Source organism: Neorhizobium galegae, assembly GCF_017877135.1.
Taxonomy (GTDB): Bacteria; Pseudomonadota; Alphaproteobacteria; order Rhizobiales; family Rhizobiaceae; genus Neorhizobium; species Neorhizobium galegae_A.
The window spans coordinates 111,862-168,968 of the sequence record NZ_JAGIPH010000007.1; the positions used below are offsets into that span (position 1 = coordinate 111,862).

Annotated in this window: 55 protein-coding genes (1 of these 55 running past the window's edge); 27 read left to right on the top strand and 28 right to left on the bottom strand. The window is 62.8% G+C overall.

What is annotated here, in order from left to right:
- Positions 1–16: 16 nt before the first annotated feature.
- The 6 genes from J2858_RS19125 to J2858_RS19150 are packed head-to-tail and all read right to left on the bottom strand — an operon-like array spanning position 17 to position 6,765.
- Positions 17–1,228: an MFS transporter gene (locus J2858_RS19125; RefSeq protein WP_210106447.1), complete on the bottom strand. Its 1,212-nt coding sequence runs from the start codon at positions 1,226–1,228 to the stop codon at positions 17–19.
- A gap of 48 nt (positions 1,229–1,276) precedes the next feature.
- Positions 1,277–2,737, bottom strand: a complete 1,461-nt coding sequence (locus J2858_RS19130; RefSeq protein ID WP_210106448.1) for a M81 family metallopeptidase — start codon at positions 2,735–2,737, stop codon at positions 1,277–1,279.
- Between the two features lie 22 nt (positions 2,738–2,759).
- On the bottom strand, positions 2,760–4,679 hold the full coding sequence (locus J2858_RS19135; RefSeq protein WP_210106449.1) for a beta-N-acetylhexosaminidase: 1,920 nt from the start codon (positions 4,677–4,679) through the stop codon (positions 2,760–2,762).
- A gap of 35 nt (positions 4,680–4,714) precedes the next feature.
- A complete protein-coding gene (locus J2858_RS19140; protein ID WP_210106450.1) occupies positions 4,715–5,491 on the bottom strand; it encodes an SDR family oxidoreductase in 777 nt (258 codons plus the stop codon).
- A 2-nt stretch (positions 5,492–5,493) separates the two neighbouring features.
- A complete protein-coding gene (locus tag J2858_RS19145) occupies positions 5,494–6,357 on the bottom strand; it encodes a MurR/RpiR family transcriptional regulator (RefSeq protein WP_210106451.1) in 864 nt (287 codons plus the stop codon).
- Between the two features lie 21 nt (positions 6,358–6,378).
- Complete coding sequence (locus tag J2858_RS19150) at positions 6,379–6,765, bottom strand: RidA family protein (protein WP_210106452.1); 387 nt, start codon at positions 6,763–6,765, stop codon at positions 6,379–6,381.
- Between the two features lie 110 nt (positions 6,766–6,875).
- On the opposite strand from J2858_RS19150, the gene J2858_RS19155 reads away from it, so the two are divergent.
- From J2858_RS19155 to J2858_RS19180, 6 genes are all read left to right on the top strand, one after another.
- Entirely contained in the window at positions 6,876–7,361 is a 486-nt protein-coding gene (locus tag J2858_RS19155; protein ID WP_210106453.1) for a hypothetical protein, read from the top strand.
- Between the two features lie 64 nt (positions 7,362–7,425).
- Positions 7,426–8,895 carry a M81 family metallopeptidase gene (locus tag J2858_RS19160; RefSeq protein WP_210106454.1) on the top strand — a complete coding sequence of 490 codons (1,470 nt, stop codon included), beginning with the start codon at positions 7,426–7,428 and terminating at the stop codon, positions 8,893–8,895.
- A gap of 1 nt (position 8,896) precedes the next feature.
- Entirely contained in the window at positions 8,897–10,009 is a 1,113-nt protein-coding gene (locus tag J2858_RS19165; protein ID WP_210106455.1) for a D-TA family PLP-dependent enzyme, read from the top strand.
- 129 nt (positions 10,010–10,138) lie between these two features.
- The gene (greA, locus tag J2858_RS19170) at positions 10,139–10,621 is read left to right on the top strand and encodes a transcription elongation factor GreA (RefSeq protein WP_210106456.1); all 483 of its coding nucleotides are present in this window, start codon (positions 10,139–10,141) and stop codon (positions 10,619–10,621) included.
- 111 nt (positions 10,622–10,732) lie between these two features.
- The gene (locus J2858_RS19175; protein ID WP_210106457.1) at positions 10,733–11,680 is read left to right on the top strand and encodes an MYG1 family protein; all 948 of its coding nucleotides are present in this window, start codon (positions 10,733–10,735) and stop codon (positions 11,678–11,680) included.
- Positions 11,681–12,144: 464 nt separating this feature from the next.
- The gene (locus J2858_RS19180; protein ID WP_210106458.1) at positions 12,145–13,494 is read left to right on the top strand and encodes an alpha-glucosidase/alpha-galactosidase; all 1,350 of its coding nucleotides are present in this window, start codon (positions 12,145–12,147) and stop codon (positions 13,492–13,494) included.
- Between the two features lie 36 nt (positions 13,495–13,530).
- Here the strand turns inward: J2858_RS19180 and J2858_RS19185 are convergent, their stop codons facing one another.
- The 7 genes from J2858_RS19185 to J2858_RS19215 all read right to left on the bottom strand — a co-directional run bounded on the left by J2858_RS19185 (position 13,531) and on the right by J2858_RS19215 (position 19,255).
- On the bottom strand, positions 13,531–13,944 hold the full coding sequence (locus J2858_RS19185) for a GNAT family N-acetyltransferase (RefSeq protein WP_210106459.1): 414 nt from the start codon (positions 13,942–13,944) through the stop codon (positions 13,531–13,533).
- Between the two features lie 92 nt (positions 13,945–14,036).
- Complete coding sequence (locus J2858_RS19190; RefSeq protein WP_210106460.1) at positions 14,037–14,270, bottom strand: BrnA antitoxin family protein; 234 nt, start codon at positions 14,268–14,270, stop codon at positions 14,037–14,039.
- A gap of 96 nt (positions 14,271–14,366) precedes the next feature.
- On the bottom strand, positions 14,367–15,842 hold the full coding sequence (locus J2858_RS19195) for an aldo/keto reductase (protein ID WP_210106461.1): 1,476 nt from the start codon (positions 15,840–15,842) through the stop codon (positions 14,367–14,369).
- Entirely contained in the window at positions 15,839–16,810 is a 972-nt protein-coding gene (locus J2858_RS19200) for a branched-chain amino acid ABC transporter permease (RefSeq protein ID WP_210106462.1), read from the bottom strand. The genes J2858_RS19195 and J2858_RS19200 overlap by 4 nt, the downstream gene beginning before the upstream one ends.
- Positions 16,807–17,718 (bottom strand): branched-chain amino acid ABC transporter permease, encoded by a 912-nt coding sequence (locus J2858_RS19205; RefSeq protein WP_142880559.1) that lies wholly within the window; start codon positions 17,716–17,718, stop codon positions 16,807–16,809. Before J2858_RS19205 ends, J2858_RS19200 begins: the two co-directional genes overlap by 4 nt.
- Entirely contained in the window at positions 17,715–18,458 is a 744-nt protein-coding gene (locus J2858_RS19210) for an ABC transporter ATP-binding protein (RefSeq protein WP_210106463.1), read from the bottom strand. Before J2858_RS19210 ends, J2858_RS19205 begins: the two co-directional genes overlap by 4 nt.
- Positions 18,455–19,255: an ABC transporter ATP-binding protein gene (locus tag J2858_RS19215; RefSeq protein WP_210106560.1), complete on the bottom strand. Its 801-nt coding sequence runs from the start codon at positions 19,253–19,255 to the stop codon at positions 18,455–18,457. The genes J2858_RS19210 and J2858_RS19215 overlap by 4 nt, the downstream gene beginning before the upstream one ends.
- A 115-nt stretch (positions 19,256–19,370) precedes the next feature.
- On the opposite strand from J2858_RS19215, the gene J2858_RS19220 reads away from it, so the two are divergent.
- From J2858_RS19220 to J2858_RS19235, 4 genes are read left to right on the top strand one after another with little or no spacing between them, the layout of a single operon-like run.
- Positions 19,371–20,069: a GntR family transcriptional regulator gene (locus J2858_RS19220; RefSeq protein WP_245366712.1), complete on the top strand. Its 699-nt coding sequence runs from the start codon at positions 19,371–19,373 to the stop codon at positions 20,067–20,069.
- On the top strand, positions 20,066–20,410 hold the full coding sequence (locus tag J2858_RS19225) for a TIGR04076 family protein (protein WP_210106465.1): 345 nt from the start codon (positions 20,066–20,068) through the stop codon (positions 20,408–20,410). Before J2858_RS19220 ends, J2858_RS19225 begins: the two co-directional genes overlap by 4 nt.
- Before the next feature lie 4 nt (positions 20,411–20,414).
- On the top strand, positions 20,415–21,461 hold the full coding sequence (locus J2858_RS19230; protein ID WP_210106466.1) for an aldo/keto reductase: 1,047 nt from the start codon (positions 20,415–20,417) through the stop codon (positions 21,459–21,461).
- Position 21,462: 1 nt separating this feature from the next.
- Positions 21,463–22,728 (top strand): ABC transporter substrate-binding protein, encoded by a 1,266-nt coding sequence (locus J2858_RS19235; protein WP_210106467.1) that lies wholly within the window; start codon positions 21,463–21,465, stop codon positions 22,726–22,728.
- A 145-nt stretch (positions 22,729–22,873) separates the two neighbouring features.
- On the opposite strand, the gene J2858_RS19240 is transcribed toward J2858_RS19235, so the two are convergent.
- From J2858_RS19240 to J2858_RS19280, 9 genes are all read right to left on the bottom strand, one after another.
- Positions 22,874–23,662, bottom strand: a complete 789-nt coding sequence (locus J2858_RS19240; RefSeq protein ID WP_210106468.1) for a DeoR/GlpR family DNA-binding transcription regulator — start codon at positions 23,660–23,662, stop codon at positions 22,874–22,876.
- Positions 23,663–23,769: 107 nt separating this feature from the next.
- On the bottom strand, positions 23,770–25,845 hold the full coding sequence (locus J2858_RS19245; RefSeq protein WP_210106469.1) for an SUMF1/EgtB/PvdO family nonheme iron enzyme: 2,076 nt from the start codon (positions 25,843–25,845) through the stop codon (positions 23,770–23,772).
- Positions 25,846–25,853: 8 nt separating this feature from the next.
- Positions 25,854–26,249, bottom strand: a complete 396-nt coding sequence (locus J2858_RS19250) for a VOC family protein (protein ID WP_245366724.1) — start codon at positions 26,247–26,249, stop codon at positions 25,854–25,856.
- Between the two features lie 15 nt (positions 26,250–26,264).
- The gene (locus J2858_RS19255) at positions 26,265–27,659 is read right to left on the bottom strand and encodes an ABC transporter substrate-binding protein (RefSeq protein ID WP_210106470.1); all 1,395 of its coding nucleotides are present in this window, start codon (positions 27,657–27,659) and stop codon (positions 26,265–26,267) included.
- Between the two features lie 7 nt (positions 27,660–27,666).
- On the bottom strand, positions 27,667–28,506 hold the full coding sequence (locus J2858_RS19260) for an ABC transporter permease (protein ID WP_210106471.1): 840 nt from the start codon (positions 28,504–28,506) through the stop codon (positions 27,667–27,669).
- 2 nt (positions 28,507–28,508) lie between these two features.
- Positions 28,509–29,519: an ABC transporter permease gene (locus J2858_RS19265; protein ID WP_210106472.1), complete on the bottom strand. Its 1,011-nt coding sequence runs from the start codon at positions 29,517–29,519 to the stop codon at positions 28,509–28,511.
- A 69-nt stretch (positions 29,520–29,588) separates the two neighbouring features.
- On the bottom strand, positions 29,589–31,151 hold the full coding sequence (locus J2858_RS19270; RefSeq protein WP_210106473.1) for an ABC transporter substrate-binding protein: 1,563 nt from the start codon (positions 31,149–31,151) through the stop codon (positions 29,589–29,591).
- Positions 31,152–31,379: 228 nt separating this feature from the next.
- Positions 31,380–32,237 (bottom strand): sulfurtransferase, encoded by an 858-nt coding sequence (locus J2858_RS19275; RefSeq protein ID WP_210106474.1) that lies wholly within the window; start codon positions 32,235–32,237, stop codon positions 31,380–31,382.
- 34 nt (positions 32,238–32,271) lie between these two features.
- The gene (locus J2858_RS19280) at positions 32,272–32,988 is read right to left on the bottom strand and encodes a GntR family transcriptional regulator (RefSeq protein ID WP_210106475.1); all 717 of its coding nucleotides are present in this window, start codon (positions 32,986–32,988) and stop codon (positions 32,272–32,274) included.
- 168 nt (positions 32,989–33,156) lie between these two features.
- On the opposite strand from J2858_RS19280, the gene J2858_RS19285 reads away from it, so the two are divergent.
- From J2858_RS19285 to J2858_RS19300, 4 genes are read left to right on the top strand one after another with little or no spacing between them, the layout of a single operon-like run.
- Complete coding sequence (locus tag J2858_RS19285) at positions 33,157–33,819, top strand: aspartate/glutamate racemase family protein (protein ID WP_210106476.1); 663 nt, start codon at positions 33,157–33,159, stop codon at positions 33,817–33,819.
- Complete coding sequence (locus J2858_RS19290) at positions 33,816–35,177, top strand: dihydroorotase (protein ID WP_210106477.1); 1,362 nt, start codon at positions 33,816–33,818, stop codon at positions 35,175–35,177. Before J2858_RS19285 ends, J2858_RS19290 begins: the two co-directional genes overlap by 4 nt.
- Positions 35,178–35,212: 35 nt before the next feature.
- A complete protein-coding gene (locus J2858_RS19295; protein WP_210106478.1) occupies positions 35,213–36,139 on the top strand; it encodes a dihydrodipicolinate synthase family protein in 927 nt (308 codons plus the stop codon).
- Positions 36,140–36,192: 53 nt separating this feature from the next.
- Positions 36,193–37,359 carry a MalY/PatB family protein gene (locus tag J2858_RS19300; protein WP_210106479.1) on the top strand — a complete coding sequence of 389 codons (1,167 nt, stop codon included), beginning with the start codon at positions 36,193–36,195 and terminating at the stop codon, positions 37,357–37,359.
- 56 nt (positions 37,360–37,415) lie between these two features.
- Here J2858_RS19300 and hydA read toward each other — a convergent pair whose 3' ends face one another.
- From hydA to J2858_RS19325, 5 genes are all read right to left on the bottom strand, one after another.
- Positions 37,416–38,822, bottom strand: coding sequence for a dihydropyrimidinase (gene hydA, locus J2858_RS19305; protein WP_210106480.1), 1,407 nt, complete (start codon positions 38,820–38,822; stop codon positions 37,416–37,418).
- 20 nt (positions 38,823–38,842) lie between these two features.
- On the bottom strand, positions 38,843–40,108 hold the full coding sequence (locus J2858_RS19310) for a cysteine desulfurase-like protein (protein ID WP_210106481.1): 1,266 nt from the start codon (positions 40,106–40,108) through the stop codon (positions 38,843–38,845).
- 29 nt (positions 40,109–40,137) lie between these two features.
- Positions 40,138–40,887 (bottom strand): amino acid ABC transporter ATP-binding protein, encoded by a 750-nt coding sequence (locus J2858_RS19315; RefSeq protein WP_210106482.1) that lies wholly within the window; start codon positions 40,885–40,887, stop codon positions 40,138–40,140.
- Positions 40,887–41,558, bottom strand: a complete 672-nt coding sequence (locus tag J2858_RS19320) for an amino acid ABC transporter permease (RefSeq protein WP_210106483.1) — start codon at positions 41,556–41,558, stop codon at positions 40,887–40,889. Before J2858_RS19320 ends, J2858_RS19315 begins: the two co-directional genes overlap by 1 nt.
- Positions 41,559–41,620: 62 nt before the next feature.
- Positions 41,621–42,418: an ABC transporter substrate-binding protein gene (locus J2858_RS19325; RefSeq protein ID WP_210106484.1), complete on the bottom strand. Its 798-nt coding sequence runs from the start codon at positions 42,416–42,418 to the stop codon at positions 41,621–41,623.
- 155 nt (positions 42,419–42,573) lie between these two features.
- On the opposite strand from J2858_RS19325, the gene J2858_RS19330 reads away from it, so the two are divergent.
- The 6 genes from J2858_RS19330 (at position 42,574) to J2858_RS19355 (ending at position 48,366) form a co-directional block, all read left to right on the top strand.
- A complete protein-coding gene (locus tag J2858_RS19330; protein WP_210106485.1) occupies positions 42,574–43,272 on the top strand; it encodes a FadR/GntR family transcriptional regulator in 699 nt (232 codons plus the stop codon).
- Positions 43,273–43,539: 267 nt separating this feature from the next.
- Positions 43,540–44,124 carry an HAD family hydrolase gene (locus tag J2858_RS19335; protein WP_210106486.1) on the top strand — a complete coding sequence of 195 codons (585 nt, stop codon included), beginning with the start codon at positions 43,540–43,542 and terminating at the stop codon, positions 44,122–44,124.
- A gap of 47 nt (positions 44,125–44,171) precedes the next feature.
- Entirely contained in the window at positions 44,172–45,242 is a 1,071-nt protein-coding gene (locus J2858_RS19340; protein WP_210106487.1) for an ABC transporter ATP-binding protein, read from the top strand.
- 44 nt (positions 45,243–45,286) lie between these two features.
- Positions 45,287–46,528 carry an extracellular solute-binding protein gene (locus tag J2858_RS19345; RefSeq protein WP_210106488.1) on the top strand — a complete coding sequence of 414 codons (1,242 nt, stop codon included), beginning with the start codon at positions 45,287–45,289 and terminating at the stop codon, positions 46,526–46,528.
- A 72-nt stretch (positions 46,529–46,600) separates the two neighbouring features.
- A complete protein-coding gene (locus J2858_RS19350; protein ID WP_210106489.1) occupies positions 46,601–47,521 on the top strand; it encodes a carbohydrate ABC transporter permease in 921 nt (306 codons plus the stop codon).
- Entirely contained in the window at positions 47,518–48,366 is an 849-nt protein-coding gene (locus J2858_RS19355; protein ID WP_348635509.1) for a carbohydrate ABC transporter permease, read from the top strand. The genes J2858_RS19350 and J2858_RS19355 overlap by 4 nt, the downstream gene beginning before the upstream one ends.
- 8 nt (positions 48,367–48,374) lie before the next feature.
- Here J2858_RS19355 and J2858_RS19360 read toward each other — a convergent pair whose 3' ends face one another.
- Positions 48,375–49,226, bottom strand: a complete 852-nt coding sequence (locus tag J2858_RS19360; RefSeq protein WP_210106490.1) for a MurR/RpiR family transcriptional regulator — start codon at positions 49,224–49,226, stop codon at positions 48,375–48,377.
- Between the two features lie 141 nt (positions 49,227–49,367).
- On the opposite strand from J2858_RS19360, the gene murA reads away from it, so the two are divergent.
- From murA to J2858_RS19395, 7 genes are all read left to right on the top strand, one after another.
- A complete protein-coding gene (gene murA / locus J2858_RS19365) occupies positions 49,368–50,624 on the top strand; it encodes a UDP-N-acetylglucosamine 1-carboxyvinyltransferase (RefSeq protein WP_210106491.1) in 1,257 nt (418 codons plus the stop codon).
- Positions 50,621–51,499, top strand: a complete 879-nt coding sequence (locus J2858_RS19370; RefSeq protein WP_210106492.1) for an N-acetylglucosamine kinase — start codon at positions 50,621–50,623, stop codon at positions 51,497–51,499. The genes murA and J2858_RS19370 overlap by 4 nt, the downstream gene beginning before the upstream one ends.
- A 123-nt stretch (positions 51,500–51,622) precedes the next feature.
- Positions 51,623–52,555, top strand: coding sequence for an N-acetylmuramic acid 6-phosphate etherase (gene murQ, locus J2858_RS19375; RefSeq protein WP_210106493.1), 933 nt, complete (start codon positions 51,623–51,625; stop codon positions 52,553–52,555).
- A 74-nt stretch (positions 52,556–52,629) separates the two neighbouring features.
- Positions 52,630–54,147, top strand: coding sequence for an ABC transporter substrate-binding protein (locus tag J2858_RS19380; protein ID WP_210106494.1), 1,518 nt, complete (start codon positions 52,630–52,632; stop codon positions 54,145–54,147).
- Between the two features lie 22 nt (positions 54,148–54,169).
- Positions 54,170–55,132: an ABC transporter permease gene (locus tag J2858_RS19385; protein ID WP_210106495.1), complete on the top strand. Its 963-nt coding sequence runs from the start codon at positions 54,170–54,172 to the stop codon at positions 55,130–55,132.
- Positions 55,129–55,971 (top strand): ABC transporter permease, encoded by an 843-nt coding sequence (locus J2858_RS19390; protein ID WP_210106496.1) that lies wholly within the window; start codon positions 55,129–55,131, stop codon positions 55,969–55,971. The genes J2858_RS19385 and J2858_RS19390 overlap by 4 nt, the downstream gene beginning before the upstream one ends.
- Positions 55,968–57,107, top strand: partial view of an ABC transporter ATP-binding protein gene (locus tag J2858_RS19395; protein WP_210106497.1) — the 5' portion only. Its footprint extends 645 nt past the window's final position; 1,140 of the gene's 1,785 nt are visible here — the first part of the coding sequence; the start codon lies at positions 55,968–55,970; its stop codon lies off the right edge, out of view. The genes J2858_RS19390 and J2858_RS19395 overlap by 4 nt, the downstream gene beginning before the upstream one ends.

A 57,107-nucleotide genomic window follows, 5' to 3' on the forward strand; every position in this document is an offset into this window, starting at 1 on the left:
ACTCCCGTTCTATTGCTCAAACCATCCGCTTCCTGGACCCGCCGTCGAGCACAATCAGCAACACGACGCCGGCAAGTCCGAGCGCGGCACTCAGGATGGATGTCGCGCCATATTCACCGATTCGGGTGCCGATGGCGAATACCACGGCGCTGAGCCCTGCGCTTAAGAACATGTTGACCGCAATCAGCGAACTGCCAAGGCCCGGCCGGTCGGCAATCAGGTCCTGCAGATATGTGATCGGCAGGCTGATGATGGCGGCGGCCGCAATACCGCTCAGCACCGTCTGGGCATAGACATGCCAGGTGGCGCTGGAAAGCCCCTGCAGCACCATGTAGACCACATAGAGGCTGGCCCCGAGCGCCAGCGCCGTGACGGCGCGCATGTAGCGTTCCGCTTTTCCCCAGACGACGATGAAGATGATCTCGAGGAAGGCGACGATGCCGACGATGATGCCGAGATCGGCCACCGTACCGCCGGCCTTGCCGGTGACGATGAGCGGGCGCACGGTATCGCTGACATAGAGCATCGAGCAGATGAGCGAGATGGAGAGCACCCTTAAGAGCACGCGCGGCGCCATGACCTCACCCAGCGAGGCAAACACCTTGTAACGGTCTTCATGATGGCGCTCGACCGGCGTTTCGCCACGCGGCAGGAACCAGAGAGCAAGCACGAAGCAGACAAGCGCGGAGGCCGTTGCCACCAGATAGGCCGGCAACATGCTCGGCGCCTTCATCAGCATCAGGCCGACCAGTCCCGGCATCAGCACCCAGGAGAGAGAAATGGTGGCGCGCATGGTGGAATTGACGGCAATCAGCGCCGAGGGGCTGAGCCCCGTCGAGCTTGCCCGCACATTGGCAAAGATCAACGAATTCAGCGCGCCAAAGACCGGCAGCAGGATGAGCTTCGACACGACGAAGGCGGGGGCGCTCGCCATGAGGTAGACGATGCCAAAGCCGGCGATGCCGAACAGCGACACATAGACGATGGAGGTTCGATAATCACCGAGCCGGTCGGAAAAGATACCCATCAGGACGCTGGCCGTGACATTGATCACGGCCGCCGCCAGCATCAGAAGCGCGTAGCCTCCATCGCTCAACCCCAGTTCCTGGATGCCGATGATCGACTGGTAGGGGGAAACGGCAGCCCCCGTCGTCCCGAAGAAGAAGATGGCAAGGGCACTGACCCGCAGCGACGGGTTTTTGAAGCTTGCCCGAAGGGCCGCGCTCACGCGGCACCCCGGCGGGCAAAGGAGTATCGAGGCATATCTGGCGGGGCCTTACGGTTTCGGAACAGGCGCTTCGGCAAAGCGCGCCGAAGGCCGGGGATCGGGGATATACTCGAAATCCTTGACGAAGGGATAGCTCGGCATCGTGCGGCGCGTATTGCGGATGCGTTCGATATCCTGGTTGATGACGCCATCGGTGAGCGCCATCAGGTTGGGATTGGCAATCGGCGCAAGCTCCGGCGACAGATAGCCGGATTTGACCACCAGAAGCCGCACCGCCTGCGGATCGATGCCGTGGCGGGTGAAATCAGCGAGATTGTGGTAGGGCCGGCGCTTGGCCGCCAGGATCAGCGTGATGCCGCCGATGGTGACAACGGCCTGCCGTTCACTGTCGACGCCGGTGTCATCAAGGCGGACGACCGTTGCCTGCGCCGTGACGGACGGACTTGCCGGATCGAGCGAGCCGCCGATCTTCAGGCTGAGCACCGCGCCGACACCCGCCGCAAAGCAGGCGTCGACCGCCGGGCGGTCGGTGATGCCGCCGATCACGGCTCCGTCGAAATCCCTCTCGATCAGCGCCTTCAGCACATCGGCGCGGTCGCCAACGCCGCCGCCGGTCGGATTGTCGCCGGAATCGGCGAGGATCACCGGACGCGTCTGCGTCTTGTCGACGATTTCCAGCATGTCGGCGAGCGGGCCGGTGACAGGGCCAAACTGGAAGTCCGCCCTTGCATCCCAGTAGCTCTTGGCAATCTCCGAGGCGACATTGGCGGCTTCCGCCGAGTCCGTTGCGGTCACCACGGCGCAGGCCGTGCCGCGCGGCTCGTCGGCCCAGACATAGCCGACCATGAGGTTTGCGTCCCAGATGCCGGAGCGGACATCGTGTCCGGGCAGCTTGAGGTAAAGGCTCTTGGCCGGCTCGTCTTCCGTGGAGGTCCGCTCGCCGGGCAGGAGCACCGGGACCTTCGCCCAGACGACGCCCGGCTTTTCACCGGTCCTCAAGGTCTTCGCAAGCATCGACCAGGCGCGCACCATCGTGTCGCGCACATCGATATGCGGGGCGGTGCGATAGGCGGCAAAGATGTCGAGCTGGTCGATGATTTTCTGGGTGACATTGCCGTGCAGGTCATAGCTGGCTGCAACCGGGATGTCCGGACCGACGACGGCGCGGGCGGCCGAAATCCAGTCACCTTCCGCATCGTCCATACCCTCGACATTCATCGCGCCATGCATGGCGAGATAAAGCCCGTCGAGCGGCAGGCTTTTCTTGAGGAGGTCAAGAAACTCCGCCTTGAATGCCTCATAGGTGTGGCGGGCAACGGGACCGCCCGGCACGGCACGGGCATGGAGCAGCGGCAGATGCTCGATATCGTCGGCCTTCAGGAAGCTGAAATAGTTCGCGCCGAGAAGCTCATCCCCGCGCAGCACGCGAAAATCTTCCGGCTGCATCAGCACGGGCGAGGAGGTCGAGCATTCGGTATGAATGCCGCCCACGGCAATACGATAGGTCATCGAAACAGTCCTTTGAAAAAAATCAGAGTTTTGGCACCAGCGGAGCGATGGCGGCAAAGCGCAGCCAGTCCTTCCGGTCCTTCGGCGTCCAGGCGGCTTCGGCAATCGCACCGAGGCGCGGGAAGACCAGATGGTTGAAGTAATCGCGATTGAGGAAATGCTCCGACCAGATGCAGGCCTGTACGCCGCGCATGCGCGGCTTCAGCTCCTCGGGAAATTCGCCCACGGCCTCATAGGTATAGGTGTGCTGCGGCGGCACCGTGCCGGCCCAGCTGGCGCCCGGCTCCTGCCATTCGGTGGCCTGCACCATGTCGAGATAATAGGCCTGTCCGGGCGTCATCACCACGTCATAGCCCTCACGGGCAAGCTCGATGCCGACCTCCGGCTTCTGCCAGGCCATCAACAGCGTACCGGCCGGATCGACGCCGCCACCGTGGGATACCTCGTCCCAGCCGGCAAGCTTGCGGCCGCGCTCGGCAAGCATGCCCTGGATGCGCTTCATGAAATGGCTCTGCAGGCCGAACGTGCCCTCAATGCCTTCCTTCTCCATCAGCTTGCGGGCCAGCGGCGAGGCCATCCAGGTATTGGCCGCCACCTCGTCGCCACCGATATGGATGAGCTTTGACGGGAAAAGCTCGACCATCTCGTCAAACACCTTGCCGAGGAAGACATAGGTTTCCTCGATTGCCGGGTTCAGCGCATTGTTCGGATAGCCTTGCACCGAGCGATAGCTGTCGGGGGCTTCCTGTCCGTCGACGAGGTCGGGAAGAGCCGTGAGCGTTGCCGTGCTGTGGCCGGGAATGTCGATCTCCGGCACGACCTCGACATGCAGCGATGCCGCATGGGCAACGATCGCCTTCACATCCTCCTGCGTGTAAAAGCCGCCGACCGGCTGCGCGCCATTGCCGAGCTGCGGCAGCATCGGCTCGTCGGGGCCACGCAGAACGCCGAGCGTGGTGAGCGTCGGATAGGCCTTGATCTCCAACCGCCAGGCTTCATCGTCGGTGAGGTGCCAGTGGAAAATGTTGAGCCGCAGCCAGGCCATGATGTCGATGAGGCGAGTGACATCGGCTACCGGATAGAATTGCCGGGAGACATCGAGATGGCAGCCGCGCCAGCCATAACGCGGGGCGTCCTTGATATGGCCCGAGGCCGGAAACGAAAACGTCTGGGGCTCCAGCCGTGCACCATGCAGCAGTTGCGCCAGTGCGGTGAGGCCATAGGCGCGGCCGGCCGCATCGCCATAGGTGAGCGTAATGTCGGAGCCGAAGTCGAGGCGGTAGGATTCCTTGGGGAGTGTGGTGTCGGCGACAAACTTCAGCGCCCGGCCCTCATGCACGCTGCCCAGCGCAAACGGCGCATGACCGACCGAAAACAGGCGGCGATACAGCGCGCCGACGGCCTGCATGGCCTTCTGGTCGTCCAGGCTCGTGCCGTCTGCGGGATAAAGCGCTACGGGAAAGGTTTCGCCCGCCTGAAGCTGCGCCTCGGCCGGGTAGGGCAGCAGCGCAAAAGGTTCCGTCACCTTGCCTTCGGGCAGAAGGCTCGGTGCCGGTTCGCTGTGGCGGCCGGCCAGCATCAGATCGTCCACGGCGACATCCACATGAGTGCCGTCGGCAAGCGTCAGATAGGCGGATTTTGCGCCATCGGTGCGGTGGCGGGCAGGGCGCCAGAGGCCTTGCACCGAAAACTGCCAGGCGGCACCCGGCTCAAGCACGAAGCCGTCCAGCGGGGCGAACTGGTGGAAATTGGCGTTGCGCCGCAGGAAACGGGCATTGCCGCAGGCCGGCTGATCCTTGACGCGGGTGAGCGAGGTATAGGCGAGCGTGAAGCCGGAAATCGGCGCATCCGAGAGATTGACGAGGGTGAAGACGAAGCCGCCGCCGTCATCCCCTTCGATCGGAGCCCAGCTGTTCTCGAGACGAAAGTGTGCGTCGGCCATGGTGGTTCCCCTTATGCTTATGGTGGTCGAACGGGTCAGTAATTGTCAGATTGCGAAAAGGTGCGAGCCAGTTCCGCCTGGCCGGCGGTTAGCCCGCAATCGACGGGAAGGCACACACCGGTAATGGCGGATGCCTGATCGCTTGACAGAAAATGGACGGCATTGGCCACGTCCTCGGCGGTCGCAATGCGACGCAGCGCATACCAGCGCTTGGCTTCCTCGAAGACCTGCGGATTGGCGGCGGCGCGTGCCTCCCAGGCCTGGGTGCGTACGGTTCCGGGTGCGACCGCATTGGCGCGGATGCCGAATTTGCCGTATTCGACGGCGACAAGCTTGGTGAAATGGATGAGGCCGGCCTTGGCGGCGCTATAGGCCGGGTGGCCGAAGACGGCCATGCCGTTCACCGACGCGATGTTGATGAGCGCGCCTTGCGCGGCCTTCAACGGCTCTTCCAGCGCGCGAAAGGTGAGGAACGCCGCTTCGAGGTTGAGCGCGCTATCCTGCCGCCAGATATCAGCCGTCGTATCGCCAAGCGAAACGGCACGCGCTGCGCCGGCATTGTTGACGAGCGTCGTCGCACGGCCGAGCTCCCCGACCTTTGCTGCCATGCGGCGCACGCTGTCTTCATCCGTGACATCGCAGGCAATCGCGACAAAGCTTGGTGCGCCGCCGAGTTCCGCGGCCGCCGCCGCCAGCGCGCCTTCATCGATATCCACCAACGCCACCACGTCATGGCTTCCCGACAGGCGCCGTGCAATGGCCCGGCCGATATCGCCCGCGGCCCCGGTGACGATGGCGACGGATGCAGGCATGACTAGTCTCCGAGGATCTGCCGGTCGTCACCGTCGCGGTGCTCGACCAGCTGCTGCTTGATGTGGCGAAGGGTGACGGTGGAGCGCTTTCGGTTGCGATAGGCAACGAGGCTGGCGATCACGTCGATGACGGCAAGGAAGGCAAAGCGGGTGGAGGTGGGGCGAAAGATATTCTCGCCCTCCGGCAGGTCGATCCCGATCACCAGCTCGGCTGCGGCGGCAACGGGGCTGTTGCTCTGGGTGAGCGCAATCGTGCCGATGCCGTTTTCGCGCGCAAGGGTAAAGCAGCGCACCAGTTCGGCATTGCGGCCGGAAAAGGAGGAGCCGATGATGACGTCCTCAGGCTGGGCGGCGGCCGTCAGCATCAGCTGCATATTGTGGTCATTGCTGGCCGTCACCCGCGAACCGAGGCGAAACAGGCGGTTCTGCAGCTCGCTCGCCACCATGGAGGAATTGCCGCCGGAGCCGAAGGCGTAGATCATCTGCGCCCGCGACAACTTCTCGGCCACGCGATCCAGGAGGGCAGCGTCCAGCGCCCGATGCATCATGAAGAGCGCGTTCTGCGCCTTGGTGAACACATCCTCGGCGACATCCGCCGGTTCCGTGCTCTTGGCGCCCGGATTGAGGTAGCGCACGCCAATGAAGGCGGTTTTCGCCAGGCGCACCTTGAATTCGGAAAAGCTCTGGCAGCCGAGCCGGCGACAGAAGCGGGTGACCGTGGGCGGCGACACTTCCGCCCGCTCGGCCAGCTCAATGATCGAGGCGTTGACGGCAAAGTCGAAGTGATCGAGCAGGATATCGGCGATACGCTGTTCGGACGGCGAGAACTGGTCGCGGTCTTCCTGTATCGTCTCGAAAATATCCATGCGACCTCCGCGGACCCGAAATCAGGATTTCGGCTTGTAGGCGATACAGTCGATCTCGACCTTGCAATCGACCATCATGGAGGCCTGGACACAGGCGCGTGCCGGCGGGTGCTCGCCGAAATAGCCCTGGTAGATCTTGTTGAAACTCCAGAAATCGCGCGGATCATCGATCCACACGCCGCAGCGCACGACATGCTCGACGCCGTAACCGGCTTCGTGCAGAATGGCGATGAGGTTCTGGATCGCCTTGTGGCTCTGCTCGACAATGCCGCCGGAGATGATCTCGCCATCCTCCATGGCCACCTGGCCGGAGACATGCAGCCAGCCATCGGCTTCCACGGCGCGCGCAAATGGCAGTCTCTGACCGCCGGCGCCGGCTTTTTCTGCACCGTAACGGGTGATGGTCATACGGCCCTCATGCAAATTATTTTCTTCGATTGTTGACACTGGACCATAATCCTCGGATTTTGACCAGAGTTTTTCGCATGTCATGAAAAGAATTTAGACAAGAGGCCCCGATGCGCGATCCCTTCCAGAATCCCTTTCCGCCTGAAGACGAAGCCCGCCACGCTATCTGGCAGATGCTGGTGCCGCGCGACATCGATGCTTTTCTTGCCGCTGACTGGTCGATGGTCGCGGATGATTTTGTCGAAGAGGGTTTTATCGGCATTTCCGGCAATCGCGATGGCAATCCCGACAACTGGCGTCTGGCCTTTCCGACCCTTGCCGCCTACCGCGAGGAATGGCTGCGCCAGGCGGCAGATTTTGCGCAACAGTCCTATGGCGAAGATCCGCGTATTGCCATCTTCACCACCACCACGCTGGAAGAGATCGAAGTCTCTGGCGACACGGCCCTGGTGCGCAAGAAATTCGATGGCGGCATCCGAAAGGCCGACGGCACCCTCGACGTGATGCGCTGGCAGACGCTCTATTACTGCCGCCGTCACGAAGGAGCCTGGAAAATATCCGGCTTTACCGGTTATCTGCCCAACCCGATGGGCTGATCTTCTCATTCAGCCCGGTCCCGCTGACCACGTTCCCTCGTGTTGACACCAGAAAGCAAACCCTGTGCGCATCTTTACGGCCGCCCTTGCCACGGAAACCAACACCTTTTCGCCGATCTGCGTCGATCGCCGGGCGTTCGAGGAATCGCTTTATGCGCCTCCTGGAGAACACCCCGAAACGCCGACGCTCTGCACCGCACCGATCACCGTCGGGCGGAAGGTCTGCGCGCAAAAAGGCTGGACGCTGATCGAGGGCACGGCGGCCTGGGCGGATCCGGCGGGTCTCTTGAACCGGGAGGCCTATGAGAGCCTGCGCGACGAGATCCTGGCGCAGTTGCAGGCGGCCATGCCCGTCGATGCCGTCGTGCTCGGGCTTCATGGCGCCATGGTTGCCGATGGCTATCTCGATCCGGAAGGCGACTTTCTGACGCGCATCCGTGACATCATCGGGCCGGATATACTTCTTTGCGCCGAGCTTGATCCGCACAGCCACCTCACGCAAAAACGCGTAGCGGCGGCTGATTTCTTCGTCGTCTTCAAGGAGTTTCCCCATACGGATTTCGTCGATCGTGCCGAGGATCTGTGGCGTATCGCCGTCGATACGCTGGAGGGCCGCGTAAAACCGGTCATGTCGGTATTCGATTGCCGGATGATCGACGTGTTTCCGACCTCGCGCGAGCCGATGCGCTCCTTCGTCGACAAGATCAAGCAGATCGAGGCAGACGACCCGGACGTGCTGTCGCTGTCCGTCATCCATGGCTTCATGGCCGGTGACGTGCCCGAAATGGGGACGAAAACCATTGCCGTGACCGATGGCAAGGCGGAAAAGAGCCAGCATCTGGCGCGCGCGCTGGGGCTTGAGCTGTTTTCCAAGCGCGGCACCTTCATGATGCCCTCGATGGACGAGAAGGAGGCCGTGACACGGGCGCTTCAAATCGAGAAGGGCCCGGTGGTGATCGCCGACATGTGGGATAATCCGGGCGGCGGCACCGCAGGCGATGCAACGGTGGTTCTCGGCGAGCTTCTGGTGCGCAGCGTCACCAATGCCGCTGTCGGCATGATCTGGGATCCGATTGCCGTGCAAATCTGCATGGCAGCGGGCGAAGGCGCCGAGATTCCGCTGCGTTTCGGGGCAAAATCCGCGCCAGGCACCGGCCACCCGATCGACGGCATCGTGAAGGTGGTGAAACTGGTGCGCAACGCTGAAATGCGGTTTGGCGACAGTATCGCCCCCTTTGGCGATGCCGCCCATATCCATCTCGAGGGCATCGACGTGATCCTGAGCTCGGTCAGGGTCCAGAGCTATGATCCCTCGCTCTATACGGCGCTCGGTATCGATCCGACACAGAAGCAGCTGCTGGTGATCAAATCCACCAACCATTTCTATGCGGCCTTCTCGCGCATTGCCAGCGAGATCCTTTACTGCTCGGCCGGATCCCCTTATCCCAACAACCCGGCGACCAACCCTTACCGGCGGGCGCGCCGCGACATCTGGCCGATCATGGCCGACCCGCATGACACGGAGGCCGCCTGACATGGACCTGGACAGCACATTTCCGCCTGAACTTCCCACGGCAAAGCCCGGCGATGCGCTGTCGTCTCTCTCCACGCCGCTGCCGGTGATCGACGAGGACAGGCTTGCCGCCAACATCCTGCGCGTGCAGTCCTACATGGACAGCCATTCGCTGAAATTTCGTCCGCATATCAAGACGCACAAGATCCCGGCCCTTGCCCGCCAGCAGGTTGAGGCGGGGGCGACGGGCATCAACTGCCAGAAGATCACCGAGGCGGAGATCTTTGCGGATGCCGGCTTTCAAGACATTCTCATCACCTTCAACATTCTGGGGCCGGAAAAGCTGGCGCGGCTTGCGGCCCTCAATGAGCGGATTTCAGGCCTGAAGGTCGTTGCCGACAGCATCGTGACGGTAACCGGCCTTTCGGCCTATTTCACCGGCCGCAAGCCGCTCACCGTTCTTGTCGAATGCGACACCGGCGCCGGCCGCTGCGGCGTGCAGACGCCCGATGAAGCGGCGGCCCTTGCCCGCGGCATCTGGGCAAGCAAGAGCCTGCGCTTCGGCGGCCTGATGACCTATCCGAAGGCGAACGGCGAAGGGGCCGTCGAATATTTCTTCATCGCCACAATGGGCTATCTTGCCATTGACGGCATCGACTGCGCCATCCGTTCGAACGGCGGCACGCCGAGCCTGTTTTCCGCCCATCTGGTGCCGTCTGCCACGGAGCACCGCGCCGGCACCTATATCTACAACGACCGCTCGATGGTGCGAGCCGGCCATTGCACGCTGGATGACTGCGCCATGCATGTGCTGGCAACAGTCGTTTCACGGCCGACACCGGATCGCGCCGTTCTCGACGCCGGCTCCAAGGCGCTGACGTCTGATCTGCTCGGCTTTTCCGATTACGGCCTGATCGTCGAATATCCGGACGCGGTGATCACCGGGCTTTCGGAGGAACACGGCGTGGTCGATCTGTCGCGCGTCGATGGCATCCGGCCGGAGATCGGCGAAAAGGTGCGCATCGTGCCGAACCACACCTGCGTCATCTCCAACCTCTTCGACACCATGACCTTTCACCGCAATGGCGTGGTGACGCGCGTGGAAGAAGTGGCTGCCCGCGGTCTCGTCTGGTAGAAGCCCCTGTCCCGATTCACCGGGTCATGGGTTCATCTTTGGCGCTGACACCCTATATGGGAGGGATCCGGCCGCGTGGTCGCGGCCTCTGACGCTGCGTCCGCGGCTGTCCGTAACGGGAGTTGAAGCGTGAGTGTTGCCTTCGTCAAGGAAGAGAGTGCGGAAACAGCGGCCGAAACCCAGCTGCCGGACCGCGTGATCTCGCCCCACCCCAACCTTGTGACGCAAAGCGGATTGCAGGCACTGGAGCAAAAGCTTCAGGAGGCGCGCACCGCTCATGACGCGGCAAGCCTGATCAATGACGTCAACGAGCGGCGACGCCAGATGGCAGGCCCGGCACGCGACCTGCGCTATTTTGCCGAACGCGTCCACACCGCCCAGGTGATGCCGGATCCCACGTCGTCGGAAACGGTTGCCTTCGGCAGCACCGTCAGCTTCCGCCGCGACGATGGCCGCGCCCAGACGTATCGCATCGTCGGTGAGGACGAGGCCGATCCAACCACCGGATCCATCTCCTATGTCTCACCGGTCGCAAAACTGCTTCTTGGCAAGCGGCTGGGCGATGTGGCGCTTCTCGGCGAGCAGGAACTTGAGATTACCCGGATCGCCTGAGCCGCGACTCCCATTCCTTCAAGTTGCGGCAGAAGGGTTGAGATCCCCGCCAACAATGGCTATCCGGTCGCCTCCACCCCCGTTGCGTTTCGAACCGAAGGCCAAAGCGGCATGAACCCTCAATTTCTTGTCACCCATTCGGGTGGCTTCCATGCCGACGAATTGCTGTCGAGCGTCATCCTCACCCGGCTTTTTCCTGAGGCGCGCCTCGTGCGCAGCCGTGCGCCCGAATGGATCACACCCGAAAGCGACCGCATCATCTACGATGTCGGCGGCGCCTATGATGCCGGCGCCGGCATTTTCGACCATCACCAGCGCGGCGCGCCGCTTCGCGAGGATGGCAAGCCCTACAGCTCATTCGGGCTGATCTGGAAGCATTTCGGCCGGGATTATCTGAGCGCCTGCGGCATTGCCGACCCGCATCTCGACACGGTGCATGCCTCTTTCGACAAAAATTTCGTGCTGCCGGTCGATCTCCTCGACAATGGCGCGATTGATCCTTCGACCGCCGGGCCGCTTTCCGCACTCACGCTGCCGGCACTGCTCGAAACCCTGAAGCCGGTGTTCGACGACAAGGCGCCCGACGCCGACGAGCGGGCCTTTCAGGCAGCCCTTGCCATTGCGCGCAGCTTCGTGGAAGCGGCGATGGCCCGACAGGCCGCAAAGCTTCGTGCCGAAGCCATCGTGCAATTGGCCATTGAACAGGCGGGAGAGGGGCGCATTCTGGAACTGCCGTCCGGCATGCCGTTCCGCCCGGCCGTGGTGAAGGCCGGTGCCGATCACCTGCTCTTCGTCGTTCATCCGCGCGACAAGGACTGGTGCCTGACGGGCATTCGCCGCACGGACGAGGGGTTCGAGCTGCGCGCCGATCTGCCGGCTTCCTGGGCGGGCCTGACCGGAAGTGCGCTGGAGGAGGTCTGCGGCGTCGTCGGGGCAAGCTTCTGTCACAATGGCCGTTTCATTGCCGCGGCAAAAACCCGGCAAGCAGCCCTTGCCATGGCCGATCTGGCCGTTGCAGAAGCGCTTGCGCAGAACGGCACGACGCCTTCTGCCGCCTGACATCTGCATGCGGCTTGAATTCACCCGTCCGGCCGCAACCGGCCTGACGGCCGGCGCCCTCAAACCTTGCGCAGGTTGTGCACCGTGTGGCGTCCGCACGGCAGCGAAACCGTGCGGACGGCAGAACCACGAACGATCAAATCCTGCAGCACAAAATTACCCGTGAAAGCATAATCCTCATCTGGCCCGGCTCTCAAATAAAGGCATAATCGCCGCCGGAGGGGGAGGTTCTATGCAGCCATCCGGAAAGGGGTGGCCGCATGGTCCAGTTTTTCCAGAGGTTTTAGGCCGTTCCGTAACGGACATCGTCGCGTCTTTTGATGATGTCCGGTCTGCCGATCTGCCGGCCACGTGACCGCTTCGGACGGCGTCAGAAACGCTATCCTCGGTGACGGGCGACCCGATATCGTGAGAACCTCCACAAACTTTGAGATCGCCTGAGGGCGGACATGCCGGAGGAAGACATGGTAGGACAACCGAAAATCACCTTCATCGGCGCGGGATCGACGGTGTTCATGAAAAACATCGTCGGCGACGTGCTGCAGCGCCCGGCGCTGTCTGACGCCCGCATTGCGCTCATGGACATCAACCCGCAGCGGCTGGAGGAAAGCGCCATCGTCGTCAACAAGCTGATTGCGACGCTTGGGGTGAAGGCGACGGCGGAAACGTTCGACAACCAGCGCAAGGCGCTCGAAGGGGCGGATTTCGTCGTCGTCGCCTTCCAGATCGGCGGTTTCGAACCCTGCACGGTGACCGATTTCGAAGTGCCGAAGAAATACGGCCTGCGTCAGACGATTGCCGATACGCTCGGCGTCGGCGGCATCATGCGCGGTCTTCGCACCGTGCCGCATCTCTGGAAGATCTGCGAGGACATGATGGCGGTCTGCCCGAATGCCATCATGCTGCAATATGTGAACCCGATGGCGATCAATACCTGGGCGATTGCGGAAAGATACCCGTCGATCCGCCAGGTCGGCCTTTGCCATTCGGTGCAGGGCACGGCGATGGAGCTCGCCCACGATCTCGACATCCCCTACGAAGAAATCCGCTACCGCTCCGCCGGCATCAACCACATGGCCTTCTTCCTCGAATTCGAGCATCGCCAGACGGACGGCAGCTATCGCAATCTCTATCCGGACCTCGTGCGCGGCTATCGCGAGGGCAGGGCGCCAAAGCCCGGCTGGAACCCGCGCTGCCCGAACAAGGTGCGCTACGAGATGCTGACGCGGCTTGGCTATTTCGTCACGGAAAGCTCCGAGCATTTTGCCGAATACACGCCCTATTTCATCAAGGAGGGGCGTGAGGACCTGATCGAGAAGTTCGGCATTCCGCTCGATGAATATCCCAAACGCTGCATCGAGCAGATCGCCCGCTGGAAGGGCCAAGCGGAAGCCTACCGTTCGGCCGATAAGATCGAAGTCAGCCAGTCGAAGGAATATGCCTCCTCCATCATCAATTCGGTGTGGACGGGCGAGCCTTCGGTCATCTACGGCAATCTGCGCAACAATGGCTGCATCACCTCGCTGCCGGCCGATTGTGCCGCCGAGGTGCCGTGCCTTGTCGACCATAACGGCATCCAGCCCACCTTCATCGGCGCGCTGCCGCCACAGCTGACGGCGCTGATGCGCACGAACATCAACGTGCAGGAACTGACGGTGCGGGCGCTCACCACCGAAAACCGCGAGCATATCTACCATGCCGCGATGATGGACCCGCACACGGCCGCCGAGCTTGATCTCGACCAGATCTGGTCGCTGGTGGACGATCTGCTCCTCGCCCACCGCGACTGGCTGCCTGAGTGGACGCAAACCTGACGGCAAACGGCAGGCACGGATAGGAGGACAGCTGCTCTACAGGCGCTTTTGCAAGAAGGTGCGGCGGCGGCCGGCGGGGAAATTTGCAAGCTCTCCGAACACCTCATAGCCCTGCCGCCGATAGGCTTTTTTGGCGGCGGGGTTGAAGGTGTCAATAAAGGCGGCGCCGCAGCCGCGTGCGCGCGCCTCGTCTTCCGCGGCCTGCAGCATCTGGCCCGCCAGTCCCTGCCCACGCAGGCTTTCCCCGACCCAGAGCCATTGCACATAAAGCCAGCCCCAGGCCGTATAGCCGTTGAGGCCAGCCGCCAGCGTGCCATCCGGCGCCTTCACCAGCACGCTCAAGGCGCGCCGATCGGCCGGACCGACATCCTGTTCGTTAAAGGCCGAGAGCTGGCTGCCGATGGCGGCGACATCTTCGGCCGATGCGGTATCCGTGACGAGAATGTGCATGACCTATCCTCAAGAAATGACTGGCCCCTCTGTCCGGCACGCCGACGGGAGGAGGCGCCGCCGTCGGACAAGGCCGCTGGGGAAATTTGCCGTCAGATCTCGGCGATCATAGCCGCCCGCAACGCGTCGTTGATGCGATCCTGCCAGCCGGGACCACCGTCCTGATAAAAGGCGATAATGTCGCTGTCGATCTTCAACGACACCAGTTCCTTGGCATTTGGCACGCGCGGGCGCTCGACCGCCGGCGCGACCGGTTTCTTCACCGGCTTGAACAGGGCTTCGGCGGCATCCTTCGGATTGACGGGGCGGCGGGGCGGAGGTGCCATAGCATGGGGTCCTTGCGGTGTGACGAACAGGTCTTCTTCGCCGTTATAGCAGTTTGGTCGCGCCGTCATGCGAAAGAAGAGGGAATGAGGTGGCAATCACCCCTCCACGATGGCCTCCACCTCGATCTCCACCTCATAATCGCCGATCAGGTTGCCGGCCTCGATCAGCGTATTGGCCGGCAGCACCGTGCCGAACACGCGGCCATGCGCGCGCGACACCGGCTCCCATTTTTCGGCATCCTTCAGGTAGATGCGGGTACGGACAACATCCTCCATCTTGGCGCCCAGCGGATTGAGCGAAGCGGCGATCTTGTCGAGGATATAGGTCGCCTGCGCGCCTGCATCGCCGGGCGCCACGCAACGGTCGGTTCCGTGGGTTGCCGTTGTTCCGGAGACAAGCACGCGGTTGCCGATCCGGACCGCACGGCTGTAGCCGGCGATCGGCTCCCATATGCTGCCGGAGGAAACCCGCAGGCGACCCGGGCGACCCGGCACCGGCTCGGCCTGATAGACGGACGGAATGGCATCGAGATGATGGCTGAGATCGCCGGACGCCGTCAGGAAGGGAGGCTTGCGGTACTCGTCGCCGCAATCGCCGGGAATGGGCTTCGTCTCAGCGAAAGCTGCATCCAGCAGGGCGTGATCCTCTGCATCCAGCGCGAAACGGAAGACGTTGAGGTTGTCATCGCGGTGCTCGCTTTCGCCCAGCCGAGCGCCGATGATGGTGGCCGCCACCGCCTCATGCTCCAGCACCCAGCGGCTCGCGACATTCGACAGCGACACGCCGTGCTTTCTCGCAATCTCGGAGGCCGCGCGCAAAATGGCCTGATAGGGCTCCCAGCCGCCGGCGGTATCGATGAAGCGCTTGTATTTCGAGCGGCTCCAGTCGGCAATGGAGGCGGGCTCCGGCTGGCCGAGCCACTTTTCCGAAAGAAAGCCGCCGCAGAGCGTGCCATAGGCGAGCAGCTTCACGCCGCTTGTGGCGCAGAGATCAGACAGGGCGCCGGCGGCGCGGCGGTCGACCAGCGAGAAGGAGACCTGGTTGCTGGCGATCTCGATACCGTCCGCCAGTGCGAGCGCCAGGTGCGCTGCATCGACATTGGTGAGGCCAAGCGCGCCGATCAGGCCTTCCTGCTTCATCGCCTGCATCTCGTGCAGCGCATCCAGCCAGGCCGGATGCTCGAAGGTCCACCAGTGGAACTGCAAGAGATCGATCCTGTCGACGCCGAGGCGCTGGAGCCGTTCCTCCACACCACGACGAACAATGTCGCGCGTCATTGGACCCGGTTCCGGGCACCATTTGGTGAAGGCCCGCGGTCTGGGGCCGACTGCCGCAAACCGCTTCAGCAGATGTCCGGTGATGATTTCGGCCGAGCCGTAATGATCGGCCATGTCGAAGGTGTCGAAACCGGCGCGGGCATAGGCCTCCAGCGCATCGGCGCCCTGTTCGGGATCGATGATCGTGCCATCCTTCTCGATATCGGCCACCTGCCAGAGGCCGCAGACGAGACGGCTGATCTCCAGACCGGGGGCAAGAAGGGTGCGTTCGGGATGGGCTTGCATGGCAATCATTCCTTGGATGGGGCGGCGCGCAACGATTTCAGGCGAGTCAGTGGACTGACCTCGCCGAACAGGCCGCGCGGGCGCCAGAGAAGCATGAGGCAGAGGCCGACGCCGATGGCGACGATCTGCAGCGAGGCGGCACGCGCCTGCTGTTCTGCCGGAACGAAGGTGGAGACGGCAGCCGCTGACAGCGCCCAGAGCCCCCAGACGAGAATGGCGCCGGCAATCGCACCGCGATTGTTGCCGGAGCCGCCGACAATCAGCATGGCCCAGACCTGGAAGGTGAGGATCGGCATGTAGTTGTCGGGCGCGATGAAGCCGATGAAATGCGCCTGCGCCGCACCGGCAAGCCCCATGATGGCGCCGCCGAGCGTAAAGGCCTGCAGGCGAAAGCGGATCGGCCGCTTGCCGAGCGCCTGCGCCGCCATCTCATCCTCGCGGATGGCCCGCAGCACGCGGCCCCACGGGCTTTTCGCCAGATGTTCAAGCGCCAGATAGAGAGCAAGCACCACGATCGCCATGACGGCGAAATTGGCGAGGCTGAACGCAAGCGCATTGTCCTGCAGATCGGCGAAAGGGCGCGGAATGAAGCCGATGCCGAAGGGGCCACCGGTCAATGGCTGCAGGTTCAGCATGCAGAGCTGTACGGTAACCGCGATGCCGAAGGTGGCGATCGCCAGGTAATCGGACCGCAGCCGGATCGTGAGCGCCCCGACCGCCCAGGAGAGCAGGCCGGAGGTCACCGCCGCCCCCAGCCAGCCGACGAAGATCGGCAGCTCGAAACCGCCGAAACGGTCCGGGCTCGGTGGGGTGGTCAGAAGCGCCGAAGTATAGGCGCCCACCGCGACAAAGGCGGCAATGCCGACATTGAACAGGCCGGTCATGCCCCATTGTACGTTCAGCCCGAGGCAGATGATCGCATAGGTCAGCGCCATCGACAGGAAGAAGGCGGCATAGGCGAGAATATCGAGGGTCATGACGCTTTCCCGAACAGGCCGCGCGGACGCACGAGGAGGACGGCGATGAGGATGACGAAGGAGACGGCGGCGCGCCATTCCGCCCCCACCGCCTGCACGGCAAGCGCCTCACAGAGCCCGATGATGAGGCCGGCCAGCATCGCGCCCGGCACCGAACCGATGCCGCCGAGGATGGCTGCGGCAAACAGCGGCAGCAGCAGGTCATGACCGAGATAGGGGCGGATCTGGATCAGGAGCCCGCTCATGATGCCTGCGACGCAGGCGAGGGCAGCACCGAGGAACCAGACGGTGCGGATCACCCGGCGCACATCGATGCCGGCAATGCTGGCGAGTGCCGGATTTTCACTGACCGCCCGCATGGCGCGGCCGATATCCGTGCGCGTCATCAGGAGATGCACGGTGACGACGGCGACCAGCGCCACCCCCAGCATCAGCAACTGGTCCGGCGTGGCGCGAAGACCGCCGCCGAGCTTCATGGCAATCTGCAGCGCCTTGGTGAAATAGGCGGGCTTCGAGGTAAACAGGAATTCCAGAAGGCTGCGTAGCGCTAGCGACGCGCCGAAACTTGCCATCACCATGATGATGATCGCGCTGCCGCGCCGCCGGAAGCTGGAGAAGAGAAGGGCATCCACCGCCAGCGCCAGAAGGCCCGTCAGCCCAATCGCGATCACGGCCGAGATGGGCAGCGCCCAGCCGAAGGAGAAGGGCGCGATGGGTTTGGTCAAGCCTGCCGACAGGAAGCCGAGCGCACCGGCAACCGCGAGCGCCAGATAGGCGCCCCAGGACAAGAGTTCGCCATGGGCGAAATTCGAGAAGCGCAGGATGGAATAGGTCAGCGTCACGCCGACTGCACCGAGGCCGATGATCGCACCGGCAATCAGGCCGTCCATGATGAATTGCGGGTTCATGCGGGCGCCCCCTGATGGCCATGCGCGGTGCCGAGATAGATCTTTCCGACCAGCGGATCGCTGGCAAGTTCCTCCGGCAGGCCTTCATGGGCAATGCGGCCTTCGGCAAGGATCACGGCACGGCTGGCAATCGCAAGTGCTGCCTTCACGTTCTGCTCCACCAGCAGCACGGTCACGCCGCCGGCATTGATCGCCTTCAGCATGTCGAAGACCTCGCTGACGATTTTGGGCGAAAGGCCGGCCGAGGGTTCATCGAGGATGATGACCGGCGGATCAAGCGCCAGCGCGCGCGCCACCGCCAGCATCTGCCGCTGGCCGCCGGAGAGCGCACCGGCCAGACGCGAGGGCCGGGCAGCAAGATCCGGGAAGCGGGAAAACAGCGCCTCGATGGCGGCGCCACGTTTTGCCTTCGGCAGATGCGCGACCGCGATCTGCAGGTTCTCCAGAATGGTCATGGTCGCGAAGACGTTTTCCGTCTGCGGGACGAAGGCCAGCCCCTCCGCCACCTTGCGGTGCGGGCTGACATGGGTGATGTCGCGCCCGTTCAGCATCATCGTGCCGGCATGGATTGGAACCAGACCGGCAATCGCCTTGACGAAGGTGGATTTGCCAGCACCATTCGGACCGAGTAGCACCACCAGTTCGCCGCTCGACACGGAAAAATCGATGCCCCGCACGATCGGCAGGTCCGGCTCGTAGCCGGCCACAAGTCCGTGGGTCGAAAGAATGGGGGCTGTCATGCACCGCCTCCGAGATAGGCTTCGATGACCGCCGGGTTGGAGGCAACGTGCGCAGGCGTGCCTTCCGCCAGAAGCCTGCCGAGCGCCATGGCAACGACGCGGGTGCAGAGCCGCGACACCATGTCCATGTTGTGCTCAATCAAAAGGATCGACTTGCCCTGTTTGTTGAGCGCGATGACGCGCTCGATAATGACCTCCAGCAACGCCGGATTGACGCCGGCGGCCGGCTCATCGAGCAGGATCACGTCCGGATCGGCCATCAGCACGCGGGCGAGTTCCAGAAGCTTGCGCTGGCCGCCGGACAGGACCCGCGCCGGCTGGTGTTCGAGATGGGAGAGGGTGACGAAGTCGAGAAGCCCGCGCGCCTTTTCGATCAGCGCCTTTTCCTCGGCACGCACCGCCGCCGGCTTCAGGAAGTTGGCGATCAGGCCTTCGCCCTGCTGGCGCTGCCCGCCGACCAGCAGGTTCTCCAGCACGCTCATTTCGGCAAAGGGTTTCGGGATCTGGAAGGTGCGGGCCAAGCCATGGCCGATGCGCTTTTCCGGGGCCTCACGGGAGACTTCGCGGCCGGCGATCCACAATTCGCCGGAGGTCGGCTGCATGCTGCCGGCAATCAGGCTGAACATCGTCGTCTTGCCGGCCCCGTTCGGGCCGATCAGCCCCACCATTTCCTGACGCCCGACCGTCAGCGACATGCCGTCCACCGCCGTCATGCCGAAAAACCGCTTGGTCAGGCGTCTCGCCTCGATCATCGGGGGAGGGTGGGCAGAGCTTTGTGGAATTGCGCTTGCGGTCATCATGAAAATTGGGTCTTGATTTGATGTATGATGTTTGATCAAACTTTAAGCCTAAAAGAAAATCAACCGGAAAATTGTACGGCTGATGCATGAGGCAGGGATGACGGAAACACAGATGAACAGCGTCGAGGCGCTGACGCCGGTCGGACGGGAAACCGTCCAGGATCGCGTCTATGGCCAGTTGCGCCAGACCTTGATCAATGGCGGCTTTGCCGCCGGCGATCCGCTGCGGATCGTTGATCTGGCCGAACGGCTGCAGACCAGCACCATGCCGGTGCGCGAAGCGCTCGGCCGCCTCGTCTCCGAACAGGCGCTGGAGGCCATGCCGAACCGCACCGTGCGCGTGCCGCTGATCACCCGCCAGCGGCTGGACGATCTGGAGCGTGCGCGCGTGCTGATCGAAGGCCGCCTCGTCCAGCTTGCCCTGCCCAATCTCAGCGCCGAGGACATCGCAATCCTCAAACAGGTCAATCACGATTGCGATCATGCCTTCGAAGAGCATGGTCAGGACATCGGCCCCGTCACCTCGCAGTTCAACCAGCGCTTCCATTTCCACATCTATCGCGCCGCCGGTTCGCATGTGCTGATTCCGATTGTCGAAAGCCTGTGGCTGCAATCGGGTCCCGTGGTTCGGGCCGCCGCGCAGATCCATGACGAACAGGGTGGCCTTGCCGCGACCGACCATCACTGGGCGATGATCGAGGCGATCGAGAAGGGCGATGCGGAGACGGCCATGCAGGCGCTGGCAAACGATATCGGCCGCTCCTTCGATCTCGTTCGGGCGCGACTGGCGAGCGGCGAGGAGGCGGCATGAGCAAGGATGACAGCTTCGAACTTTTCGACCTGCATGTCGAGGTCGTGGTCCCGGAAGACGGACCCATTTATTGCGGCGCCAAGCCCGGCGATCATTTCGAGCTGAAGGGCGAGATGCTGTATCTGCCGCCGGGGCAGGGCATCTCCATCTATTCGCTCGCTTCCGTAATGCCGCTCCTGGCCGCCAAGCAGCGCCCCACCCATCCGCATGACTGGATGACGACGGATGCGGATATCGCCTGTCCCGATCCGAACTGCGCGACGCGCCTGCGCATTCGCCGAACCGGGCTTCGCCGCTTCAGCCATGCCGAAACCACTGCCGTTCCCTTGAGAGAAGACTGATCCCATGCAACGCATCACGCTCGCCCCCGGCTATGAAATCTCCCGCGTCATCCGCGGCGGCTGGCAGCTTGCCGGCGGGCACGGCGCCGTCGATCCGGCCGTCGCAGTGGAGGATATGGTAGCCTTCGCCGATGCCGGCATCACCACCTTCGACTGTGCCGATATCTATACCGGCGTCGAGGAGTTGATCGGCCGCTTCCGCCTTGCCTATCGCGACCTTCGCGGTGAAGAGGCGCTGCGCCGCATTCGCGTCCATACCAAGTTCGTGCCGGACCTTACGGTACTGCCCACCATCAGCAAGGCTTACGTCGAGGGCGTCATCGACACCTCGCTGAAGCGGCTGAACCTCGAACGGCTGGACCTCGTGCAGTTCCACTGGTGGGCCTATGACATCGACGGCTGGCTGGAGACGGCAGGCTGGCTGAAGGAGCTCCAGCAGGCAGGCAAGATCGACAAGGTCAGCGGCACCAATTTCGACAGCGACCATATCGAAGCGCTCCTTGCCGCCGGCATTCCGCTTGCCTCGCTGCAGCTGCAATATTCGCTGCTCGACCGGCGGCCGGAAAAGCGCATGGTGTCGCTCGCCGCCCAGCATGGCTTTGCCCTGTTCTGCTACGGCACGGTGGCCGGCGGTTTTCTGAGCGACAAGTGGCTGGGCGTCGCCGAACCAGCCCATCCGCTCGAAAATCGGTCGCTCACCAAATACAAGCTGATCATTGACGATATCGGCGGCTGGGATCTGTTCCAGGCGCTGCTTGCCACCCTGCGGCGCATTGCCGACCGCCACCGGACCGATATCGCCACCATCGCCAGCGCCGCCATGCTGCGGCGTCCGGGTGTGGCCGCCGTCATCGTCGGCGCGCGCAACCGCGATCATCTGGCAGAAAATCTCGCCATTTCCGACATCACCCTGTCGGACAAGGATCTCTCCGATATCGAGGCCGTGATGGCCGAGGCGAAGGAGTTGGAGGGTGACGTCTACACGCTCGAACGCGACCGCAACGGACGTCACGGCAGCATCATGAAATACAATCTGAACAAAGGGGAATGACATGAAAAAACTGGTTCTTTCATCCACCATGCTGGCGGGGCTTGCCGTCTCGGCCCTCCCGGCCTTCTCCGCCGATTGCGACATCACCGTCGGCGTCGTCATGGAACTGACCGGCCCTGCCGGTGAATACGGCAAGGCGGGCGCCAAGTCCGTCGAAATGGCCTTCAAGGATTTCAACGATGCGGGCGGCGTCGGCGGCTGCAAGCTGGTGATGGACACCCGCGACAGCCAGAGCCAGGGCACGGTGGCCGTCGATCAGGCCACCCAGCTCGTCAACATCAAGAAGGTGCCGGTCATCATCGGCGGCATCATCTCGTCGGTGTCTATCCCGATCCTCACCTCGGTGACGGCACCGGCCGGCGTCGTGCAGGTGTCGCCCGCCTCGTCCTCGCCGACGCTGACGGCGCTGGGTCGTGACGGCAAGACGAATGGCGTGTTCTTCCGCACCATCACGTCGGACGCACTGCAGGGCACGGCGGCTGCGAAATACGCGCTCGACCAGGGCCTGAAGAAGATCGCCATCATTCATGTGAACAACGACTTCGGCGTCAACATGGTGAAGGAGTTCACGGCTGCCTATGCCAAGCTCGGCGGCACGATCACCTCCACCACGCCCTACAACGAAAAGCAGGCCAGCTATTCGTCGGAAGCAAGTGCCGCGATGAAGGGCGATCCAGACGCGCTCTACCTCGTCAGCACGCCGGTCGATGGGGCAACGATCGCCCGCGCCTGGCTTTCCGGCGGTGGCGCTGCAAAATTCCTGCTGAATGACGGCATGAACTCCAAGGACTTCATCGAAAGCGTTGGCGCACAGTATCTGAATGACGCTTATGGCACCTCGTCCGGCACCAGCCCGACGGCCTCGACCGAATATTTCAACGCCAATTACGAAAAGTTCTCCGGCGGCATTTCGCCGGGCGCGCCGGCCGCCGACCGCTCCTACGATGCCGGTGCCATCGTGGCGCTCGCCATCGCCAAGGCCGGCAAGGCGGACAAGGCCGCCATCAAGACCGCGATTTCCGAGGTGGTGGCCGAAGGCGGCACGCCGATCCATGCCGGCAAGGCGGAATTCGAAAAGGCGCTGAAGCTCATCAAGGACGGCAAGCCGGTCAAGTATGAAGGCGTCATTGGCCCGGTCTCCTTCGACAAGTATGGCGACATCACCGGCCCCTTCCGCCTGTGGAAGATCAAGGACGGCGAAGTCACCACGCTCGGCCAGATGGAGGCCGAGGAGGTCTCCAAGATCAAGGCGTCGCTTGCGCCCTGACAGGGACTGAAAACCGGCCCGGCAACCAAACGCCGGGCCTCATCTGAAAACCGGAGCGACCTGCCTGTCAGGGCGCTCCGCTTTTGCTTTGGGACGCATCGCAAAGTCATCCATCAAGCGAAACCGGATGAATGCGAAGCGAAAGTTAAGCGCTGCTCGCAGACTCGGTTGGCTGCGTCGTCTCGATGAGGACGACATCCTGCGCGGCACACAGCGCCCGGACACTTTCTGACGGGCAATAATCGCAGATAAAGGTGTGAACCTGCGAGATATGGCCGATGCGCACGGGCGCGGTGCGCTCGAATTTCGAGGCATCCGAAACAAGGATGACATGGCGGGCATTGGCGATGATCGCCTGCGCCACCTTCACCTCGCGGAAATCGAAGTCCAGCAGGGCACCATCCTCGTCTATGGCCGAGACGCCGATCACCGCGTAATCGACCTTGAACTGGCGGATGAAATCGACGGCAGCTTCTCCGACGATGCCACCGTCCGAGCCCCGCACGACACCGCCGGCAATCACCACCTCGATTGCCGGAAAGACCCGTAAATTATTGGCAACGTTGATATTGTTGGTGATGACCATCAGGCTGCCATGGTCGACCAGCGCATCGCCGACAGCCTCGGTGGTCGTGCCGATATTGATGAACAACGACGAATTGTTCGGGATCATGGCAGCCGCCGCCCGTCCGATCGCCTGCTTTTCGGCAGCGGCCATGGAGCGGCGCGCTTCGTATTTCACGTTCTCGTTGCCGCCGGGAAAAACAGCACCGCCATGGATGCGGTTCAGCGCCCGGGTCTCGCAAAGATCGTTGAGGTCCTTGCGGATGGTCTGCGGTGTTACGGCAAAACGCGCCGCAAGCTCGTCGACCAGCACCCTCCCATGCTCCTTGGCAAGGGCCATGATCTCGACCTGGCGTGCAGACAGCAACATATTCCACCCTGTGGCTTTTGCCTGATCTTACGGAAAAACGAAACAGCGGCAATAGACGCGGTCCTTCAAACCGCGCCTGCCACCGCCGATCATGCTTTGACGATCCGTCAGGCCCGCCGCGCCGACACTGCCACGCGAAAGCCGTTGCCGCGCCAGAAACCGTCCGGCTCCAGACTGCCGCGATAGGTGGTGCAGGCTTTGAGCTTTCCGCTCGAAAAACATCCGCCGCGCAACACCCGCCGGATTTTCGGGCCGGCCTTCAAGTCTTCCCGTCCGTCCTCACGGTACGGATACTGGAAGGAAGGCGTCGTCATGTCGTCGCCCCAGAGCGTCGTCGTCCATTCCCAGACTTCGCCCGCCATGTCGTAGACGCCGAAGGGAGAGCGGCCCTTCGGAAACAGCCCGACCGCCACGGTGCGGTTGAACCCGGCCTCTTCCGAATTGCAGGCATCGGGCTCAAACTCTATGCCCCAGGGATAGACGATGGTCTCGTCGCCCGCATCCGGCTGGTCGCCGCGGGCTGCCCGTTCCCATTCGGGTTCTGTCGGAAGGCGCACGACATCTTCTGCGGAAATTCGCCCTTCGGCGCGCCATTTCAGTGTCAGCCAGGCGCAGTAGGCGTTCGCATCATGCCAGGTAAGGTCGGTTGCCGGCGCATTGCGACGCTCGGGGTCATGTGCCTCGGGGCTTCGCCACAGCCGCCCTGTCTCTGCGACAAAACGGGCGTAATCGGCATTGACGACGGGATAGCGTCCGATACGAAAGGCGTCGACCGTGACCGGATGGGCAGGGGTGGAATTGGGATGGGTTGCCGATCCGAAGGTGAAGGCGCCGCCGGGGATATCGGCAAGCGCCTGCAGGTCGCGCGGGTCTGAGAGACGGGAGAGGGCGCGTGCTGCCCGTTCTCGGCGATAGGCCGAGAGGCGGCCGTCTTCGACAATGGAGAGAAGAAGCGGCAAGGCATGCCGGTGAAGCTCCGGCGCCTGTGGCAGAAACTCGGTGGCGAGCAGTGCACCCTGGAAGGGCATGTCGCCCGATCCGCCCATCAGCGGCTCAAGCAGCGGCGCAACTTCGCGTCCGTTTGCAAGCAGCCGGCGCGCCAGGGCTTGCATCAGTGGCTCGACATCCAGCGGATTGCTCCGGTAGAGCGCAACGGCCTCTGCCGGTGGGTAGAGATAAAGTTCGTGAGCGGCAAGAAGCGTTAAGACCCGTCGGCCGCCCGTTGCCAGTCTTTTGACGATGCCGTCATGCTTTTCGAAGGCACGGTCTGTCACGCCGGCCAAAGCCTCGCGCATCACCGCCAGCGGTGCGACGCCGAGTTGGCGGGAAAGAGCATAGGCCCAGGCATCGGCCAAAGCCTCTTCCGTTTCGGGCTCCGTCTGCGGCTGGATTTCAAGCCGGGCGCCGAACAGGGCCGGATTGGCTGTGATGGGCGAGAGCGCAGATAAAGGCATTTCCGGCGCCGCCGCCCGCCGCTGGCTCTGGAGCAGCGGCAAAAGTTCATGGCGCGGCAAATCGGCGGGCAGGGCCCAGTCGCGAACGATCCGGCTATCCCCGAGGAGAAGAACGCGCAGATGCGGGGTTGCCGCCTGAAAGCGTCGCACCTCCTCGATCATCTGCGGTCCCGCCGCATGAAGAGCGTCGATACGGTCGACGATCAGCAGCAGCGAGGCATGGCCGTTGCGCCAAGCGTCACTGGTCAACAGGTCGCAGAGACCCGGCAGGCGGTCATCGATCAGCGCCGTCAGGGGAAAGCCGGCTTTGGCCTCGATCACCAGCGGCACGAGGTTCCGGCTGTCGAAAACCTCCGCGGCCATGTCGCCCGCATCGTTGCGCACGATGATGTGCGCAGTGTTCTCTCCGGCCGCGATCTGCCAGGCTAGGTGGCGGGCAAAGCTCGTCTTGCCGGCGCCGCTTTCGCCGGTCAGCAGCAAGAGGGCATGGTCGCGCACCATTTCAACAGCCGAGAAATGCTGCGGGGCAGGGGGCGGCGCCCCGTCGGCAAAGACACGCAAGCCCTTGGCGGCCTTGTCCTCATCGGTGAAATTGACGAGAAGCGGGATGAAGCCCTCGATCAGCGAGACGGGCCGGCCGTGAGGCCCTTCCTCCGGCAGCACGTAAACGACGGTGCCGGCTGCCGTGGCGATGGCGTCGGAGCGCAGCCGGTCAAGGGCATCATCCATGGCAGACCTCAGCGGAACAGCTTTGCGACATCGGGATTGTGAAACCGCTGGATCTCGATAGCATAACCGGCGGGATCCTCGAAGAAGAAGTGCTCGCAGAACGTGCCGCGCAGCATGTCCGAAAGGCCGGGCACTTGTGCAGCAGACAGCTTGTCATGCCAGGCCTGAACGTCTTCGCTGACGATGGTGAGCAGCACCGCACTTTTCGGCTGGTGCTTAAGATGGCCGCGATTGCCATCGACAATGCCGAAATAGCTGTTGGGCGCGATGCGGTAGATGCGCGCCATGGTCTGGTCGAGCACCAGTTCAAAGCCCAGCACCTCTTCATAAAAGGGGACGACCGCGTGGATGTCGTCGTAATAGAAAAAGGTGATCGAATAATCTCTGGTCAATTCGCTGGTCATGGATTTTCCTTTCGGTCAGGCGACGACAAGCGTGCCCTTATGATCGATCGACAGGCCGCCGAGGCCCTTGCGGGCGGCAAACACGTCGATGGGGTGGGTGATGTAGAGCCAGGGCGGATTGTCCCTCAAATGCGAGAGGCACTGGCCATAGGCCTTCTCGCGCACTTCGGGCAGGACGGCCGCGTTGGCTTCAGCGATCAGCTCTTCGGTGCGGGGATCGTCAAATCCCTGCCACCAGACAGCCTTCGTCACGCTTGAAATCTTGTCGTTCAGGATGCGGTAGGTGCTCTGCGGCGAGGAATCGAAGATCGCCATGTCGCCCATCTCCTTGCGCCCGATCTGGCGGGCGTATTCCGGCCGGTCCCTCTCGATCTCGACATCCACCACAAGGCCGACCGCTTCGAGACAGCGGGCGACGTAAGCGCTGATCTCGGGGGCCTTCTCCGGCATGAAGGTGGGGCTTCTCAAGCGGATGCGCGCGCCGATGGCGCCGATCTCTTCCAGAAGCGCGCGGGCCTTTGGCGGATCATAGGGGATCGGTTCGAGCGCGGCAGACGCCATGCCGAGATGAAAGGGGCTGACGATGGAGGACGAGGGGATCGCAAGTCCGTGAAAGATGTCGCGCACGATCGCATCCTGATCGACGGCATGGTTGACGGCGAGCCGGGCCTGCGGGTGACGGAAGAGCCCCGTCGAGCAGTTGAGGTAATACATCACCGACAGCGTGTTCGGCGCCTGGCCCCAGTCGAAGGCGGGATCGAAATCCGGCTTTTCCTCCATGCGCTCCAGATTGAGGACGGCGTCCGCCAGTCCCTGTTGGAGAAGGGAAAACCGCTTGTCCGCGGAGGGCTCGGCCAGTGCCACGATCTTCTGCGGCGTGGAGGCGGCATCAAGCCTTTCCAGCGCCACCCGGCGTAAAGGCTCGAAATCCGTTACCCGGAAGGGGCCCGTGCCAAGCGTCGGCGTTCCGTCCGGCGCAATGCGGCAGATGTAGAATTCGGAAAAGATGTCGAGGATATCGGCAATCGGTTGCGGATTGCGGACGCTGACCGTGGCGTCGTCCGGGGCTGACAGGGTCGCATCGGCAAGATAGCGCGCATAGGACCATTTCATCCCGAACGTGTCGACCGCCTCTAGGATGCCGTCGATGAAGGCAAGGATATCCGCCGCGGTACAGGCCTTGCCGTCGTGGAAGCGGGCGCCATCGCGGATCGAAAACTGCCAGTGGCAGCCGGTCTCGTCATGGGTCCAGCCGGAAAACAGCGCCGGCAGCACGTCACCGTCGCACCATTTCAGCAGCGGTTCGAACACGAGGTTTTTCAGCGTCAGCACGCTTGTATCATCCGTCACGCGCGTCGGCGGCAGGAAATCCACCTTTTCAAGCGCGATGGTCAGGGTTTCGGCTGCCATGGAGGCCTCAGTTGATCTGCGTGCGGCGGCGGGGATTGAACCAGTCGGCAAGGCTGTCGCCGATCAGGTTGAAGGAGAGGACGGCAAGCAGGATGGCGCCGCCCGGTGCCAGCACCACGAAGATGGCGCTTCTGGCATATTGCAGGTTGAGAGCCACATCGGCCCCCCATTCAGACAGAGGCGGCTGCGCGCCAAGGCCGAGAAAACCAAGGCTTGCCGTCTGCAGGATGGCGCTGCCGAGCGCCAGCGTCGACTGGACGAGAAGCGGCCCGATGCCATTGGCGAAGATATAGCCAAAAAGAATGCGCCGTGACGAAAGCCCCAGCGAAACGGCAGCCTCGACATAGGGTTTCACCGAGATGGCAAGTGCCTGGCCGCGCGCGACGCGGGCAAATTGCGGGGCAAGCGTGATGGCAACGGCGAGCATCGCATTCTGCAGACTAGGGCCGAAGGCAGCGGCGAGCGCAATGGCAAGAACCAGCGCCGGAAAGGAGAGGATCGCATCGACCACGCGCATGATCACCGTATCCGTCCACCCGCCGATGTAACCGGCAAGCGTGCCGAAAAACACACCGATGAGAAAGGCAAGTCCGACGACGCCAAGCCCGATGGCAAGCGTTGCGCGCCCGCCATACATGATGCGGGTGAGGATATCGCGGCCGAAGGCATCGGTGCCGAGCCAGTGGGCGGCACTTGGCCCTTCCAGCTTGTGCAGGATGTCAAGCTTGGTCGGCGTATAGGGGCTGACGAACGGTCCGACGAAAGCGAGCAGCAGCAGTGCTGCAAGGATAAGCGCGCCGACGAGTGCCAGCCGGTTGTGCCGGAAGAAGAGCAGGGTCTCTGTCATGGTCAGTCCATCCTGCGGCGAATGCGGGGGTCGAGCACGCCATAGAGCAGATCGACCACGATCGAGGTGGTGACGAAGAGCAGCGCAAAGACGAGCGTCGTGCCCTGGATTACCGGATAATCGCGGTTCTTGATCGCCTCGAACATGTAGCGCCCGATGCCCGGCCAGGAGAAGACGGTTTCGGTGAGGATCGCGCCACCCAGCATTTCGGCGAATTTCAGCCCGATCACGGTGAGCGCCGGCATCAGCGAGTTCAGGAGCCCATGCTTCAGCACCACCTGATGGCGATATAGCCCTTTGGCGGTAGCGGTGCGGATGAAATCCTCGCCCATCACCTCGAGCATGGTGTTGCGCACGAAACGGGCAAGCGTTGCGGCAAGAAACAGCGCCAGAACCGTCACCGGCAGCACGAGATGGGCAATCCCGCTGAGCGCCGCGGCCGGGTTTCCGGCAATCAGGCTATCGAGAATGATGAAGCCGGTGACCGGTTCGACGCTGACATAGGCGTCCAGCCTGCCCGAGACCGGCAACCAGCCGAGATGGGTGGCAAAGACCAGCTGCAGCACCAGCGCCAGCAGGAAGGCCGGCATGGAAACGCCCATCAGCGAAACGACGCGCAGGATGTGATCGAAGAGCGTATTGGCCTTGACGGCTGAGAGAACGCCAAGCGGTATGCCGATGACGATGGCCACGAGAACCGCAAGCACGGACAGTTCGATCGTGGCGGGCAGGCGCGCCAAAATTTCGCGAAGCACCGGCTCGCCGCTTTTCAGCGACAGGCCGAGATCGCCATGGGCGAGGCCTGCCAGATAATCGGTAAATTGCAGAACGACCGGCCGGTCGAGATGCAGTTGCGCGCGAAGTGCTGCGATCTGCTCCGAGGTTGCACCGGGGCCGAGCAGCGTCACGGCCGGATCGCCGGGGATCAGGCGCACCAGCGAAAAGGCGATGACCAGCACGATGGACAGCACCGGGATCAGGCCGATCAACCGGCGCAGAAGAAAGTTCAGCATGGGCTCGCAGCCACTCCTGTTGCGAATGCGCCGCCGGGTGGCGGCGCATTCCATTGGCGTCTGGTGGTCTTACCCCTTGGACACGCTCCAGTATTCGTTGAGCGGCGGGGCGCTGTTGATGACGAGGCCCTTCACGTTGGCGCGGGCGTAGACGATGAGCTTGGGGCTGAACAGATAGGCGCCCGGCACCCGCTTCATGATCTCTTCCTGCACGGTGAAATAGAGCTGCTTGCGGGCATCCAAGTCAGCCGTCTGCTGGGCCTTCAGGATCAGCGCATCGAGATCCTTGTCTTCCGGCATGCGGAAGGTCATGGCCGTATTGGCGAGCGACGACAGGTAGCCGATGGTGATATGCGCATCCGGATCGTTGTACCAGGGCTGGCGGCCATCGAGCGCCACGTCGAACTGACCGGCGGTCTGCAGCGCGCGCAGGGCCGGGAACTCGGTCTGCTCGATCGTCGCATTGATGCCGATATCGGCAAGATTTGCCTGCACGAAGGTGGCAACCGCACCCCAGAGCGGACCCTGGAAGCTGTAGAGCTTGATCGAAAGGGTGGTCGGATCGACACCGGCTTCCTTCAGCAGCTTCTTGGCGAGCTCCGGATCATATTTCGGCGCAAGCTCCTTCACCTTCGGATCGAAGGCCCAGCTGTTGGTGGTCAGCGGACCATAGACGCGCTCGGCGGTGCCGCCGAAGACACCGGCCAGCAGACCGTCGTAATCGATGGCGCTGGCGATGGCCTTGCGCACGCGCACATCGGCAAACGGTCCGTCCTTCTTGGAATTGTTGAATTCCAGCTGGCGGATGATCTGGCTGGAGGCTTCCAGAACCTGCACGTCCTTGTTCTTCTTCAGCGAAGCGATGTCTTCGGCGGCAATGGCCGACAGCTGGCCCTGCTGCTGCACGATGTCGACGCCGCCGTTTTCAAGCTCCAGCCGGCGCGTCGAGGCATCCGGGATGACGCGGTAGACGATGCGCGACAGCTTTGGCGCACCGCGGAAATAGGTGGGGTTCGCGTCAAGGATGACGTTGGTATCGGCCTGCGCGCTCTTGAACACGAAGGGACCGGTGCCGACCGGGTTCTTGGCAAAGCCGTCGCCGAATTTCTGGACGGCGGCCGGGCTGACGATGGCGGCCTGCGGCTGGGCGAGAATGGAAAGGAAGGCCGGGTAGGGCTGCGCGAGGCTGATCTTGACTTCCGTCGGCGAGACAACGGCAATGTCGGAGATCAGGCCGAAGGTGGCCTGCACATAGGAATTGGTCTTCTTAGTGCGCTCCAGCGAGAACTTGACGGCGGCCGCATCGAAATCGGTGCCGTCATGGAACTTGACGCCGCTGCGCAGCTTGAAATCGAATTCCTTGCCATCGGCCGACACGGTCCAGGTTTCGGCAAGCCGGCCTTCCACCTTGGTGAAATCAGGCGCAGTCCAGGCGACCAGCGTGTCGAACACGTTGAGGATGATTTCGCTGCCGATCGGCTCGGCCTTGTTGGTGCCGGGCTCAAGCGCCACCGGATCGGACGGCACGGCCACGACCAGCGTCTTCGACTGATCCTGCGCCTTCGCGTCGATCGCGCCCGCAAGGAGCGGCACCATCAATCCGAGAGTGGCAAACTGCTTCCAGACGGTCATTCGTGGTGCATCCTTTCCTGTTGTGTGAACCTTGAGGATCTGCCGCAAGGCCGGTGGCTGAGGAAGTTTCTGTCATTCCTCTGTGATATTCCACGAAATATATCATGGCTTCATCACCTGTAAAGCCGAGATGCCCGTTTCCTGTACAGGAAGCACATTTTGCCTATTTTATACTCTGCCGCGGAAAGAAATTACTTTAATTAAGCAGTTTCAGCACCAATCCGCCACTTATTCAGGCATTGCGCCCGTCACGAACGGGCGCTTGGGGTCGGTCACCCAATGCGACCACGAGCCGGGATACATCGCCGCCTCAATGCCAATGGCGGCGAGCGCCAGAACCGAATGGGCCGCCGACATGCCGGCGCCGCAATAGACGCCGACCGGCTTTGTGCCGTCGGCTCCCAAGACACCGTACATGGCGCGCAACGTGTCGCTCTCGGTGAAATTGCCGTAATCGGTCACGTTGTCGGGGGCAGGGGCAGACCGGGCGCCCGGAATATGCCCGCGCGGCGGCTGGCCGGGGGCGGCAAGACCACCGATATAGTTTGGCCGGATACGGGCATCGAGCAGCACGCCGTGGCGGGCAAGCTCCAGCGCCTCGTCCGGCCCGAACTGGGGCATGTGCCCCCCTTTCAGCGTGATGGTGGAGGGGGTCGGCTGGGTGGCCGCGTCACTCACCGGCAGGCCGGCGGCAAGCCAGGCGGGAAAACCGCCATCCAGAACGCGCACATCGGCAAGCCCTGCCCAACGCAGCACCCACCAGGCGCGCGCCGCCGTCATGCTGCGGTCGGCGTCATAAACCACGATCGTGCTGTCGTGGCGCAGCCCCCACGCCCGTGCCTTCGCCTCGACATCCTCGATGCGCGGCAGCGGCCGCTGGCCCTCGGTCGGCGAGGCGGGGGACTGGAAATCACGGTAGGCCTGCGTGTCGATCGCACCTTCGATGCGCTTGCCGGTAAAATAATCCTGGCCCGTGTAAGGGTTGACCGAGTGGACGGCGAGAATGGTGATGTCCCGGCCCGCAAGCCGCATCGCCTGCAGCTGCTGCGGGGTCAAAAGCACGCGCTCGCGGATCGGGTCGGTCATTGTCAGGATTTTCCGTTTCGTTTGACAAAGGTCACTAAAGCGTCAGGCCGGCGCGACCGTTGGAGATCAGCACGGTCAGGATGCCGACGCGGGTGTTTTCGTTGTGGCGCACGATGGCGGCGCGGGCGGCCTCTGCGTCGCGTTTGCGCAGCATCTCGATAATCTCGTGGTGATCGCGGTTGGTTTCCGGGTTCACGTCGCGCATGCGCGCGCCCATGTAGAAAAGCCGGGCGCATTCCTCCAGATGGCTGATGACCAGAGCATGCAGGCGCGGATTGCGCGAGCCGCGCGCAATGGCGGCGTGAAACGCCTGATTGGCCTCCACGAAACTGCGCACGCTGGCATTTTCTCCCAGTTCGTAATGGGCATCGGCCAGCCGGTCCAGTTCGTCCAGTTCTTCCGCCGTCAGGTGTTCCGCCGCAAGCGCTGCAGCAGATCCCTCCAGCATTTCACGGATGGCAAACAGGTCGTTCATGTCCTTCACCGTCACCGGCGTGACGCGGTAACCGCGGCGCGGATAGGCTTCCATGAAGCCTTCGACGCAAAGCCGCGCCAGGGCTTCGCGGACCGGCGTCTTGCTGACGGATAGCTGCTCGGCCAGTTCCGGCTCCGACACTTCCATCCCCGGCGGCATGTCGCCGGTGATGATCCGCTCGCGCAGGCTCGCATAGGCCATTTCGGTCAGCGATTTGCCGCGCCGCGCCGTCTGGGGTGCCCCGGCCTGATCCATGTCCACTGCAGTCTCCGTCATTCTTCATTTCCGTTCGCGAGGCTGTTGCCGATATAGGCGGTCGCGGCGTTTGCCGCTATACCGGTGATGCGCTTCGTGCTTTGACAGGCCGGAATCGGTGAGATATTACGTAGTATATTAATGGCGGTCGCTGCTGACCGCAATCCCTGTCATTCCACGGGTATTTCATTGTCTCAGATTCTCGTCATCAATCCCAACAGTTCGGTTTCCGTGACACGCTCCATGGAGGATTGCCTGGCGCCGGTGCGCGCCGCCTCCCGCCATGACGTGATGTGCACCGAACTTTCAAAGTCGCCGCCGGGCATCGAGACGGACGATCACGTGCAGGAGGTCATCCCGCATCTCATCGAGAAGATCCGTGGTTCAGATGCGGATGCCTTTGTTGTGGCCTGCTTTTCCGATCCCGGTATCGATACGGTGCGCAAGGCAACGACGCGGCCGGTGATCGGCATTGCAGAGGCTGCCTATCTGTCAGCGCTCGGTCTCGGCCGCCGCTTCGGCATCGTGTCTCTCGGGCCATCGTCCATCGAGCGCCACCTGCGCTATCTCAAACATCTGGACCTTGATCGGCGGCTGGCGGGTGACCGTTCCATCGACATGACGGTCGTGCAACTGATGGCGACGGATGCTGCGGAGAAGATTGCGCGGGTCGGTCGCGCGCTTCGCGACGAGGATGGCGCAGATGTGATCATTCTGGGCTGTGCCGGTCTCGGCGGCTATCGGCCCGAGATCGAGGCCCTGCTCGGGCTTCCGGTCGTCGATCCGGTCCAGGCGGGTGCAGCGCTTGCCTGCACCACGGTTGATCTGAATTATACGAGGACGCTTGCATGAGCTACGATCTTCTCATCCGCGGCACGCTGGTTCTGCCCGAGGGCCTTTGTGAAAACGGCTGGCTTGCCATCCGGGCTGGCCGGATCGAGGCGATCGGCACCGGCGAGGCGCCGGACGCAGCTCAGACATTCGATGCCGGCGAAGACCTGGTCATGCCCGGCGTCGTCGACGGGCAGACCCATGCCGGCAGCTATGGCGGCCTCAAAGGCATCGGCTCGACCACCCGCTCGGCGATTGCCGGCGGCGTCACCACCATTGTCGACATGCCCTATGACAACCCGGCGCCGCTCAACTCACGCGAACGGCTGACGGACAAGATCGCCGCCATCAACGAACATGCCCACGCCCATGTGGCGCTCTATGCGACCGTGATCCCCGGCCAGGACATGAGCGAGGTGCAGGACCTGATCGAGGGCGGCGTCGTCGCCTTCAAGATCTCCACCTTCGAAAGCAGCCCGACGCGCTTTCCCCGCATCAGCGCCGACCAGATGCTCGACCTGTTCGAGGCCTTAGCGCCGACCGATATCCCTCTCGGTGTCCACAACGAGGACCAGGAAATCGTGCGCGCGCGCATCGCACGGGCAAAGGCTGCTGGCCGCGATGGCATCGAGGCCCATTCCGAAAGCCGGCCACCGGCGGCAGAACTGGCCGCCACCGCGCAGTTTCTGGAACTCGGCGCCGCAGCCGGCGCACATGCCCATATCGTGCACCTGACGTCGTCGCGCGGTTTCCAGCTGGTTAAGCATTACCATGCCGATGGCTTTCGCGCGACGGGCGAGCTTTGCGTGCATTACCTGTGGTTTGATCCGGCAACCGACAATGCGCTCGGCGCCCGTATGAAGGTGAACCCGCCGATCCGCCCCGGCGAGATCGAACCGCTCTGGCAGGAAGTGCTGTCGGGCCGGGTTGCCTTCGTCAGCTCCGATCATTCCAGCTGGCCGATCGACAACAAGTTCACGCCGTCCATCTTCGAGGCGGGCGCCGGCGTGCCTGGCCTCGAAACGCTGCTGCCGGCCTTTTATACCGGCGCAGAAAACCGGGGGCTCGATGCGCCGCAACTCACCGTTTCGCAGCTTTGCGAGCGTCCGGCGCGCTTCTTCGGCCTTTATCCGCAGAAGGGCGTGCTTGCCGTCGGAGCCGATGCCGATATCGTTGTCCTGACGCGCGAAACCTATCCCTGGGATAGTGCCAGGGCGCATGACGACCTCAACTGGAGCCCGTTCGACGGACGCACCTTCACCGTAAGGGTCGCCCGCACCTACCTCTCCGGAAAGCTTGCCTTCGATGGCGACTCGGTGGTCAATAAGGCCGGCGACGGCACCTATGCCGCCCGCGGTGCCAGCCGCTGGTTTTCCTGAAATTCGTAGCAACACCTGATTGTCGAGAAAAAGCCATGACCCGCATTTCTGCCGAAAGCAAAGGCGTCTACATCATCGCCGTCACGCCGTTTCACGATAACGGCGCCATCGATACCGCAAGCGTCGACCGCATGGTCGATTTCTACCTGGACAAGGGCGCCGACGGACTGACCATTCTCGGCATGATGGGCGAAGCGCCCAAGCTGACGCAGCAGGAATCCATCGACGTCACCCGCCAGGTGATTGCCAGGGCGGCGGGAAAACCGGTCGTGGTGGGCGTCTCGGCGCCGGGGCTTGCCGCCATCGGCGAACTGACGAAGGCCGTGATGGATCTCGGCGCTGCCGGCGTCATGGTGGCACCGACCGCAGCTCTTCGCACCGACGACCAGATCCTTGGCTACTATCGCAACGTCGTGGCAACGATCGGGCCGGACGTGCCGCTGGTGCTGCAGGATTTTCCGCTCGCAACCGGCGTGCAGATTTCCACCCGCACCATCGGCGCCATCATCGAGGCACTGCCGAGCATGGTGATGCTGAAGCATGAGGACTGGCCGGGTCTCGACAAGATCAGCGATCTCAGGGATGCCGAAGCGGCCGGGCGCCGGCGCATTTCCATACTCTGCGGCAATGGCGGCGTCTTCTTGCCGGAAGAAATGGCGCGCGGCGCCGACGGCGCCATGACCGGCTTTGCCTATCCGGAAATGATGGTGGATGTGGTGCGGCTCACCAATGCCGGCGACATGGCGCGCGCGCAGGATCTGTTCGACGCCTATCTGCCGCTTGCCCGTTTCGAGCAGCAGCCGGGCCTGGGCCTTGCCGTGCGCAAATATGTGCTGGCCAAGCGCGGCGCAATCGCAAGCCAGGCGCAGCGCCGCCCGGGCGCAAGCCTTGGTGCGAAGGCGGTAGCCGAAGTGGATAACCTGATGGCACGGCTGGACAGGCGGCTTGCCGAACTGGCTTGATGCCGGGCCATTTTACCCCCACAGCCAGACCTTGACCGGACGGGATGACCCCCATGACTTCCTTCGACTTCGATACGGTAATTCCCCGCAAGGGCACCGATGCCAAGAAATGGGCGGCCTATCCGGCCGATGTCCTGCCCATGTGGGTCGCCGACATGGATTTTGCGGCCCCGCCTTCGGTCATCGAGGCGCTGCGCGCCCGTGTCGAGCATGGCGTGTTCGGTTACGGCCTGCCGCAGGATGCGTTTCGCCAGCAGATCGTCGATGACATGCAGGCGAAATACGGCTGGACGATATCGCCCGACGATATCGTTTTCCTGCCGGGGGTCGAGCCCGGTTTCAACATGGCGCTGAAATCGGAAACGAAGCCTGGCGATGGCCTGCTGATCCAGACGCCGGTCTATCATCCGATCCTCACCGCCCATCGCAACTGGGGGCTCAAAAGCATCGAGGCGCCGCTTGTCGCAACCGATAACGGTTATGAGATGGATGCGGAGCAGCTGGACGCCGCCATGGCCAGAAGCCGGGCCTTTCTCCTTTGCAACCCGCACAACCCGACCGGCAAGGTGCTGACCCGGGAAGACCTGTCTGCGATCGCCGCCTCCGCCATTCGCCACGACGTTCTGGTGATTGCCGACGAAATCCACTGCGAACTGCTGTTCGACGGCCGCCGTCACATTCCGATCGCCTCGCTGTCGCCGGAAATTGCCGAGCGCACCATCACGCTGATGTCGGCCAGCAAGACCTACAATATCGCCGGACTGAAGACGGCGTTTGCCATCGTCACCAATGCGGCTCTGCGCACCCGCTTCAATGCCTCACGGCTCGGGCTCGTCGACAGCGTCAATGTGCTCGGACTGGAGGCAAGCCGCGTGGCCTATGCCACGGCAGGGCCCTGGCGCGATGCGCTTCTCACCTATCTTCAGGGCAACCGCGATTACCTGCAGGCCGAAATTGCGCGGCGTTTTCCCGCAATCCGGATTGTACCGGCAGAGAGCACCTATCTTGCCTGGCTGGATTGCGCTGCCCTTGACCTTCCCGAAGCCCCGCAGAGCTTCTTCCTCACCCATGGCCGGGTGGCCTTCAGCGCCGGCGCAGACTTCGGATCGGCTTACGGCAAGTACCTGCGCGTCAACTTCGGCTGCCCGCGCGCGCTTCTGGAAGAAGGGCTTGACCGCATGGAGCGGGCTTTGTCCTCCTTCGCCGCCAGCGCCCGTTGAGGCGAAAGGCGGTTCAGGCCGGAGAGAAGCAAGCGGCGGCGGTAAAGGCTGCCGCGTCAGCGCACCAGCGATGACTTGCCGCGCGACAGATAACCGCCCTGGCTTGCCTTCTCCGGCGCAAGTGCGCCGTTCTCGACAATGGTCTTTCCGCGCAGGAGAAGACGCACCGGCCAGCCGGTCAGGGCCAGCCCCTCATAGGGCGTATAATCGGCCCCGTGCTGCAGCATGTCATTGGTAAGCGTAACCTGGCGGTTCGGGTCCCAGAGGGCGATATCGGCATCCGAGCCGATCGCGATCGTTCCCTTGCGCGGGTAAAGGCCATAAAGCTTGGCGTGGTTGGTGGAGGTGACGGCGACGAACTGGTTGATGTCGATCCGCCCCTTCATGACGCCTTCGGAAAAAAGGATCGGCAGGCGGGTCGCCACGCCCGGAATGCCGTTCGGGATCCAGCGGAAATGCCGCTTGCCCTTGTCGTTCAGCTTGCCTTGCGCATCATCGAAGCGGAACGGGCAGTGGTCGGAGGAGAAGAGGTCGAAGACACCCTGCTCAAGGCCTTCCCAGCAGGCATCCTGGCTTTCCCTGTCGCGCGGCGGCGGCGAGCAGACGAATTTCGCGCCGTCCATGCCATCCAGATCCAGATCGTCGGCCGTCAGCATCAGATATTGCGGACAGGTCTCGCCGGCAATCTTCTGGCCGCGCTGGCGGGCACGGCGGATTTCCTCCATGGCCTCGCGATTGGAGACATGGACGATGACGATCGGTACATCGACGATTTCGGCAAGCGACAGTGCCCGATGGGTGGCCTCCCGCTCGGCCGCGATCGGACGGGTGGCGGCGTGGAATTTCGGCGCAAGCTTGCCGTCCTCCTCATGGCGCCCGATGAGGTAGCGGATGGCATCCTCGTTTTCGCAATGGACCATGACGAGAGCACCGGTGCGCCGCGCCGTATCAAGCGTGGCCAGGATCTCGTCATCGCGCAGGCGAAGGCCCTCATAGGTCATGAAGACCTTGAGGGAGGTATAGCCATCCTCCACCAGCGCCGGCAATTCCTGGCCGAGCACCTCTGGCGTCGGATCGGTGATGACGAGGTGGAACGAGACGTCGACATGGCATTGGCCGTCCGCCTTGGCATGATAGACCTTCAGCGCCTCGCGCAGCGACTGCCCCTTCTCCTGCATGCAGAAGGCCAGAACCGTGCTGTTGCCGCCGATGGCGGCCGAGCGCGTGCCACTGTCGAAATCGTCGGCCATGACGATACCGTCGCCAGAGGGCTGGTCGAGATGCACATGGCTGTCGATACCACCCGGCAGGACGAAAAGGCCGGTCGCGTCGATGATCTCTTCGGCATCCGTCAGATCGGCAGCCAGCGCCACAATACGGCCATCGCGAATGCCGACGTCACTGACGAACGTATCGCTTGCCGTCACGACCGTTCCGTTGCGGATCACCGTATCGAAGCGCATGGTCCTCGTTCTCCTCTGTCTCAGCTTGCTTTGGAAAGGCCGGCATCGGTCGACAGGATCCTGTCCAGCGCCGCTGTAAACCGGTCGACTTCCTCCAGCGTGTTGTAATGCACCATGGAAACCCGCAGCATGCCGCCATGGTCGGTCAAGCCGAGATATTCGGCAAGCCGGCGCGAGTGGAAATCCCCAAAGCGCATGGCGATCTGTTCTCCATCCATCGCCTTGCACACGTCGCCGGCATCGCGGCCGTCGAAGCGGAAGGCGATGGTGGGAACGCGCATGCCGTCGCGATTGACCGGCTGGCCGACGATGCGGCAGTCGTTGCGGGAGCGCAGGTAGGTGAGCAGCCGATCCGCCAGCAGGTTTTCCTGGGCGGTGATGGCCTCGAACGCGGCCTCGATCTTCTGGCGCACCGTGCCGGTCTCGCCCGCCTTTTCGCCGAGCGCCACCAGATAATCGACAATGCCGCAGGTCGAATAGGCCAGTTCATAATTGGGATTGCCCGGCTCCAGCTTGCCCGGCACTTTGTCCTTGCCGTAGAAGTAATGGTAGAGCGTATCGAGCTCCAGCAGCAGGTCGTATTTGCCGTACATCAGCGCGTAATGCGGACCATAGGTCTTGTAGAGGCTGAACACGTAGTAATCGGCATCGAAGGCCTGCACGTCGACGGCGCGGTGCGGCGCATAGGCGACCGCATCGACGCAAAGACGTGCACCGCGCGCATGGACGAAATCGGCGATCTGGCGGATCGGGTTGATCGAACCCAGGATGTTCGACACATGCGTGACGCAGACCAGTTTGGTGCGCTCGCTCATCAGGGCAGCCAGATCGTCAAGATCGAGCGTCAGTGTCTCCTTGTTGAGCGGCCAGGTCTTCAGCGTGATGCCGGCTGCCTGCAGCCGGTCCCAGGGGCCGATATTGGATTCGTGGTCGCTGACGGTGATGATGATCTCGTCGCCTGGCGAAAGCTGGCTCTGCATGGCGCGCGCGAGGTTCTGCAAGAGCGCCGTGGTGGAATTGCCGAAGACGATTTCCTCCGGGCGGGCGGCATTGACGAGGTGCATGGCCGCGGTGCGGGCTTCCATCAGCGCGCGAGCGGCATCCTGCGACACCGCGTAACTGCCGCCGATCTGGACGTTCTTTTCAATCAGGAAGCGATTGATGCGTTCGATCGCGCCGCTCAGGATCTGCGATCCGCCGGCATTGTCGAAAAAGGTCCAGCCGCGGCCAAGCCCTGGGAACTGGCTGCGCACGAAATCGAGATCCAGCGGCGAAGTGTCGGCCATCCTAATGGTCCTCCCGGTGTTTTTCTTGTTCAATGATTGAGGACGGCGCGCAGGAAACCTCGCGTCCGCTCCTCCTTGGGGCTGTCGAAAATATCGCCTGGCGTTCCCGCCTCGACGAGGCGGCCGCCATCCATGAAGATCACGCGGTCCGCCACCTGGCGGGCAAAGCCCATTTCATGGGTGACCACCACCATGGTGACGCCAGTGCCGGCAAGCTTTCGCATGACATCCAGCACTTCTCCGACCATTTCCGGGTCGAGCGCAGAGGTCGGTTCATCAAACAGAAGAACCTTCGGCTCCATGGCGAGCGCGCGGGCGATGGCGACGCGCTGCTGCTGGCCGCCGGACAGCTGGCCGGGATATTTGTCCGCCTGCTCGGCAATGCCAACGCGCGCCAGGAGTTCGCGAGCCTTGCGCTCGGCCTCCGGCTCCGGCGTCCTGCGGACCCTGAGCGGCGCCAGCATGATGTTGCGCAGCACGGTCATGTGCGGAAACAGGTTGAAAGACTGGAAGACCATGCCGACTTCGGCACGAACCTTCGCAAGCTGCGGCCCCGGACCGACGGGAATGCCGTCGACCGTGATGGTGCTGCCTGCGGAAAAGGCCTCCAGATGATTGATGCAGCGGATGAGCGTCGATTTGCCGGAGCCGGAAGGACCGATGACGCAGACCACTTCGCCCTCGGCAATATCGAGGTCGATGCCATGCAGCACGGTGAAATCGCCATAGGCCTTGGTGAGGCGGCGGATGGAAATGAGCGTGGAGCCGAGCGTGCCCATCAGCGTTTCCCCCTGGCAAAATGGCGTTCCAGCCGCGCGACGATGGCAACCATCGGCCACAGCAGCAGCACATAAATGATGGCAGCGCCGATCAGCGGCGTCGGATTGGCGGCAAGCGCCTGCGCCTGCGTTGCCTGCTTCAGAAGGTCCGGCATGGCAACGACCGAGGCAAGGGCTGTGTCCTTCAAGACATTGATGCAATTGTTGGTGAGCGGCGGAATGACGATGCGGATCGCCTGCGGCAGGACGACATCGACCATTGTGTGGCGGTTGGAAAGACCGAGCGCCGCGGAGGCCTCGAACTGCCCTGACGGGATCGCCTCGATGCCGGCCCGGAAAATTTCCGCCGTATAGGCCGCCGAAACGAGCGACAGCGCCGTGACCGCCGAAACGAAAGGCGACAGTCGGATGCCGACGAAGGGCAGTGCGTAATAGACGACGATCAGCAGAACCAGCAGCGGGATGGACCGGAAGATATCCACGTAGACCCGGATCAGGCACCGGACGACGGCGGGTGCGTAGAGCCGCGCGATGGCGAGAAAGAGCCCGCCTGCCAGCCCGACGACGATGCTGACAATGCCGATCTCGATCGTCACCAGCAGGCCGCGCAGAAGCTGCGGCAGGCTGTCGATCAGCACCCGCATGTTGAAGAAGGTATTGAGGAGGTTCATGCCGCAAAGGCTCCGTGAGGCGGATCCGGCGGGGTTTTGCCCGCCGGAGACTGCATTCAGCCTTACTTGCCCTTCGGCATGTCGAGCACGGTCACGGTCGAGGTCGTATCCTCGGCCTTGGCACCGAACCAGGTTTCATGCAGCTTGGCGATGTAGCCTTCCTTCTTCAGCGTCGTGATGACAGCATTGACTTCGGTCGCGAGCGGATCGCCCTTGTTGAACATGATCGAGTATTTCTCACCCGTCGGGATGCGCTCGACAACCTTCAGCTCCGGCTTGTCCTTGACGTAATAGAGAAGTGCCGGAATATCGGAGATGTAGCCGTCGATGCGGCCGGCAACGAGATCGAGCATGGCGGGCGACAGGCCCTCGAAGCGGCGGATGTCGCCGAGCTTGTACTCGCCCTTGTGGGCTTCCGCCCAGATATCGCCGGTGGAGGCGGTATCAACGCCCACTGTCTTGCCGGCCATGTCCTTGAGGCCCGAAATGCCGGATTTCGCCGTCACGGTCAAAGACTGGTCGCTGTCATAATAGGGCTGGGCAAAGGAAACCGATTCCAGGCGCTTTGGCGTGATGGTGATGGACGACACGGCCATGTTGATGCGGCCGGACTGGACGGCGGGAAACAGGCCGCTGAACGGCGTGTTGACGAATTCCACCGTCTTGCCGAGACGCTTTGCGATTTCCTTGACGAGATCGACCTCGAAGCCCGTCACCTTGCCGCTGGCGTCCTCGAACTCCCAGGGAACGTTGCCGATATTGGCGCCGACGGAAAGATCCGCCGCGTGGGCGCCGGCGGCACCAAGCGCTGCAAGCAGGGCGGTGAACAATGTGGTCTTGAATGCAGATGCACGCGTCATGAGGTTCCCCTTGTTTTTTGAGCACGACTTCATCAGTATTGGTCCAACTGGTCAGACCAGTAAGGCCAAAAAAGCATGCCGCTTTGCGCTTGGCAAGGTGGTGTGCAAAAAAATAGATTGGCCGTGCCAAGACGCGGGACCGGAGAAGAGACCCAATGCTCAACAAGACGCTCGTTCCCCAATCGGTGGCCCGCGAGATCCAGACGATGATCCAGAAGGGCGTGCTGAAGCCGGGCGACAAAGTGCCTTCTCAGCGGGAGTTTGCGCAGAAATTCGGCATCAGCCGCGCCTCGCTCCGGGAGGCCTTGTTGACACTCGAAACGCTTGGCCTCATCAAGACCGAGGCGGGGCGGGGCAGTTTCATTTCCAGCCCGTCCTCCGGCATGAACGGCAATTCGGGACACATGGCGCCGTGGCGCTACTCCGACAGCTATTCGGTGTTTGACGTCTTCCAGACCCGCATCCTGCTGGAGGGCGAGATTGCCCGTCTCTCGGCCGGACGGTTGACGCAGCTGCAGCTGGAAAAGATGGAAACCGCCACCCGCACGATGGAAGAATGCTGGAGCAGCCAGGATCTTCTGGCCAATGTCGAGGCGGACCTGGAGTTTCACGCCATCATCGTCTCAGCCTGCTCCAACGCCATGCTGAAGGCGCTCTACCAGACGGTGCGGGATCAGGTGACGGAAACGCAACGCCAGCCCATCCCCATCACCGATCCGAAGCGCATGAGCGAATCGATTGCCGAGCATCGCCGGATCATTGCGGCCTTGAGCGCAAACGACGCCGGTGCCGCCCGCCAGGAAATGGAAAACCATATCCGCAACACCGCCCGCTGCGCCGGACTTCTGCCGTAAGGAAACGGGAGACGCGTCGCCACGGTGAAAAAGAAGCGGAAGACGGCGCGATGTCGACTCAAATGAGCAGCCGGCGTGTGGCGCTTGGCGGCGTGCCAGACAAAATAATTTATTCTGCATTGTTGGAAAATTAGGAATTGTAAATTCCTCTGCAATTTGACACTCTCTCAGCAAGCGTCGGGATACTGTTGCCGCGCTCTGGGAGAAGGGCTGGTCATTGTGCAGGATGAGCAGAGTGCGACCGCAACGTCACCGCGACGGAAACTATTGGTTTTCGATGTGGGAGGCGTGTTTGTCGATCTCGACCCGGATGCTCGCAACGCCATCCTGACATCGAGCAAGCGATGGGATCCCGGCCTGCCGGTGCCGGCAGCAATCCGAGAGTTGAACACGGACTTTCGTCTCGGCCGGATCGATGACGCAGTCTATGTGGATCGCGCCGCACAGTTTTACGGCCTGTCGCATCATGATGTGTACCGCGCCGAAACCTCTTTGCTGAAAGGCGTGCTGCAGCCGATGGCAGCGCTGGTGCCGACCCTTCGGGCGCAGCATCGGGTCGTCTGCCTCTCCAATACCCAGGCCATTCACTGGCGCCACATCCTTGATCACATGCTCGGCGCCGATTTCTTCGATGCCTGCTATCTCTCGCACGAGATGGGCCTGGAAAAGCCCGACCCCGCCATCTACCGAAAGCTGGCTGAGGACGAGAACGTGGGCGGGAACGACATCGTTTTCGTCGACGACACGGCGGAAAACATCGAGGCGGCGCTCGCTCTCGGCTGGCCGCACAGCATTCATCACGTCACACCCGACCAGACCATCGCAACCATCAAGCGGCTGCTCGACTGTTGATGCAGCGCATCGACCGGCAACCAGACGTATAGCGGAGTTGAACGACATTGGCCCGATTGTCCCTGCGCGGTATCAAGAAAAGCTTCAAGGCCGTCGACGTCCTGCACGGCATCGATCTTGAGGTGAACGACCGGGAACTAATCGTCTTCGTCGGTCCGTCGGGTTGCGGAAAATCCACCCTTCTGCGGCTGATTGCCGGCCTCGACCCGATCACAGAGGGCGAGTTCTGGTTGAACGATCGCCTGATGAACCAGATTGCCCCGTCAAGGCGCGGCATTGCCATGGTGTTCCAGTCCTATGCGCTTTATCCGCACATGAATGTCTACGAGAACATGGCCTTTGGCGCCCGGCTGATGGGGCTCGACAAGGCCGAGGTCGAGGCGCGGATCGCGGAAGCGGCGCGCATGCTGCGTCTGGAGCCGCTTCTTGAGCGCAAGCCGCGCGAACTTTCCGGCGGCCAGCGCCAGCGCGTCGCCATCGGCCGGGCGCTGGTGCGCAAGCCGCAGCTTCTGCTGCTCGATGAGCCGCTCTCCAATCTCGATGCGGCGCTGCGCTCCGAGGTGCGGCTGGAAATCGCCCGCCTGCACCGCGAGATCGGCGGCACCACCATTTATGTCACCCATGACCAGGTGGAGGCGATGACGCTTGCCGACCGCATTGTCGTCATCAATGCCGGCCGCATCGAACAATTCGGCACGCCGCGCGAGCTTTACGAAACGCCGGCCAACACCTTTGTCGCCAACTTCATCGGCTCCCCCCGCATGGCCATGCTGGAGGTCGAACGTCAGGGTGAGCGTCTTGTCGCCCCCGGCATCGGCGAGGTCGCGCCGGACCGGCTGCCGCAGGGCACGGAGAAAGACATCCTGCTCGGTGTTCGCCCGGACGGCATGACGCTGACGCCCGGTGCTGACGGGACGGGCTTTGCTGCCAGCGTCGTCTACACCGAATATTTGGGCGACAGCGCCTTCGTCTATGTCAGCATGGCGGGCGGGCCTCCCATCTCCGTCCGCTGCGGCCCGGAAACGCATCTGTCGCCCGATATGCCCGTTCGCATTCACGTTCTGCCCGGAAAGGCCCATTACTTCAGCCGCAGCACCGGGCAGCGGCTGGCCATCTGATGTCACTGAAACCTTGTCGACAAAACACAAGAAAAGAGGAACCGATGAAAAACATACTGCTGGGAGCAACCCTTGCCCTTTCCACCCTGCTTGGACCGTCCCTATCCTTTGCAACCGATCTGACATTCTGGACCTGGCGCCAGGAGGACAAGGCGGAATACGAAAAGCTGTTTGCGGATTTTTCCAAGGTCAATCCGGGCGTCTCGATCAAGTTCGAGGCGTTTGAGGCCACAAGCTACAACACGGTCCTGTCGACGGCACTTGCTGGCGGCAAAGGACCGGACCTGATGATGACGCGCACCTATGGCGGCATGGAGAGCCTGGCAGGCGCCGGCTACCTGATGCCGCTCGACAAGACGAAAGTGCCGGCCATCAGCGGTTTTTCGGAGGCGGCTCTTGCCTCGGAGACCATGCGCTCCGACAAGGTGCTCTATGCCATCCCGGCGGCAAGCCAGACCATGCTCGTGGTCTACAACAAGGAGATCTTCGAGAAGAACGGCATCAGCGAGCCGAAAAGCTGGGATGAGCTGATTGCAGCCTGCGAAAAGTTGAAGGCGGCAGGTCTCATGCCCTTTGCCAATGGTACGGCAACGGCCTGGCAGAACGAGACCATCGTCTCGGCGCTCACCTCCTCCATCATGGGCAAGGCCTTCTACGCCGATCTGATGGCTGGCAAAACCGACTTCAACGATCCGCGCTTCGTGACGGCCCTTGGCAAGCTGAAGGAAATCTCTGCCTATTTCCCCGAGGGCTTTGTCGGGCTCGATTACGCCTCTGCCCAGCAGCTGTTCACGTCCGGAATGGCCGGCATGTTTGCCGGCGGCTCGTTCGAGATTGCCAATTTTGCCAAGCAGAACAAGGATCTGAAGCTTGGCGTGTTTGCCGCGCCCGGTCTGAAGGCGGAAGATGAAAAGCTTGTCGGCCTGTTCTACGATTCCGGCTTTGGCGCCAATGCCAAGACGAAGGATCCCGAGGCTGCGCTGAAGTTCCTCAACTATGCCGCAAGCAAGGCCTTCGGCCAACCGTTTGCCAATAATCTCAACAACGTCTCGGCAGTGCCGGGCGTGACCTTCGAAAGCCCGCTTCTGGCAAAGGTCGCCGAGCTGAACCAGCACTCGATCGCCTATATGACGCTCGTCAACTTCCGCTATGGCGAGCCGACGGGCTCCAACCTGATCCAGGCCGGCGTGCAAAAACTCCTCAACGGTCAGGCAACGCCCGCCGAGGTCGGCAAGTCGATGACGGATGGTCTTTCCGCCTGGTACGCGCCGTTCAAGAAGAAGTGACGGGGAGGGGCCGGGCGATATTACGTCCGGCCCCGCCTGGCTGCCGATGGTCAAGTTCTTGAAGGAAAACCGATGCTGTCCAGCAAACTGACAGGACGCAACCTGTGGATCGCCGCACTGGTCGTGCCGCCGATTGCCTTCATGTCGCTGTTCCTCGTTTATCCCATCCTGTCGGCTTTCGCCTATGCCTTCTACGAGTGGAGGGGACTGGTGCGCGGTGACTTCATCTGGTTCGACAATTTCTACCGCGTTCTCTTCGAGTTTCCGTTTTCCGAGCGCACCATCAATGCGTTCAGCCACAACATTTTTGTGTTCTTTGCCCTGATGGTGCTGCAGAACGGCGTCGGTTTTCTGCTCGCCTATTGCCTCTGGCGCGAGCTGTGGGGCGCGCGCTTCCACCGTGTCGCCGTCTTCCTGCCGGTGGTTCTCTCCACCGTCATCGTCGGCCTGTTGTGGAAACTCTTCCTGCATCCGCTGTTCGGTGCAGTCAACGTATCGCTGCGCGCCATGGGGCTCGGTTTTCTCGCCCAGCCCTGGCTCGGGCAGGATTCGACCGCGCTGATGGCCATCATCGTGGCCAACGCCTGGCACATGGTCGGCTTCCCGACGCTGGTGTTTCTGGCCGGCATGCAGCGCATTCCCTCCGAAATCCTTGATGCGGTGCGCATGGAAACCGAAAGCGAATGGGTCAAGATGTCAAAGATCGTCTGGCCGCTGGTCGCACCGTCCGCCACCGTCGTCTTTACGCTGCTGTTCGTCGGGGCCTTCAACTGGTTCGAACTGCCCTATGTGATGGGAGGCATCGACGGCTCCCCGCATGGCGCGACCGATGTGCTCGGCCTTTATTTCTATCGCACGGCCTTCGGCAGCATGTCGGCTTCGGCTGAGAATTTTGGTCCGGGCAGCGCGCTTGCCGTGCTGATCTTCCTGATCATCGCCATCGTCTCCTCCGTCATCACGATCAGGCTGCGCAAGAGGGAGATCCAGCTGTGAGCAGGCAAACGCGCGATGGATCATTCATGGCGCTTGGCCGTGACGGGCTGATCCAGATCATCCTCATCGGCAACAGCATCGTCATGCTGGCGCCCATCATCATCATGGTTATGTCTGCCTTCAAGACGAATGCGCAGATTTTCCAGTCGCCGTTTTCGCTGCCCGATTTTACCAAGGTCGGCAATCTGGTGCGGGTGTGGACGGAAACGGATTTCATCCGCTACCTGATGAACTCCTTCATCGTCACCGGCTCGTCGATTGCGCTCATCCTGGTGCTCGGCACCATGGCGGCCTATGCACTGGCGCGCTACGAATTCCGCGGCGCAAACCTGATCCTGCTGTTCTTCCTGGCCGGCCTCACGCTGCCGCTCAAGCTGGCCGTCATCCCGCTCTTCATCCAGATGCGGGATCTCGGACTGCTCGATACGCGCTTTGCGCTGATCTTCATCTATGTGGCGACCGGGCTTCCGACGACCGTGTTCATCCTCACCGGCTTCATCCGCAGCCTGCCGAACGAGCTGGAGGATGCAGCGCGTATGGACGGCGCCAGCGAAGCGCGCATCATGTGGGCGATCATGCTGCCGCTGGTGCGCCCGGCCATGGTGATTGCCGCCATCCAGAATATCGTGCCGATCTGGAACGATTTCTTCTTCCCGCTGATCTTCATCCAGTCAAACGACCTGAAAACCCTGCCGCAGGGGCTCACCACCTTCATGGGCGAGTTCGGCACCGATTGGGGCGTGCTGTTTTCCGGTCTGACGCTGTCGGCGCTGCCGGTCATCATCCTCTACATCGCGCTGTCGCGGCAGTTTGTGAACGGCATGACGGCGGGCGCCATCAAATAGCGCCGGCCTCAGGAGGATTTCAGCATGACGACGGCGGCTTCGCTGGCATGGATGGCGTCGTTTGCGCCGGGAAGCGTGCGGATGAGAAGCAGGAAGATCAGGTCCATCACCGCAAACTGCGCGTCGCGCGAGGTGATGGCCGAAGACCGCACCCGCTCTTCGTCGGCAACGGTGCTGAGTGCCACATCGGCAAGTTCGCTGAGGCGGTTCTGGTGAAGGCCGGTGAGCGTGATGATGGTTGCACCGCATTTCTTCGCCACCTCCGCCAGCCGCACCGTTTCGAGCGTCGCGCCCGATTGGGAAATGGCAAACAGTACGTCCTCGCCGGTCATCGAGGCGGCATTGGCGATCTGGATATGCGTGTCGCTGTCGATCAGCGCCATCAGGCCGAGCTTCAGCAGCTTGTAGGAAAAGTCGCGCGCCACAAGCGAGGAGGCGCCGACGCCGGCCAGATGAATGCGCCGCGCCGCCACCAGCGCATCGACGGCCTTCTGCACCGTCTCCTCGCTATTGACCTGCATGGTCTGCTGCATGGCAGAAACCTTGCTCGCCACCAGCTTCTGCTGCATCGTAACAAAGCTGTCGCCCTGATCGATCGTGCCATGGATCATGCCGGTCGGCACCCGCCATTCCTGCGCCTTGGCGCGGGTGACGGCCAGCTTCAGCTGCTGATAGCCGTCATAGCCGATCTTCTGGGAAAACTTGACGACGCTCGACTGGCTGCGCCCGGTTGCGGCGGCAAGCTCTGCCGAGGAAAGCCGGACCATGCGCTCGGGATCATCGATGATGAACTGGCCGATTTCGCGCTCGCCGTCCGTCATCGAGTCCAGTTTGGCGCGGATCACTTTCAAGACGGACATGCTGGCTTTCCTCTAACTCTTTGGCGCTTGGCGGAATATGCTATTCTCAATCAGAAAATTATCTGGAATATTATAACCGGTGTGCCGTCTGAGGTCACCATCCTTATCCGGCCGCTGTGCGGCGCTGAACGGACGCATATCATGGATCAACTTCGCATCACCGGTGGCAACAGGCTGGATGGCGCCGTGCCCATTGCCGGCGCCAAGAATGCGGCCCTGCCGCAGATCGCCGCTGCCCTCTTAAGTCCTGAGCCGCTGGAGCTGACCAACCTCCCGAAGGTGTCGGACGTCGAGAACATGCTGAACATTGTCGCGCTCTACGGTGCGCAGGTGAGCCGGGACATGCGCGGCACGCAGATCAATGCCGCAGATATTACGCCGCGCACGGTGGATTACGATACGGTGCGCAAGATGCGGGCCTCGATCCTTGTGCTTGCGCCGCTTCTCGCGCGGTTCGGGTCGGCCCGCGTCTCGCTTCCCGGCGGCTGCGCCATCGGCGCCCGCCCGGTCGACATGCACTTGAAGGTGCTGGCGGCTCTCGGGGCATCAGTATCGATCGAAGGAGGTTATATCGTTGCCGAGGCGAAGGCCGGTCTGTCGGGTGCCCGCATCGTGCTGTCCGGCCCCTCGGTCGGGGCAACGGAAACGGCCCTGATGGCTGCGACGGCTGCCCGCGGCGAAACCGAAATCCTCAATGCGGCCCGCGAACCGGAAGTGGTGGATCTTGCCGCCTGCCTGACGGCGATGGGGGCCACGATCGAGGGGGCGGGCACGCACCGCCTGCTGGTGCAGGGACAGGCGACCTGGCGCGCCGCAAGCCACCACGGCATTCCCGACCGGGTGGAGGCCGGCACCTATGCGGTGGCTGCTGCCATCACCGGCGGACGTCTCGAACTGGTGAACGCCCGCATGGAACATCTGGCCGCCGTGTTTCAGGCGCTGGAGGCCATGGGTGTCACGGTCTGGCCCGGGGATCGCGGCGTTGTGGTCAACGGAACCGACCGGCTGCGACCGGTCGATATCACCACCGAACCCTATCCCGGCTTTCCGACGGACCTGCAGGCGCAGTTCATGGCCATGGCAAGCCGGGCGGAGGGGGCCAGCCTGTTTCGCGAGACGATTTTCGAAAACCGTTTCATGCATGTGCCGGAACTGATCCGGCTTGGCGCCGACATCGCGCTGAACGGTCCGGTTGCCGTGGTGCGCGGCGGCAAACCTTTGAAGGGGGCGCCTGTGATGGCGACCGATCTTCGTGCCTCCGTCTGCCTCGTGCTGGCAGCCTTGGTGGCCGAGGGAGAAACGGTGATCAACCGCGTCTATCATCTCGACCGTGGCTACGAGCAACTGGACCGAAAGCTTGCGCAATGCGGAGCGCAGATCGAACGGATCTCGCAATGACGGTGGAAAAGGGCAGCAGGCCGCTTTTCGTCGGCGTCGATGGCGGGGGAACGGGATGCCGGGCCCGGATCGTGGATGCGAGCGGCAATATTTTGGGGCAGGGCCTGTCGGGTCCTGCCACGACGCGCATGGGCGTGGACAATGCCTGGGCATCCGTCCTGCGCGCCTGGCAGGGTGCGGCCGAAGAGGCGGGTCTAGACCCCTCCGATGCGCCCCAGGTGCATGCCGGCGTCGGGATTGCGGGCCTCAGCCGCGCCGGCTCGCTTGAGCAATTGCAGATCCTTGCCCATCCGTTCGCCTCCGTCCGCTTCATCTCCGATGGCGCAGCCGCCTGCCTCGGCGCCCATTCGGGTCGGGATGGTGCCATCGTCATCGCCGGCACCGGCTCGATTGGCCTTGCCTTCATTGGCGGCGAAGAAAAGCGCGCCGGCGGGTACGGCTTTCCCATTTCGGACGAGGGCAGCGGTGCGGATCTCGGCCTCACATCGATCCGGCTCGCCTTGCGCGCCTTCGACGGCCGGCGCGAGCGCACGCCGCTCCTGTCGGAGGTGATGGCCCGCTTCGATGGGGAGCCGGCGCGGCTCATCGGCTGGATGGACAAGGCGACCGCCACCGACTACGCGACCTTCGCGCCGCTCGTTCTGCGCCATGCCGATCAGGGCGATCCGGCAGCCCGCCAGATCGTGCAGGCGGGTGCGGCCCATATCGATGCGCTGGTGCGGCGCATGGTGGACTATGGCGCGCCGCTGGTGACGCTTCTCGGCGGCCTTGCCGGCCCGCTCGAGCCCTGGCTTTCGCCGGATGTGCGCCGCCGCCTGAAGCCACCGGATGGCGATGCCGTCTCGGGCGCCATCATCCTCGCACAACGCCCCTGAAGCAGGCGGAATCCGCTCCCGCTCGTCCGGAAACTGCCACGACAAGAGGAATAAAATATTCCTAAATAAATTGACATTCGGAATATACGATCATAACAATAGGGAAACAACGAGTGGTATCCCATGTCGCACGAGCATCTTCTCGCAGAACTCAAGACGTTGGTTTCGGAAGCCCGCAATCCCAATTCCATGGCGATCGATCTTCTGCCGACCCGCGAGATTCTCGAGGTGATGAACGCGGAGGATGCCAAGGTTGCGGATGCCGTCGCCAAGGTCATTCCCGAAATCGCCTGCGCCGTAGATGAGACCGTCCGGGCCTTTCGCCAAGGCGGCAGGCTGATCTATGTCGGCGCCGGCACCAGCGCGCGGCTCGGCATTCTTGACGCCTCCGAATGCCCGCCGACGTTTTCGGTGCCGGAAGGCATGGTGGTAGGCCTCATCGCCGGCGGCCCGAAGGCCATCATGCAGGCTGTGGAAGGCGCCGAAGACGATCCTGACGAAGGCCGGCGCAATCTCGAGGCGATCGATCTCAACGAGCGAGACGTGGTGGTAGGCATCGCCGTCAGCGGCCGCACGCCCTATGTCATCGGCGCCCTCGATTATGCAGGAACCGTCGGCTGCGTCACGGTCTCTCTCACGTGCAACCCGAAATCGACGATCGCCGGCATGGTCGATATCCCGATCTCGCCGATCGTCGGACCCGAGGTCGTCACCGGCTCGACGCGGCTTAAATCCGGCACGGCCCAGAAGCTGGTGCTCAACATGCTGACGACCGCCGCCATGATCCGCATGGGCAAGACCTATGAAAACCTGATGGTGGATCTGACGATCAGCAATACGAAGCTTCACGTGCGGGCCATCGGCATCATTGCGGATGCAACCGGCTGCACCCCGGACGTGGCCGAGACCTACCTGAAGCTCAGCGGCAATAATGTGAAACTCGCCATCCTGATGCTTCTGACCGGCCTTGACGCCGAGGCCGGGCAGGCAATTCTTGCGGCAAGCGATGGCTTTTTGCGCAACGCTCTTGAAGCTGCGCGACAGATGAAGGTTTGACACTGTAGACGATGCAACCACACGGTCACCCGCCTCAAGAAGCCCGGGAACCGGAAAACAGAGGGATCAAGGTCATGACATACGGTTTTACACGCAAACTGCTGGGTTCGGCGGCAATCGTCGCGTCCATTCTCGTCGCCACGGCCGCACCATCTTTCGCCGCCACGCTCAAGATGGCATGGGCGCAGGACGCGACCGGCCTTGATCCGCACAAGCAGACGGCATTTTCATCCATCCGCCTTCTGGAATTGATCTATGAGCCGCTCGTGCGCCTCGATGCGGATCTGAAGACGGTGCCGGCCATTGCCACCAGCTGGTCGTTTTCCGAAGACGCCAAGACGCTGACCTTCAAGCTCGATCCCAAGGCCAAATTCCACAACGGCGCCCCGGTGACGGCAGCCGACGTCAAGGCCTCCTTCACCCGCATCCTCGACCAGGCAACGGGGGCGGCCGCGCGCGCCAACTACCTGTCCATCGAAGCCATGGAAACCCCGGACGAGCACACCATCGTCTTCAAGCTGTCGCAGCCCGACGTGCCGCTCCTGACCGCCATGGGCAGCATCAACGCCGCCATCGTGCCGGCATCTGAAATTGCCGCCGGCAAGATCGGCACGCAGGCAGTCGGTTCCGGCCCGTTCAAGCTGGAAAAATGGGAGCCGAATGCGCGCGAAACGCTGGTGGTCAACAGCGATTGGGCGGGCGGCAAGCCCGGCGTCGATGGCATCGAAATCCGCGTCCTGCCCGATGAGAATGCCATTCTGGCAGCGCTGAGGGCCAAGCAGGTGGACTTTGCGCTGTTGAACGACCCGCTGGTCGCAACGCTCGTGCCGAAGGTTGCAGGCCTGACGCTCAACCGCAAGCCGGTGCTGGCCTACCATGTTCTGCAGCTGAACCCGTCTCGCAAGCCGATGACGGAGCTCAAGGTGCGCCAGGCGATTTCCTGCGCCATCGACCGCAAGGACATTCTCGACACCGCACTTCTCGGCGAAGGCGAAGTGACCGGCCCGCTCACCATGCCGGGTTACCGGTCCGACCCGTCCACGCTGTTCTGCTACAGCCGCGATGTGGAAAAGGCCAAGAAACTGATGGCGGACGCCGGCTATGCAGGCGGATTTTCGGCAACCGTGATTGCAGCGACCGGCGAGCCGCCGACGGCCGCCTCCGAAGCGCAGGTCATCCAGTCGCAGCTGCAGGAAATCGGCATCAAGCTCGACATCAAGCTGATGGAACTGAACGTCTATGTCGATACTTGGCTGAAGGGCGATTTCGACATGGCGGTGGCGCTGAACGGCGGCCGCGCCGACCCCTATTCCATGTATAACCGCTACTGGACCAAGGCCGGCAACCTGCAGAAGGTGGCCAACTACATCGACGACGACCTCGACAGCCTGATGCAGAAGGGCCGCGTCGAGACGGATCCGGCCAAGCGCCGCGAAATCTTCAGCGCCTTCGACAAGCATCTGGCGGAAGTGTCGCCGTGGATCTGGCTCTACACCGGCTACAGCTACACCGCCCAGCAGCAGAATGTTCAAGGCTACGTGCCGACCCCGGACGGCTCGCTCTTCGGCATTTCGAAGATCACGCTGAAATAATGCGCGCGCGGGGCGGAAGAGCATGAATTACCTGATCCGGCGCCTCGTCACCTTTCCACTGGTGATGTTCGGCGTCTCCGTTCTGGTCTTCGTGGCGATCCGCCTCGTACCGGGCGATTCCATCACGGCGATGCTCGGCACGGAGGCCGGGCTTCTGACGCCTGAGCAGCGCCAGTCGCTCGCGGTCTATTTCGGCCTCGATCAGGGCTGGTTTTCCCAGTACTGGCGCTGGCTGAGCGGCGTGTTCTCCGGCAATCTCGGTATCTCCGTCACCTATGGCAAGCCGGTCCTTGACGTCATTCTGGAGCGATTTCCGCTGACGCTCGAGCTTGCCGTTCTTGCCATGGTGATTGCCCTCGGCATCGGGCTGCCGCTTGGCGTCTTTGCCGCCACCCGCAACGAAAAACGCTCCGATCTTGCCGTGCGCATCTTTGCCATGATCGGGCAATCCACGCCGAGCTTCGTCATCGGTCTCCTGATCATCTTCGCGCTGTCGGCCGGTTTCGGCATCCTGCCGGCAATGGGGCAGTTCGTGCCGTTCCTCGAAGATCCGCTCGGCAACCTCTCACAGCTCATTCTTCCGGCCATGACGCTCGGCCTGTCGTTTACCGCCTCCGTCACCCGCATTTCCCGCTCTGCCGTTCTTGATGTGCTGGGGGATGATTATGTGCGCACCGCCCGTGCCAAGGGCGCGCCGAAGGCCCGGGTGATCTGGCGCCATGCGCTTCCCAATGCGCTGATCCCGGTCGTGACGCTGAGCGGCGTCGAATTCGGCTATCTTCTGGGTGGCGCCGTGCTGGTCGAGCAGATCTTTGCGCTGCCCGGTCTTGGCCGGCTGGTGCTCGATGCCATCCTCCAGCGCGATTATGCACTGGTGCAGGGAAGCGTGCTGTTCGTGGCGCTGAATTTCATGATCGTCAACCTGCTGGTCGATCTGACCTATGTGATGCTCGATCCGCGCATCCGGCTCGGAGGACGCGCATGAAGGCCTTCTTTCAAAGCCTGCTGCGCCATCCGAGCGGACGTATCGGCGCAGCCATCGTGCTCCTCTATATCATCGTGGCGCTTCTCTCGCAGGCGGGATTGACCCCTTACGATCCGCTGAAACAATTCCGCATCGAACGCCTGCAGGGCGCAACGCTTGCCCACTGGATGGGCACCGACATGTTCGGCCGCGACGTGCTGAGCCGTCTGATGATCGGCATCGGCCAATCCTTTCTCGTTGCCTTTTCCTCCGTCGGGCTGGCAGCCGTGATCGGCACGCTGCTTGGCCTCACCGCCGCCTGGTTCGGCCATCTCTGGGATGGACTGGTGATGCGTCTCATGGATGTGCTTCTGGCCTTCCCCGCCATACTTCTGGCGCTGCTGTTCATTGCCGTCGTCGGCCCCGGCACGTTTACGAGCATTCTCGCCATCGCCTTCGTCTACACGCCGATCTTCACCCGCGTCGTGCGGGGTCCCGCGCTTTCCATCAAGACACGCGATTTCGTCGATGCGGCACGCAGTTTCGGCAGTTCCACCTCTTACATCCTCACCCGCCACCTGATGCTGAACCTCGTCGCACCGCTCACCGTCCAGGTGACGCTGGCGCTTGCCTGGTCGCTGCTGACGGAATCGGGCTTGAGCTTCCTCGGGCTTGGCACCCAGCCGCCCAACTCCTCGCTCGGCCTGATGCTGGCCGACAGCGTCAATCTCATGGAAATGGCGCCCTGGCTGCTGATCTTCCCGGCGCTTGCCGTGATGCTCGGCATTCTCGGTTTCAATCTTCTGGGCGATGCGCTGCGCGATATTCTCGATCCGCGCATGCGAAGGGTTGTGGCATGAGCAAGCTTCTCTCCGTCTCGGGCCTCAAGGTCGGCTTCGGCCGCGGTGATGCGCTGCGCCCGGTCGTGCATGGGGTGGATTTCGACCTGGCGGCCGGCGAAACGCTCGCCATCGTCGGGGAAAGCGGCTCGGGCAAATCGGTGACGGCGCTGTCGATCAACCGACTGGTCGATTATGGCGGCGGGCGGATTCTCGACGGGCGAATGGACTTTCTGACCGCCGGCGGCGCGGTGATCAATCTCGCCACGGCCAGCGACCGGCGTATGGAAAAGATCCGCGGCGGCGAGATCGGCATGATCTTTCAGGAGCCGATGACCTCGCTCAACCCGGTGCTGACCATCGGCGAACAGATCAGCGAAGCCTTCCGGCTGCAGCGGGGGCTGACCGGGCAGGCAGCGCGGGCCGCAACCCTTGAAGCGCTCGAGCGCGTGCGCATTGCCGATGCCGCGCGCCGCCTCGGCTACTATCCGCACCAGCTTTCCGGCGGCATGTTGCAGCGGGTGATGATTGCAATGGCGCTGGCCACCAATCCACGCCTGCTGATCGCCGACGAGCCGACCACGGCGCTCGATGTGAGTGTCCAGGCGCAGATCATGGCGCTTCTGGCCGAATTGCGCCGCGAAACCGGCACGGGCCTGATCTTCATCACCCACGACATGGGTCTGGTCGCGGGCATCGCCGACCGTGTGATGGTGATGAAGGAGGGACAGGTGGTGGAGCAGGGCCCGCTCGACCGCATTCTCGACCATCCGGACCATCCGTATACGCAGCATCTCTTGAAGGCCGTGCCGCATTTTTCCGGCGGCCGCCATGTGCGCCGCGACCACCGCCGTGCGTCTGCAGGGGAAACGACACCGACGCTCAAGGTGGAAGGCATGACGGTGCGCTTTCCCGCCACCGCCGGCCTGCTGCGCCGCTCCATCGGTGCCATCCATGCGGTGGAAAGCGTCGATTTCGACGTGATGCCGGGCGAGACGCTTGCCATCGTCGGCGAAAGCGGATCGGGCAAATCCACCACGGCACGGGCGCTTCTCGGCCTCGTCAAGCCAAGCCGCGGCACCTTTTCGGTGCTGGACGAGCGCCCCGCCAACCGGCGCAAGCCCGTGCAAATGGTGTTCCAGAACCCCTATGCCTCG

Coding starts and splice junctions, on each gene's coding strand:
- J2858_RS19130 (WP_210106448.1), bottom strand. CDS start 2,737: ATGACCTATCGTATTGCCGTGGGCGGCATTCATACCGAATGCTCGACC.
- J2858_RS19135 (WP_210106449.1), bottom strand. CDS start 4,679: ATGGCCGACGCACACTTTCGTCTCGAGAACAGCTGGGCTCCGATCGAA.
- J2858_RS19140 (WP_210106450.1), bottom strand. CDS start 5,491: ATGCCTGCATCCGTCGCCATCGTCACCGGGGCCGCGGGCGATATCGGC.
- J2858_RS19145 (WP_210106451.1), bottom strand. CDS start 6,357: ATGGATATTTTCGAGACGATACAGGAAGACCGCGACCAGTTCTCGCCG.
- J2858_RS19150 (WP_210106452.1), bottom strand. CDS start 6,765: ATGACCATCACCCGTTACGGTGCAGAAAAAGCCGGCGCCGGCGGTCAG.
- J2858_RS19155 (WP_210106453.1), top strand. CDS start 6,876: ATGCGCGATCCCTTCCAGAATCCCTTTCCGCCTGAAGACGAAGCCCGC.
- J2858_RS19165 (WP_210106455.1), top strand. CDS start 8,897: ATGGACCTGGACAGCACATTTCCGCCTGAACTTCCCACGGCAAAGCCC.
- J2858_RS19175 (WP_210106457.1), top strand. CDS start 10,733: ATGAACCCTCAATTTCTTGTCACCCATTCGGGTGGCTTCCATGCCGAC.
- J2858_RS19180 (WP_210106458.1), top strand. CDS start 12,145: ATGGTAGGACAACCGAAAATCACCTTCATCGGCGCGGGATCGACGGTG.
- J2858_RS19185 (WP_210106459.1), bottom strand. CDS start 13,944: ATGCACATTCTCGTCACGGATACCGCATCGGCCGAAGATGTCGCCGCC.
- J2858_RS19190 (WP_210106460.1), bottom strand. CDS start 14,270: ATGGCACCTCCGCCCCGCCGCCCCGTCAATCCGAAGGATGCCGCCGAA.
- J2858_RS19195 (WP_210106461.1), bottom strand. CDS start 15,842: ATGATTGCCATGCAAGCCCATCCCGAACGCACCCTTCTTGCCCCCGGT.
- J2858_RS19200 (WP_210106462.1), bottom strand. CDS start 16,810: ATGACCCTCGATATTCTCGCCTATGCCGCCTTCTTCCTGTCGATGGCG.
- J2858_RS19205 (WP_142880559.1), bottom strand. CDS start 17,718: ATGAACCCGCAATTCATCATGGACGGCCTGATTGCCGGTGCGATCATC.
- J2858_RS19210 (WP_210106463.1), bottom strand. CDS start 18,458: ATGACAGCCCCCATTCTTTCGACCCACGGACTTGTGGCCGGCTACGAG.
- J2858_RS19215 (WP_210106560.1), bottom strand. CDS start 19,255: ATGACCGCAAGCGCAATTCCACAAAGCTCTGCCCACCCTCCCCCGATG.
- J2858_RS19220 (WP_245366712.1), top strand. CDS start 19,371: ATGAACAGCGTCGAGGCGCTGACGCCGGTCGGACGGGAAACCGTCCAG.
- J2858_RS19225 (WP_210106465.1), top strand. CDS start 20,066: ATGAGCAAGGATGACAGCTTCGAACTTTTCGACCTGCATGTCGAGGTC.
- J2858_RS19230 (WP_210106466.1), top strand. CDS start 20,415: ATGCAACGCATCACGCTCGCCCCCGGCTATGAAATCTCCCGCGTCATC.
- J2858_RS19235 (WP_210106467.1), top strand. CDS start 21,463: ATGAAAAAACTGGTTCTTTCATCCACCATGCTGGCGGGGCTTGCCGTC.
- J2858_RS19240 (WP_210106468.1), bottom strand. CDS start 23,662: ATGTTGCTGTCTGCACGCCAGGTCGAGATCATGGCCCTTGCCAAGGAG.
- J2858_RS19245 (WP_210106469.1), bottom strand. CDS start 25,845: ATGGATGATGCCCTTGACCGGCTGCGCTCCGACGCCATCGCCACGGCA.
- J2858_RS19250 (WP_245366724.1), bottom strand. CDS start 26,249: ATGACCAGCGAATTGACCAGAGATTATTCGATCACCTTTTTCTATTAC.
- J2858_RS19255 (WP_210106470.1), bottom strand. CDS start 27,659: ATGGCAGCCGAAACCCTGACCATCGCGCTTGAAAAGGTGGATTTCCTG.
- J2858_RS19260 (WP_210106471.1), bottom strand. CDS start 28,506: ATGACAGAGACCCTGCTCTTCTTCCGGCACAACCGGCTGGCACTCGTC.
- J2858_RS19265 (WP_210106472.1), bottom strand. CDS start 29,519: ATGCTGAACTTTCTTCTGCGCCGGTTGATCGGCCTGATCCCGGTGCTG.
- J2858_RS19270 (WP_210106473.1), bottom strand. CDS start 31,151: ATGACCGTCTGGAAGCAGTTTGCCACTCTCGGATTGATGGTGCCGCTC.
- J2858_RS19275 (WP_210106474.1), bottom strand. CDS start 32,237: ATGACCGACCCGATCCGCGAGCGCGTGCTTTTGACCCCGCAGCAGCTG.
- J2858_RS19280 (WP_210106475.1), bottom strand. CDS start 32,988: ATGACGGAGACTGCAGTGGACATGGATCAGGCCGGGGCACCCCAGACG.
- J2858_RS19290 (WP_210106477.1), top strand. CDS start 33,816: ATGAGCTACGATCTTCTCATCCGCGGCACGCTGGTTCTGCCCGAGGGC.
- J2858_RS19295 (WP_210106478.1), top strand. CDS start 35,213: ATGACCCGCATTTCTGCCGAAAGCAAAGGCGTCTACATCATCGCCGTC.
- J2858_RS19300 (WP_210106479.1), top strand. CDS start 36,193: ATGACTTCCTTCGACTTCGATACGGTAATTCCCCGCAAGGGCACCGAT.
- hydA (WP_210106480.1), bottom strand. CDS start 38,822: ATGCGCTTCGATACGGTGATCCGCAACGGAACGGTCGTGACGGCAAGC.
- J2858_RS19310 (WP_210106481.1), bottom strand. CDS start 40,108: ATGGCCGACACTTCGCCGCTGGATCTCGATTTCGTGCGCAGCCAGTTC.
- J2858_RS19315 (WP_210106482.1), bottom strand. CDS start 40,887: ATGGGCACGCTCGGCTCCACGCTCATTTCCATCCGCCGCCTCACCAAG.
- J2858_RS19320 (WP_210106483.1), bottom strand. CDS start 41,558: ATGAACCTCCTCAATACCTTCTTCAACATGCGGGTGCTGATCGACAGC.
- J2858_RS19325 (WP_210106484.1), bottom strand. CDS start 42,418: ATGACGCGTGCATCTGCATTCAAGACCACATTGTTCACCGCCCTGCTT.
- J2858_RS19330 (WP_210106485.1), top strand. CDS start 42,574: ATGCTCAACAAGACGCTCGTTCCCCAATCGGTGGCCCGCGAGATCCAG.
- J2858_RS19345 (WP_210106488.1), top strand. CDS start 45,287: ATGAAAAACATACTGCTGGGAGCAACCCTTGCCCTTTCCACCCTGCTT.
- J2858_RS19350 (WP_210106489.1), top strand. CDS start 46,601: ATGCTGTCCAGCAAACTGACAGGACGCAACCTGTGGATCGCCGCACTG.
- J2858_RS19360 (WP_210106490.1), bottom strand. CDS start 49,226: ATGTCCGTCTTGAAAGTGATCCGCGCCAAACTGGACTCGATGACGGAC.
- murA (WP_210106491.1), top strand. CDS start 49,368: ATGGATCAACTTCGCATCACCGGTGGCAACAGGCTGGATGGCGCCGTG.
- J2858_RS19370 (WP_210106492.1), top strand. CDS start 50,621: ATGACGGTGGAAAAGGGCAGCAGGCCGCTTTTCGTCGGCGTCGATGGC.
- murQ (WP_210106493.1), top strand. CDS start 51,623: ATGTCGCACGAGCATCTTCTCGCAGAACTCAAGACGTTGGTTTCGGAA.
- J2858_RS19380 (WP_210106494.1), top strand. CDS start 52,630: ATGACATACGGTTTTACACGCAAACTGCTGGGTTCGGCGGCAATCGTC.
- J2858_RS19385 (WP_210106495.1), top strand. CDS start 54,170: ATGAATTACCTGATCCGGCGCCTCGTCACCTTTCCACTGGTGATGTTC.
- J2858_RS19390 (WP_210106496.1), top strand. CDS start 55,129: ATGAAGGCCTTCTTTCAAAGCCTGCTGCGCCATCCGAGCGGACGTATC.